The sequence below is a fragment of the Streptomyces tailanensis genome, from assembly GCF_008386495.1.
Taxonomy (GTDB): domain Bacteria; phylum Actinomycetota; class Actinomycetes; order Streptomycetales; family Streptomycetaceae; genus Streptomyces; species Streptomyces tailanensis.
The window spans coordinates 1-57,671 of the sequence record NZ_VTHJ01000058.1 but is presented as its reverse complement, the minus strand read 5'-3'; the positions used below and the strand labels follow the sequence as shown (position 1 = coordinate 57,671).

Sequence of the window (57,671 nt, the reverse complement as noted above, 5' to 3'; positions counted from 1 at the left end):
CGCCGGAGGCGTCCCGTACGAACTCGGCCACGGTGGCGGCCGTCGCACCGAGGACGCCGCCGAAGTCGTCCTCCGCCAGGACCGTGTAGCCCTCACGGATGCGCAGGCCCGGCTTGTGGACGTTGACGAAGGTCTTGTGGCCGCTGCCCTGCTGTATGGCCACACCGATCACCACGCGCCCGTAGCGGGTGTCGAGGCGGTTCAGCTCCACCGTCATGACCTCGTCCCAGCCGAAGCCCTGACCGGTCGAGCTTTCGCGGTTGAGGGTGATGGTGCCGTCGGGCGAGCGGCTGTCGAAGTGGACGACATAGGCCGGACTCCCGTTCGGATCGGCCGCGGTGTAGGTCGCCGCGATGATGTCGAGATCCGTGGGCGGCTGCCCGGCGGGGCTCGGATCCCACTTCACCGCCACCTCGACCTTGCGGATGCCCTTGTTGAGGCCGTTCAACAGAACTCTCCTCCCCGTTCTCCGGTGCTTGCGGGCCGAACCACCTCGCAGTCCAGGCCAGTTGCCCATCTTCCCACGCGCGCGGGGGCGTTCGCCCGGGTGCAACCGGCCGGAGAGTGACCGGCGCCACGCTCCGTGGCCTTACCATGGCGCGGTGCTGGTCAAGTGGATTCGCTGCACCGTGGTCGACCGCCGCGGTTTCGAGCGGGGGCAGCGAAAGTGGGCGGGGCTTCTGGGGGAGCCGGGTTTCCGTGGACAGGGTGGGGGCTGGAGCCGGGCACGACCCGGGGTGGCACACATCTTCTCCTTCTGGGAGAGCCGGGCCTTCTACGACTCCTTCATGGCGCGCTCCCACGACCGGCTCGCCGCCTCGCAGTCGGGCACCTACAAGGACATGCAGGTCAAGCTCTTCGACCATCGATTCGATGTGAAGACCGGCTTCGAGCCGCGTTTCACGGACGCCGATCTGGTGCGGGTGGCGCACTGCCGTGTCCACGAGGAGCGGGCCGAGCACTTCGCGCTGATGCAGGAGAAGGTCTGGAACCCCGCGATGGCCGGCTCGCCGGGCATGGTGCGCGGTCTGTTCGGTGAGGCGCCCGGCCACGAGTTCATGATCCTATCCATGTGGCAGTCGGCCGCCGAGCACGGAAAGTACCGCGTCGAACGCATCGAACGCCTCGCCCTGCGGGCCCAGATCGAAGCGGACGTCGCCGCTCTCGCGGGCGACATCGTGGAGCTGGAACCTAGCTGGACGGTCTGAGGGCGGGCAGAGATTCGAGTTCCGGACAGTTTGGAGGTTCGAGCCATCGTCTTGGCGTCCTGATGTGCAGGACATGTGTGACCTACGCCTTATGGAACCCGGACGAGTGCTCGATACGCCCTCGCCCCCTTTAGGGTTTTGGCATGGCACGACCACGGCGCATCGTCCTTGTCCGACACGGGGAGTCAACGGGCAATGTTGATGACACCGTGTACGAACGCGAGCCCGACCATGCCCTGGCGCTCACCGAGCGGGGCTGGCAGCAGGCCGAGGAGACCGGAAAACGGCTGCGCGAGATCTTCGGAAGCGAGCGTGTCAGCGTCTACGTCTCTCCGTATCGCCGGACGCACGAGACGTTCCAGGCCTTTCACCTGAACCCCGAACAGGTGCGCGTCCGCGAGGAGCCCCGACTGCGCGAGCAGGACTGGGGCAACTGGCAGGACCCCGACGACGTACGACTCCAGAAGTCCTATCGGGACGCGTACGGGCACTTCTTCTACCGCTTCGCGCAGGGCGAGTCCGGCGCCGACGTGTACGACCGGGTCGGTGGCTTCCTGGAGAGCCTGTTCCGCAGTTTCGAGGACCCCGATCATCCGCCGAACGTCCTGCTCGTCACCCATGGGCTCGCCATGCGGCTGTTCTGCATGCGGTGGTTCCACTGGACCGTCGCGGAGTTCGAGTCGCTGTCGAACCCGGGGAACGCGGAGATGCGGATGCTCGTTCTCGGAGACGACGGCCGCTACACGCTCGACCGGCCGTTCGACCGCTGGCGAGACCCGGAATCGTACGGACCCACCGGTTAAAGTGGCAGTGCGATGACCGCTGACTCCTCTTCCGACGGCCGCCTGGGGCGCGCCCTGGCCAGCCTGCGCGGACTCGCGGTGGGGGACGCGCTGGGCTCGCAGTACTTCGTGCCCGCGAACTATCCGCTGCTCAAGCGCCGCGAGACGCCGCCCGCTCCGTGGCAGTGGACCGACGACACCGAGATGGCCTGCTCCGTCGTGGCCGTCCTCGCGGCCCACCACCGGATCGACCAGGACGAGCTCGCCCGCTCCTTCGCCGTGCACCACGACTTCGACCGGGGCTATGGGCCCGCGGTCAACCGCCTGCTGCGCCTGGTCCGCGAGGGCGGCGACTGGCGTGAGCTGGCCTCCGCGCTCTTCAACGGCCAGGGCTCCTGGGGCAACGGCGCGGCCATGCGGATCGCGCCGCTGGGGGCCTGGTACGCGGGCGATCCCGAGCAGGCGACGCACCAGGCGGAGATCTCGGCGTACCCCACCCACCAGCACCGTGAGGCGGTCGTCGGCGCCATGGCCGTCGCCGCGGCCGCCGCCTTCGCGGCCGACCCGGCGGGACCGCCGAGCGCCGGCGCGCTCCTCGACGGCGTCATCGCTCTCGTCCCGAAGAGCGCCGTCGGAGCGGGCCTGCGGCGCGCACGGGACCTGCTCGACTACGGCGACGCCGACACTGTCGCCGCCGTACTGGGCTGTGGGCGGCGTACGACGGCGCATGACACCGTGCCGTTCGCGCTCTGGTCGGCCGCACGCGCCCTCGGTGACTACGAACAGGCCTTCTGGACGACGGCCCAGGTGGGCGGCGACGTCGATACGACCTGCGCGATCGTCGGGGGAGTGGTCGCCTCCGGAAAGGCCGGGACGCCTCCTGAGGCCTGGGTGGAGCAGACCGAAGGGCTGCCGGGCTGGTTGTCGGTGGGCTAGCCGGCTTGTCGCTGGGCCGGCGGGCCGGAGCGGGACGTGGTTCCCGGATCGCGGCTGCCACAACCGCCTCAACTGTCACAGGACTGCCACAGTGCGGTCCTCGGCTGCCGCTGAGGGCTCTCTCCCTGCATACCCTTTCCGCCACGCCGCCTGTTGATCATGACGCGGCGACGAGACACCGGCCACCGGCCTTCTGCCGCAGCGGCACGCTGCGTACGGTGGGCGCCGAGGGCCGGTCGGGGGAGGGGGTCCCGTGTCCGAAACACCGTCCACGCCGTCCACGTCCGAGCCCAAGGGATCGGCGTCCGGAGAACGGGCGGCGGAGGAACAGCGCCGTTCGGTCGCGGCGGGCGGACCGCCGTCCGCGCCGCCCGCATCGCCCGGGGCAAGGGGCCTCGGGCTGGAAGAACCCGCGCCGATCCGCACCGCGACCCTGTGGGCCGCGTTGGCCACCGGCCTCCTCAGCATGTGGTTGCTCGGCGAGGGGATGGCGGTCAATCTGCTCGTCGTCGCCGTGCCCGCCACGCTGGCCGTGTACTTCGCCGGACGGCGGGCGGGTCGGCGTCCGCGCCCGTGGGCGCTCGTCTGGGGCGTCGGCGGGCTCGCCCTGCTGCTCGTGCCCACGGTGCGCGCCGCCGAGTGGCCCTCGTTCCTCGCCGTTGTCACCTCGCTGGCGGCGGGCTCGCTCGCGCTGCACGGCGGCCGTACCTGGCCCGCCGTCCTGCTCGGCCCGATCGGTGTGTTCACCTCCGTGGTCACCGGCCCGGCCTGGGCCTGGCAGGGGCTGCGCGAGCGGGTCGGTGGTGACCGGGGCCGCCTGGGACCGCTGCTGCGGGCGCTGGTCGTGGCCGCGGTGCTGCTGTTCGTCTTCGGGGCGTTGTTCGCCGGCGCGGACGCGGCCTTCGCGGACCTGCTCGGCGCGTTGGTGCCCGACGTCTCCGTGTCCGACGGGCCCTGGCGGGTCCTGCTCCTCATGGTGGGCCTGTTCGGGACCCTCGCGGCGGCTCGTACGGCGGCCGCGCCGGCCCACTGGGACCGGGTCCAGGTACCGGCGGGACGGGCGCGCGGCCGCGTCGAGTGGGCGCTGCCGCTGATCGGGCTCGTCGCGCTCTTCGCCGTCTTCAACGCCGTCCAGCTCGCCGTGCTCTTCGGTGGCCACGACGCCGTGTTGGAGGAGACCGGACAGACGTACGCCGAGTACGCGCGTCAGGGCTTCTGGCAGCTGCTCATGGTCACACTGCTCACCCTGCTGGTCATCGTAGTGGCCCTGCGCTGGGCGCCGCGTACTCGATCGAGTGACCGAACGCTCGTGCGTGGTGTGCTGGGAACTCTGTGCGCGCTGGCGCTCGTTGTCGTGGCATCCGCTGTGCGACGTATGGACATGTATGTGGAGGCCTATGGGCTGACGCGACTGAGGATCTCGGTGCTGGCCATGGAGCTCTGGCTCGGCCTGGTCATCGTGCTCATCATGGCTGCCGGGGTGTGGGGAGCCCGCTGGCTGCCGCGTGCCGTCGCGGCCGGTGCGGTCGCCGGAGTGCTCGTGTTCGGGTTCGTGTCGCCGGACGCGCTGATCGCCGAGCGCAATGTGCAGCGGTACGAGGACACGGGCCGGTTCGACCTCGAGTACGCCCAGGGGCTGTCCGCCGACGCCGTACCGGCCCTGGACCGACTTGAGGAGCCCCTGCGGTCGTGCGCGCTGCGGGACATCAAGTTCGACATGGACGAGGCGAACCTCCCTTGGTACGCCACGAGTTGGGGGGACGCCGAAGCCCGGCGCATCCTCGACGCGCGGCCGCTGTCGGAGGGGGCGAGCGCGCTGGAGTGCGGTGAGCGGGAGGCCGATTTGCTGTTCCCCTGAGGCCCGCCGCGGCTGGACCACGCCCTGCTGTCGGTCTCCGGGCGTGGTCCGGCCGTCCTCGGTGCCTGTCAGCCTCCGGCGGCGGGTCCTGCCGTGCCGGCCAGGGCGTCCAGGTCGCTCTTGCGGACCCTGATCACCAACACGGCGGTGACCAGAGCGAGCACGGCCATCGCGACGGCGGGGACGAACGCCGTCGCGATGCCCTGGGCGAGCACTTCGTGACTCCAGGGAGCGGGCAGTTGCTGGGTCCTGGCGAACTCGGCCTTCTGCTCCGCCGTGCCCTCCGTCATGAAGAGCTGCACCTGCTTCTCCCCCTCGTCACGGCTGGCCGTGCCGAAGACCGTGGTGAGGATGGCCAGCCCGAGCGAACCGCCCACCTGCTGCGTGACATTGAGCAGGCCGGACGCCGCGCCCGCTTCGTGCGGGGCGACCCCGGAGACGGCGGTCAGGGTGAGCGTCACGAAGTTCAGACCCATGCCGAAACCGAACACCAGCATGGGGCCGAGCACCCCACCGACGTACGAGCTGTCGGGGCTGATGAAGGTCTGCCAGGTAAGGCCGAGCGCGACGAGGGTCGAACCGACCACCATGAACGGTTTGGGCCCGAGCACCGGTAGGAACCGCTGCGACAGCCCCGCGCCCGTGACGATCGCGACGGTCACCGGAAGGAAGGCCAGACCGGCCTTGATCGGCGTGTACTGCAGCACGTTCTGTACGAACAGCACGATGAAGAAGAACATGCCGAACATCGCCGCGGCCAGGCTCAGCATGATCACGTACGTGCCCGAGCGGTTCCGCTCAGCGAACATCCTCAGCGGGGTGATCGGCTCCTTGGCCCGGGTCTCGGTGAAGGCGAACGCCAGCAGCAGGACCGCGGCTGCCCCGAAGGAACCGATCGTCAGGCCGTCCCGCCAGCCGTCCTCCGCCGCGCGGATGAAACCGTAGACGAGTGATGCCATACCGGCTGTCGAGGTGAGCGCCCCCGCGATGTCGAACCGCCCGGGGTGCCGCTCCGACTCGCTGATGTACATCGGCGTGAGCACGGCGATCAGCACACCGATGGGTACGTTGACGAAGAGCACCCACCGCCAGTCGAGCCACTCGGTGAGCATGCCGCCGGCGAGCAGACCGATGGCACCGCCACCGGCGGAGACCGCGGCGAAGACGCCGAAGGCCCGGTTGCGCTCCGGGCCTTCGGGAAACGTCGTGGTGATCAGAGCCAGCGAGGTCGGGGACGCTATCGCGCCTCCGATGCCCTGGAGGGCGCGCGCCGCCAGCAGCTGCCAGGGCTCCTGGGCGAATCCGCCGAGCAGCGAGGCGAGCGTGAAGAGGAGAATTCCGGTCATGAACACGCGGCGGCGGCCGAGGATGTCACCGGCCCGGCCGCCGAGCAGCAGCAGACCGCCGAAGGTCAGCGTGTAGGCGCTGACCACCCATGTCAGGTCGGTGGTGCTGAACTTGAGCGCGTCTTGAATGTGCGGTAGCGCGATGTTCACAATCGTCGCGTCGAGTACCACCATGAGTTGGCAGGCCGCGATGACGGTGAGCGCGATGCCGGGGTGCCCCTCCCGGCGGGCTGCTCCCGGCTTCTGATCCTGAATCAACGGAGAGGTTGTCACTATGGGTCCCCCACAAGTGCCTTAGTGAACGCTCGCGTTCACTGACGCGTCCACGGTAGTGAGTCCCCCTTAGTGAACGCAAGCGTTCACCGAAGTTGCCGCCGTGGCGCACGCGCTCGTCCGCTCGTACCCCTTGAACCCACTCCCCTCATGCTCAACGGAGAAGCACAGATGGTCACTTCGCGCTGGACGGCCGCTCCTTCCCGGACGGCCTCCCCGCGCCGGCGCGGCGCCGTGCTCGAGCAGGCGATCCTCGACGCCGCGCTGGAGCAGCTCAGTACGGTCGGCTGGAACGGCCTCACCATGGAGGGTGTCGCCGCCGGCGCCCAGACGGGCAAGGCCGCGGTCTACCGCCGCTGGCCGTCCAAGGAGGACCTCGTCGCGGACGCGCTCCAGGCCGGACTTCCGCGATTCGACGCGGCGCCCGACCTGGGAAGCGTGCGCGAGGATCTGCTGGAGCTGTGCCGGCAGGTACGCGAGGCCATGTTCTCGCGCCCCGGGTTCGCGCTGCGCTCAGTCATTCACGAATGCGACACCATCCAGGCTGAGCGCTTCCATGGCGTGATCATCGGTGGGGTCGTGGAACCGACGGTCAACCTGCTGCGGGAGATCGTGGAGCGGGGAATTCGGCGGAGTGAGGTACGGCCCGACGCGGCCAATGCCTATGTCTTCGACGCGATTCCGGCCATGATGATGTACCGCTCAAAGATGTGCGGAAGCGAATGGGGCGAGCGGGACATGGAGGAGATGATCGACCAGCTGATGGTGCCGCTGCTGCGCCCGCACGGCGCCTGAACCGGGTCTGCGATGGGATTGAGGTTGCTCCGGGAAACCCGGGTGTCGCAGGGGGACATCGGCGGCGTAGGCTAAGGGCGCCATGCCGTACGAACCACCTACTCACACCGTCGAGCGCTCCCTGCGCGCCACGACCGGAGCGAAGGTCATTGCCGGTGTCGACGAGGTGGGGCGAGGCGCGTGGGCCGGCCCCGTCACCGTCTGCGCGGCGGTCACCGGACTGCGCCGACCGCCCGAGGGCCTCACCGACTCCAAGCTCCTGACGGTCAAGCGGCGCGAGTCGCTCGCCGCGGAACTGCTGAAGTGGGTTACCTCGTACGCCCTCGGTCACGCCTCTCCGGAGGAGATCGACGACCTGGGCATGACGGCCGCGCTGCGGCTCGCCGCCGTACGGGCCCTGGAGGCGCTTCCGGTGCGGCCCGAGGCGGTCATCCTGGACGGCAAGCACGACTATCTCGGAGCGCCCTGGCAGGTCCGTACGGTCATCAAGGGTGACCAGTCCTGCGTCGCCGTCGCGGCGGCTTCGGTGATCGCCAAGGTTCAGCGTGACAAAATGATGGCCGAACTGGGTATCGACCATGCAGACTTCGGTTTCGCGGCCAACGCCGGGTACCCGTCGCCCGTGCACAAGGCCGCGCTGGCGGAGCGGGGTCCGACCCCGTACCACCGGTTGTCGTGGGCGTATCTTGATGCGCTGCCCCAGTGGCGGCATCTCAAGAAGGTCCGCAACTGGGCGGACGGAAGCGTTCCGGAGATCGAGGGTCAGCTGGGCTTCGATTTCTGACGGATTCGTTCGCGCTCATGTGCCACCCGCCGACGCGAGTCGCACCGGCGTTTGATAAACATCAGCTCATGCCTCTCCTTCCCGAGGAGCCTCAGATTCACGAGAGTGCCCAGGGTCCGCGTGCCACTCCGGCCAGCGGCCGCGTCGCGCCGACCCCCCGTCCCGTACCCGGTCCCCGTCCCGCGGCTCCGCCGCGTCCCGGCCGACCGGGTCCTGCCCGGCCGGTGCCGGCCCAGCGCGCGTCGCACACAGCGGCCAAGCCCGGGCCGTCCGCTCCGGCCGCCACTCCGCAGATCCAGCTGATCCCGGCCTCGGCCGAGGGGGCGCTGGACGCCGCCGAGGAAGCCGTCGACCTGCTGCTGGAGTCGGGTCGTGCCCCCGGCGACGTGCTGGTGATCACCACCGGCGAGTCGCATCCGTGGGCCGCCCACGAACTGTCCTTCGGCGAGGCCGCCTACTGGGCGCAGCACGACGCGGGCGACGACGTCTTCTACGCCGATGCCTCCGCCGTCGGTCGGGCCGCAGCGCGTCCCGTCGTCGTGGTCGCCGTCAACGGCGGCACCGGCTCCGTCACCGCGCAGGCGCTGCCGCAGGCACTCGGCCGGGCCGGCGCCCTGCTGATCGTCTGTGGCGACCCGCAGACGATCAACTCGGTGCTGGGCGCCGGAGTCTGAGCGACTGCGGACCTCCTCCCGGTCGGCCCGCCAGGGTTCACCGGGCAGCCGCGCGTGCCCGGACGAAGATCAGGGCGCCATTTCGGCCACACCCCGCGATGGGGCGCTTCGGCGTGCCTGCGGGGTGTTTCGGCGTGCCCGCCCGGGTGTTTCCGTGGGGCTGCCGGTTGGCGAGGAGTGGGGCATGGCTTCTTGAGAGGGGTGTGGCGCGGCTTGTGACGGCGGTTGCGTGGCCTGCGGCGCGCGGCTTGGCGGGCGCGCGTGGGGGGTGCGGTTCCGCTGTCGGTGCGGCGTCGTCGGCTTGTGGTGCCGGCACCCTGGGGAGGGGGTTTGGGCCTGGGGGTGCCGTGGCCTGAAGCAGGCAGGGTCAGGGGCCTGCCGCCACCGCCCCGTCAGCGCGGTCGTGTCGCGGGCCGATACCTCAGCGGGCCGCCACCCGTCGGAGTACATCGGACGCGACGCCACCGGTGCGTGGCATCGGCGGCGGTGCCACGGCCGTGGCGAACGGTTCGGCGGGTGAGTCGGCGTGGGGGCGGCGGCCGCCGCGGCCCTCGCCGAGGACCTGCCAGCCGTCACGCGTCAGGGTGATGTACGCCCCGCAGCGCAGTCCGTGCAGGGTGCAGGCGTCCCGCAGGCCCCACATCCACGCCCCGTCCTCCTCCGTCCAACGCGCGTCGCCCTCACGGCAGTAGAGCAGCACGGCCGTACGTACGGGGGTCCGGCGGCGCAGGTCGTGGGGGATGACCCGGCGCAACTGGGCCAGCAGGGCGTTGCGGAACATCCACCCATCGGCCGGTGCCGGGCGCCGGGTGAACGAGGCACTCGCCCTCAGCCGTTCGTCCGGATCGAGAACTGCGATGACCGCGGTCGCGGGCCGGGGCTGGTGCCGTGCGTGCAGCCCGGTGACGACCTCCCGGGGATTGCGCAGCAGCGGAATCCCGGCGGCGGCCCATTCCGCGGGCTCGAGCAACCGGTTGGTGGAAGCGGCGGACAGGTCGGCAGACGTCGACATGGAGGCCGCCGAGGACGGAGCGAATCCGAAGGTCACGATCCTCCCTTCGGCTACGCGCCCACACTGCGGGCGGGGGTCGGACTTGGGGGAGCGCACGCCGCAGCAGAAGCCCTACCGATTCACGAGTGAGCCGTGCGGGGAGCGGACTCCAATTCTTCCTGGCGAACTTGGTTGCGGCAACGAGCAATTGGGGCCACTGGCGGTTTTGTGGTGATCCACCGCTTATATCCCTGCTCATAGGACTCGACGGCAACGACCCAGCGGCAGGGCCCACTTCGGCGTACGCCTCGTTCAAGCCCGCACGGCGAGAACCAGCGGCAACACCCCCTGCGCCCCCGCACGCCGGAGCACGCGCGCGGCGACCGCGAGCGTCCAGCCGGTCTCGGTCACGTCGTCCACCAGGAGTACGGGGCCGACCGCCTCCTTGAGCGCCACGGCCAGTTCGGGCGGCACGGTCAGCGCTCCGTCCAGCGCCTTGAGCCGTTGTGCGCTGTTGCTGCGGGTGACCTGGGAGACCGCGCCGGTGTACGCCACGGATCCCAGCAGCGGCAGACGGCCGATCTCGGCGATCCGCGCTCCGAGGGTGCCGATCAGCTGCGGCCGGGAGCGCGAGGCCATGGTGACGACACCGACCGGGCGCGGCTGGGCGTCGGCGCTCCCGGAGGCCCAGCCTCCCGGGCCCTTCGCCCAGTCGGCCAGCACGCCGACAACCGCCTTCGCCACATCGTCCGGCACAGGCCCGTCGGGGGCCTGGGGCGCGAGCATCGGCCGCAGCCGGTTGCCCCAGCCGATGTCCGAGAGCCGGCCCAGCGCACGCCCCGGCGCGGCCTGCTCACCGGCCGGAATACGTCCCTTCAGGTTGACGCCGACCGCCGGCAGCCCGGTCGGCCACATCTTGCGCGGCTCGACCTCGACACCCGCCCGTCCCAACTCGCCGCGCGCCGCGTTCAGCGCCGCCGGGGAGACGGAGTCCGGGAAGCGGGGCTTCGCGCAGGTGTCACAGCGACCGCACGGGGCGGCCTCCTCGTCGTCCAGCTGCCGCCGCAGGAACTCCATACGGCAGCCCGTCGTCGTGACGTAGTCACGCATCGCCTGCTGCTCGGCCGCGCGCTGCTTGGCGACCCAGGCGTAGCGCTCGGTGTCGTACGCCCAGGGGGCGCCGGTGGACACCCAGCCGCCCTGGACCCGCCGCACGGCACCGTCCACGTCGAGGACCTTCAGCATCGTCTCCAGCCGGGACCGGCGCAGCTCCACCAGCGGTTCGAGGGCGGGCAACGACAGCGGCCGTTCCGCGTGCGCGAGGACGTCCAGGGTGCGGCGCACCTGCTCCTCCGGAGGGAAGGCGACGGAAGCGAAGTACTCCCAGATCGCCTGGTCCTCCTTGCCTGGCAGGAGCAACACCTCGGCGTGCTCGACCCCACGGCCCGCGCGGCCCACCTGCTGGTAGTAGGCGATCGGGGAGGACGGCGAGCCCAGGTGCACCACGAAGCCCAGGTCGGGCTTGTCGAAGCCCATGCCCAGCGCGGAGGTCGCGACCAGGGCCTTGACCCGGTTGGCCAGCAGATCCTCCTCGGCCTGCTGACGGTCCGCGTTCTCCGTCTTCCCCGTGTACGACGTCACGGTGTGCCCGCACTGGCGCAGGAACGTGGTGACCTCCTCGGCGGCGGCCACCGTGAGGGTGTAGATGATTCCGGAGCCCGGCAGCTCGTGAAGGTGGTCGGCGAGCCAGGCCATCCGATGGGCGGCGTCCGGCAGTTCGAGCACCCCAAGGCTCAGACTCTCCCGGTCCAGCGGTCCGCGCAGGACCAGCGCGTCCGTGCCGCCGCCGGTGCCCAGTTGCTCGGCCACGTCGGCCGTCACGCGCGCGTTGGCCGTCGCGGTGGTGGCCAGCACGGGGACGCCGCGCGGGAGGTCGGCCAGCATGGTGCGCAGCCTGCGGTAGTCCGGGCGGAAGTCATGACCCCAGTCCGAGATGCAGTGCGCCTCGTCGACCACGAGCAGGCCGGTCGCGGCCGCCAGCTCGGGCAGGACCTGATCGCGGAAGTCCGGGTTGTTGAGCCGCTCGGGGCTTACGAGGAGCACGTCGACCCTCCCCGCGGTGACCTCTTGGCGGATCGTGTCCCACTCCTCCGTGTTCGAGGAGTTGATGGTTCGGGCGTGGATTCCGGCGCGAGCGGCCGCCTCCACCTGGTTGCGCATGAGCGCGAGGAGCGGGGAGACGATAACGGTGGGGCCGGCGCCCCGCTCGCGCAGCAGCGCGGTCGCGACGAAATACACCGCCGACTTGCCCCAGCCCGTGCGCTGTACCACCAGGGCTCTGCGCTTGTCGGCGACCAGTGCCTCGATGGCGTGCCACTGGTCCTCGCGCAGCCGTGCGGCACCCGCCGAGGCGCCGACGAGGCGGGCGAGCACGGCGTCGGCGGCCGTACGCAGATCTTGGCGGGCCGTGGTGGGCAGGTCTTCGTCGCTCATGGCCCCATGCAACCCGATGCCTCGGACATCGCGCGAACGAGCACGGCGAACTGTGGACAGTTTCTGACGTGATCATGGTCGGACTTATCCACAGGCAAAAGCGGAACTTCAAGATCCGCGAGATGGTCGCCGCATGACGAATCACAGCGAAGCGGCCGGGACCTCCGGCAACGGTGACATCAGCGGGCAGAACGGCTGCGGCGGGCGCGGGGAGAGCGCCGCGTACGAGGGTCGCGACAGGCACTCTCGTCCAGGGCAGGGACACTCCGCGTCCGGGCAGCCGTCCGGACACTCCGTGCCCGGTGCGCATGCCCCGCTCCTGGGACTCGATGAGTCCAAGGTGTACGCGGCACACGGCTCGGCCGCCGATCCCTGCGGAGAACAGCAGGTCACGCTCCGCACGCCGGCCGAACTGGCCGACGCCCTTCCCTACCTGCTCGGCTATCACCCCGAGGACAGCATCGTCCTGGCCGCGCTGCACGACCGTGACACACGCGGACGGTTCGGCGGGCGGGCACGGCTCGGCATCCCGGCCCAGACGGACGACTGGCCGTCGGTCGCCCAGCAACTGGCCCACGGACTGGTGACCGGAAGCGAGCGCCGGGGCGCCAAGCCGGAGAGCATGGTCGCCTTCCTCTGCCAGGATCCGGCGAGCGGTGAGTCGGCGCGCGACGTCATGGAACGCCTGCGACCACTCGCACAGCTCCTGCGTCGGGCCTGCGGCGTCCTCGACGTCCCGGTGGTGGAGGCCCTGTGCATCTCCGACGGCCGCTTCTGGTCGTACTGCTGCCCGGGTAATGGATGTTGCTCGCCCGATGGCGAGTCGATGGGGCTGCCGGGCACCTCGGTGCTGGCGGCCGCCGCGACCTACGCGGGCCTTCAAGTACGCGGCACCCTGAAGGAACTGCGGGGACGGCTGATGCCGTGGGAAACCGCGGCCGCGTTGCAGCAGGAGGCCGCGCTCGACACCGCCCAGTCCGCCCTCGTGCCGCGCGTCCTGGACGCGGAGAGCCGCGCGGAGGTGGCCGAGGAGACGCTCGCGCTGGCCCGGCGCATGATGGAGCGTCTCGCGGGCAACCCGATCGTGTCCGGCGCACTGGACGCGGACCTCCGTGACGACGAACTCATCGGGCACGACGATGCCGCCACCGTCATCCTCGGACTCCAGGACCGCGCGACCCGCGATCGCGCCGCCGAGTGGATGGAAGGCGACGAAGCCGGTCCGGCCCTCCGTCTCTGGCGCGCTCTGTCGCGTCGGTGCGTCGGCCCCTACGGAGAGCACGCCGCGGCTCCGCTCACGCTGGTCGGCTGGGTCGCCTGGTCCTCGGGCGACGAACTGGAGGCCCGCGAAGCCCTGGCCATGGCCCTCGCCGCCGACCCCGACTACCTCTTCGCCCGCCTTCTGCACCAGGCCTGCAACGAGGGTCTCGACCCGGAGTCCATCCGCCGCTGTCTGCGCGCGGAACGCAGGGGACGCGACCTTGCGACGGCAACCGAGGGCATCGATGCTGACAGCGATTCGAGCCGGGACGCCTTGTGCAGCGATACCGAGGGCGATTCGAGCCGCGTCGCCCGGTGCGGCGATGCCGAGGGTGACCCCAGCCACGCTGCTGCCCGGTGCGCGGATACCGAGGGCGAATCGAGCCCTGCCACCCCGTCCGAGGATGCGGAAAGCCCATCGGACGGGCCGTGCGACACCGGCTCGCGACGCCGACGAAGGCCACGCGCAGAAGGGGGCTCCCACGCCCGCGCCACCCGGCGTTCACCCGGCACGGCCTCGACCCGCCGCTCGCGTCCCGTCGACGGCACCTCACCCGCCGGTCGGCGGCCGGGGCGTGCGGCGGACGGCGTGAGCGGTCGAGCGCGGGTCCGCCGTGGTGGCGGAGGACAAGGCACGGAGGGGGACACGTGAGTGCGCAGACGCCGTCCGGGACTCGCACCGCCGAGCAACCCCCGAACGCACCGCCGCGCGGCTCCACGGCCACCCGCGCGACTCCACCACGCTGCCCTTCGGTCGCCTTCCCGAAGAGGAGGCGTGACCTGGAGCGGAGCCGCTCCGTTCACCTGTGTGGCGGTACCCATGGCTTGCCCTCGCCGTCCTGTCACCCCGTCTCTGCCTTGCCCCCACCTGGTGCCGAGCGCACCCCACGCACGCCGAACGCAGAAGAAGCCGCCCCATGCCCCTGCCCTCCATGCCCGACGCCTACGACAACGTCCCGTCCTTCCGCAGGCCCACCCAGCGCTCCGCCCGTGCGCCGCGTGAGGACGGCACCAGCGCTCCGCGCACGGACCTCCGCAGCCCCTCGCCCCGCACCACGGGCTCGGGCTTACGGGGCCCAGGCGTTCAGGTGCCTGCCACGCCCGGTACAGGCCACCTGCCGGCGCAGCCCTTCACAGGTGCGGGAAGTCCAGCAACCCCGCAAGCACCGCCGCCCGCCCCGCGGCGCCCCGCGGAGCTGCCGCCGGCCCACACCACGCTGATCTGCGTCGCACTGCCGGGCCTCGCGATCTCCACCGAACAGGGCCAGCTGACCGGCAGTGGGCTGGAGGGCTTCTACCGTGCTGGGCGGCGGATGCTCGCCCGCTGTCAGGTTCGAGTGGCGGGCCGGGAGCCGCTCGCCGTGCAGGCACGGATGGTCACGGCCGACCGCGCCCGGTTCATGGGCACGCTGCGGATCTCCGCCGACGCCGGACCGGACCCGGACGTCATGGTCGAGCGCACGCGTTACGCGGACGGCACCGAGCGGATCACCCTGCACAGCACCGCGCGCCGCCCGCTGCGCCTGCCCGTCGAGGTGTCCCTGGGCACGGACCTCGCGGAACTGGGCGCCGTCGCCTCCGGCAGCTCCGGGCCGGAACTGCCCGCCAGCGTTCACGACTCCGGCCTGCGCTGGTCCTGCCCCACCGGGCATTCCACCGTCACCGCCAACCCCCCGCCCTCCGATGCCCTGGCTTCCGCGGGACTGCTGCGCTGGGAGTTGGAACTCCCGCCCGGCGGCACCCGGAGCCTGGAGCTGCGCGTACGGCCGGACGGCGCGGGACCCATCAGACCGGTGGGCCGGGGCGCCACCAGCCCTCTCGCCCAGACCCAGGCCGCCGGCGACGACCCCGGCGCCCAGGCGCTGCTGCACACCTGCCTGGAGGACCTGGAAGCCCTGCTGCTGCGCGACCCCGCGAACCCGTCCGACACCCACCTCGCGGCCGGAGCGCCCTGGCGCTGCGGCATGGCCCCGGCCGACGCACTGGTCGCCGCCCGGATGACCCTGCCGCTCGGCACCCGGCTTGCCGCGGGCACCCTGCGCACCCTGGCCCGCACCCAACTCGAGGGACCGGAAACCCAGTCCGGAATGATCCCCGGCCCACGGCGGGACGCCGGCCCGCATCTGCCGCCGGTCTGCACCGGCACCGAGGCGACCCTCCTGTTCCCCGTGCTCCTCGCGGAGGCCCGGCGCTGGGGGCTTCCCGAGCAGGAGACCGAGGAGTTGCTGCACGCGGCCGAGCGCTGCCTGCGGTGGCTGCGGGCCGCCGTCGAAGACGGGACGTATCTGCCCGACCCGCGCCCCGGCGGGCCCTTGCGCTGCGAGACCCAGGCGTATGCCCACCGGGCCGCGTTCTTGGGCGCCGACCTCCTCGACACGTACGGACGGCCCGGCGGGACGGAGCTGAGGGAGTGGGCGAGAGAGCTGCGGACCCGGTTCCGGGCGGACTTCTGGCTCGAGGACCGGGGTGGTGGCAGACCCGCGGCTGCCCGTACGCCCGGCGGGCGTCTCGTGCCGCACCTGGGCGCGGGCGCCGCCCATCTCCTCGACACGGGGCTGCTCGGCGCGGGTGACCAGGCCCCGGGCCTTCTCGACAAGGTGCAGACCGAGCAACTCGCGCGGCTGCTCGGCGGACCCGCCATGGACTCGGGGTGGGGGCTGCGGACGCTGGGAGCGAAGGAGGCGGCGTACAACCCGTTCGGCCATCGCAGCGGCGCCGTGCGCGTGCAGGAGACGGCGATCGCAGTCTCGGGGCTGGCCGCCGCAGGCTACGAGAAGGAGGCGAGCTCGCTGCTGCGGGGAGTGCTCGCGGCGGCCGAGAGCTTCGGACACCGGCTGCCGGAGATGTACGCGGGGGAGCAGCGGATGGCAGGCGGTGCTCCGCTGCCCCATCCCGCGGCCTGCAGACCGGCCGCGACGGCGGCCGCCTCGGGCGTGCTGCTGCTCACCACCCTCGCCGGAATCCGTCCCGACGCCCAGGCCGGCACGGTGACGCTGCGCCCGGTGCGCAGTGCGCCGCTGGGGGAGATCGGCCTGACGGGACTGCGGGTGGCGGGCGCCCCCTTCGCCGTACGCGTCAGCAGATTGGGGCTCGCCATGGTCGAGGAGGCGGCTGACGGGCTGCAGTTGGGAGTGTGAACCGGCGTGACGTGTGAGCGGACGATCACGGGTACCGACATCCGGTGACCGGCGACCGGATCATGAGCCCCGTTTCGGACAGAAGTGGATCAAGTAGGGAAGCGATCGACGAAGGGAGTGTTTATCGTCAGGCAGACGACTATGATCGCGGCATGCCCTACGACCCGTCGGCCTACCCGCCCTTCGCTGTCACCGTGGACCTGGTCGTGCTGACCGTCCGCCGCCACGCGCTCTGTGCGCTGACGGTACGGCGGGGCGAACAGCCGTTCCAGGGGCGGTGGGCGTTGCCCGGCGGCTTCGTACGGGCCGACGAGGACCTGGCGCAGGCCGCGGCGCGGGAGCTGTCCGAGGAGACCGGGCTGACCGCCCACGACCCGTCCGTCCCCGCTCAGGACAACGGCGCTCACCTGGAGCAGCTGGCGACCTACGGTGACCCGAAGCGCGACCCGCGGATGAGGGTCGTCAGCGTCGCCCACCTCGCGCTCGCCCCCGACCTGCCCGCGCCTCGCCCGGGCGGCGACGCCAACAGCGCACGCTGGGCCCCCGTGGAGGAGTTGCTGGCACAGGGGGGCTACGGACGGGACGGTGAGCCGGTGGCGCCGCTGGCCTTCGACCACGCGCAGATCCTCGCGGACGGCGTGGAGCGCGCCCGCTCCAAGATCGAGTACTCCTCGTTGGCGACGGCCTTCTGCCCGCCGGAGTTCACCGTCGGCGAGCTGCGCCGCGTCTACGAGGCGGTGTGGGGCGTGGCGCTGGACCCGCGCAACTTCCACCGCAAGGTGACGGGCACCCCCGGCTTCCTGGTGCCCACCGGCGGCACCACCACGCGGCAGGGCGGCCGCCCCGCCCAGCTCTTCCGCGCCGGCGGCGCCACTCTGCTCAACCCGCCGATGCTGCGCCCCGAGGTCTGACGCAGTGGAGCCGGCACGCGCGGCGGATGTGAACACGAGGCGTACGCCGACCACGACCCGATGCCCGCCCGGTGGCTCCGAGGCCGCCTGCGAAGCAAGCGCCAAGGTGCCCGGAAAAACGGACATACCGCGCTATCTTGCTTTGGGTGATCCAGGCCATCGGATTGACCAGCATCCCCCGCAAGGAGCTTCGGCCCGCCGTCGACGACGCGTCCTTCGAGGCTCATTCCGGCCGCGTCACCGCACTCCTCGGCGCCCCGGGTGCGGGCAAGACCACCGCGCTGAAGCTCATGCTCGAACTCCAAAGGGGCCGCGGAATCGCCTACTTCAGAGGCCGCCCCCTGCACCGCGTCGCCTATCCCGCGCGGGAAGTCGGCGTACTGCTCGGCGACGTGCCCGGCCACCCGGCCCGCACGGTCCGCGGTCATCTGCGCATGCTGTGCGCCGCCGCGGGGCTGCCCGTGCGGCGCGCCGACGAAGTCCTGGAGGTCGTTGGCCTGGTCAGCCTGTGCGACGTGCGGCTGAGCACGCTCTCGCGGGGCATGGACCGCCGCCTCGGCCTGGCATGCGCCCTGTTGTCCGACCCGCACACCCTCGTCCTCGACGACCCCGCCGCCGGGTTGTCCGTCCGCGAGGGCCGCTGGTTGCACGGGATCATGCGGGCGCACGCCAACCAGGGCGGCACTGTCCTGTTCACCACCCGCGACCCGAAGGAGGCCGCGCGGACCGCCGACCAGGTCCTCACCCTCGAACAGGGCAGACTCGTCGCCGACCAGGACGTCGCCGACTTCTCCCGCACCAGACTCCGCCCCCGCGTCGCCGTCCGCACCCCGCACGCCGCCCGCCTCGGCGCGCTGCTCACCAAGGAGGCCAGGACCGCACGGCGTTCCATGGAGATCGTGCGGGAGGGTGGCAACCGGCTGTCGGTCTACGGCAGTACGTGCGCCGAGATCGGCGAGACCGCGTTCCGGCACGGTGTTCTCGTACACCAACTCGCCGACGAGATCGGGGACATGGGGCCGACGCCGGCGCCGCTGTCGTCAGACCGCGCGCCCACGCCGACACTGCCGGGCCCGTCGACCGTCGACGGGCCCCCCGTGCAGGCCGAGACCGCCGACGGCTCGGACCAGGAGGATCGGCGGCCGGTCGCGGAACAGTTGGCGCTCGCTGAAGAACCCGAAGACGCCGAAGACGCGGACGGGCATGGAGGGGCTCAGGAAACGGAGGCCGGTCCACGGACACCCACCACGGACGAAACGGACGTCAACTCCGAGCCTCCCACCGACCCCACCGACGCCACCGACCCCACCGACCCCGCAGACCCCGCAGACCCCGCGCCGCACGATCCCCTCGTGTCGCCCCTGGCCCGAGCGTCCGACCCGGACCCCCTGCCCCCTCTCCCTCCGCACATCAAAGTCCGCCCGGCCCGAAGCCCCCTGCGTCCGCTGCGCTACGAGCTGCGCCGTGCGACCGGCGTGGGCACCGGATACGTCGCCGCCGCCGCCGTACTGGTCACCTCCGCCCTCATGTCCGTGGTCCTGGCCCGGGTCGGGCACACCCCGCAGCCGCGGCTGCTGGCCGCGTGGCCGCGGGAACTGCCGCTACCGCCCGCCGCCATCGGCGCGGGACTGCTCGGCGCGGTCGCCTTCGGTGACGAGTTCCGCCACCCCGCCCTGGCCGCGGACCGCGGCACCGTCCCCCGTCGGCTGGGGCTGCTGGCCGCGAAACTCCTGGTGGCCGCCGCCACCGGGCTGCTGCTGGCCCTCCTCACCGTGGGCTGTGACCTCGAAGTGCTCTATCTCGTCTACGGACGGGAACTCGCCTCACTTCCCACTGACTGGCTGTCGCTCGGCGCGAGTTGGAGCGGACTCGTGGTGGGGTGCGCCTGGGCGGGAGTGCTCGCGGCGGGGGTCTTCCGTTCCACGAGCGCCGGGCTCGCGGCGGTCGTCGCCGTGCCACTCCTCGTCGTACCTCTGGTGCAGAAGGTGCTGGAGGGGCCGACGGTACGGAGCGCGGCCGGCTTTCCGATGCGGCTGCGTGAGCTCGTACTGATCCAGTGGCCCTTCGGCGGAGAGCGCTATCTGGAGGCTCTGGCCCGCGTGATCGCCCAACCCGTGGGTGGCGCGCTGCTGTTGTCGCTGATGGCCCTGCTCGGCGCTTATCTGCTCACGAACCTGCGCGGCAGGGTTCGGGGATGACCCTCCACATCCCTTCGTGCTCACCCTCCGTGCCCATCCGCTGCCGCAATGCGCACAAAGCCTTGTAGAACACCCATTTCTTTCCGATAAGGCGTCAATTGCGACGGGGTGAGCGATCACCCTTTCGTGTGCTTTTCACCAAAGACCTCAAGGGAGTTGAGAACGCAGCCGACAAAGGATGCGTGAGTACCCTTGCGCACACCATGATGACCGCCGCCCGCTCCGCCGACTCCGGCCTCGCAGGACCGGGCGAACTCGACCGCTACCCGTACGCCGAACCCCCGGGCATGGACCGCGTCGGCGCCCCCGCCTGGGACAACGCGGACCCCGAACTGGGGCGCGTGGGCCGACGCGCCGCCGGGAGCCGTGGCCGCGGACTGCACGGCCAACTCGTCCAGCAGCTGGGCCAGATGATCGTCTCCGGCGATCTGGGCGCCGATCGCCCGCTCGTCCCGGAGGAGATCGGCCAGCGCTTCGAGGTCTCCCGCACCGTCGTCCGCGAGTCCCTGCGTGTCCTGGAGGCCAAGGGACTGGTCAGTGCCCGGCCGAACGTCGGGACGCGTGTACGACCGGTCAGCGACTGGAACCTGCTCGACCCGGACATCATCGAGTGGCGGGCCTTCGGGCCGCAGCGCGACGACCAGCGGCGCGAGCTCAGCGAACTGCGCTGGACGATCGAGCCGCTCGCCGCCCGCCTCGCCGCCGGACACGGCCGCGACGACGTCCAGCAGCGCCTCGTCGACATGGTCGAGCTCATGGGGCACGCCATGGCCCAGGGCGACTCGGTGACCTTCGCGCGGGCGGACGCCGAGTTCCACTCGCTGCTCATCCAGGTCGCGGGCAATCGCATGCTGGAGCACCTCTCCGGGATCGTCTCCGCGGCCCTGCAGGTCTCCGGCGGTCCGGCCACCGGCTGTGACCGGCCGGGTGAGTCGACCCTGGCGCACCACGCCCGGATCGTCGATGCCCTCGCCGCGGGCGACGGAGGGGCGGCCGAGGCGGCCATGCGTCAACTGCTCACCGTCCACCCCGAGGTGGAGCGGGTGGTGCCCGCGCCGCGCGAGCACTGAGGGCACCGGCAGCGCGACAAGGGCGGCACGGCGGGGGCGTCAGTCCTGCGGTGGCACCGCTCGACCGGCGAACCGTGTGCTGCCGGACCCCATCGGATCCTTCCGGGATTCGGCGGGGTCCGGCGGCGTGACGGGGTGGCGCGGATCGGGCGGGCGCGGATCGGTGGGGCGGCCGGCCCGCGGCCAATCTCACCGGGGGCAGTGAACCTGATGGGGGTCGGTGATCCCCGACGCAGACGGTGAGCCCGAGGGGGTCGGCGAACCTCGACGAGGCCGATGAGTCGCATTGCCGGTGAGCCGCATTGGGGAGTTCGTTCGGGAATCGCTCGGGTACCCGTCAAACAAGTACCGGTCGTGGCCTTGAACGACTACCTATGGCATTGTCTGACCGCTTTTGAGTGCTTACGGGGTGTGACTCGGGCCACGCAGATTGGGCGTAACGCTCGTGGGAGCAGCGCGATGACCTAAGAGGTGACAGCCGCGGAGGGAATACGGACGCCGTTCACGGCGCTGTGCATCTTCCCGGCCCCCGCCCGCACCGTCGGCCCATCCCCAAGCCGGTGGTCGGCTCCTGTCCGCAGTGGACGGGGCCGGAAGCCGTTTTCCAACGTTCCGAGAGGTTGTTCGTGTCGGCCAGCACATCCCGTACGCTCCCGCCGGAGATCGCCGAGTCCGTCTCTGTCATGGCGCTCATTGAGCGGGGAAAGGCTGAGGGGCAGATCGCCGGCGACGATGTGCGTCGGGCCTTCGAAGCTGACCAGATCCCGGCCACTCAGTGGAAGAACGTACTGCGCAGCCTCAACCAGATCCTCGAGGAAGAGGGTGTGACGCTGATGGTCAGTGCCGCGGAGCCCAAGCGCACCCGAAAGAGCGTCGCAGCGAAGAGTCCGGCCAAGCGCACCGCCACCAAGACGGTCGCGGCGAAGACGGTGACCACCAAGAAGGCCACCACCGCCACCGCCCCCGCGGTGCCCACGGCCGACGCCTCCGCCGAGGACGCCGCGCCCGCCAAGAAGGTCGCAGCCAAGAAGGCGACTGCCAAGAAGGCGGTCGCCGCCAAGAAGACCGTCGCCGCGAAAAAGACGGCGGCCAAGAAGACCACCGCCAAGAAGGACGACGTCGAGCTGGTCGACGAGGAGGTCCTGGAGGAGACCCCCGGCGGCAAGCCCGGTGAGGAGCCCGAGGGCACCGAGAGCGCCGGTTTCGTGCTCTCCGACGAGGACGAGGACGACGCGCCCGCCCAGCAGGTCGCCGCCGCCGGTGCCACCGCCGACCCCGTCAAGGACTACCTCAAGCAGATCGGCAAGGTCCCGCTGCTCAACGCCGAGCAGGAGGTCGAGCTCGCCAAGCGCATCGAGGCCGGTCTGTTCGCCGAGGACAAGCTGTCCAACGCCGACAAGCTCGCCCCCAAGCTCAAGCGCGAGCTGGAGATCATCGCCGAGGACGGCCGCCGCGCCAAGAACCACCTCCTGGAGGCCAACCTCCGTCTGGTGGTCTCCCTGGCCAAGCGCTACACCGGCCGCGGCATGCTCTTCCTGGACCTGATCCAGGAGGGCAACCTCGGTCTGATCCGCGCGGTCGAGAAGTTCGACTACACCAAGGGCTACAAGTTCTCCACGTACGCCACCTGGTGGATCCGTCAGGCGATCACCCGCGCGATGGCCGACCAGGCCCGCACCATCCGTATCCCGGTGCACATGGTCGAGGTCATCAACAAGCTCGCGCGCGTCCAGCGCCAGATGCTCCAGGACCTGGGCCGCGAGCCCACCCCGGAGGAGCTGGCCAAGGAGCTCGACATGACCCCGGAGAAGGTCATCGAGGTCCAGAAGTACGGTCGCGAGCCCATCTCCCTGCACACCCCGCTGGGCGAGGACGGCGACAGCGAGTTCGGTGACCTCATCGAGGACTCCGAGGCTGTCGTCCCGGCCGACGCGGTCAGCTTCACGCTTCTGCAGGAGCAGCTGCACTCCGTCCTCGACACGCTCTCCGAGCGCGAGGCGGGCGTCGTCTCCATGCGTTTCGGTCTCACCGACGGTCAGCCGAAGACCCTCGACGAGATCGGCAAGGTGTATGGCGTCACGCGTGAGCGCATTCGTCAGATCGAGTCGAAGACGATGTCGAAGCTGCGCCACCCGTCCCGCTCGCAGGTCCTGCGCGACTACCTCGACTAGTCGCCCAGGCCCGGCCCGCGCGGTCGACTTCGCAAGGCCCGGTTCCCTCGAAGGAGCCGGGCCTTCGGCGTGTGTGCGGCATGCGGGCGCCCGTTTCGTGAATCACTCTGGGTGTGCCATCCATATCTAGGAGTGAGGAGCGCGCATGCGCCGATCGATCGCCCGACTGCTGGCCTTCGCGGCCACTACGGCCGTTATACCGCTGGCGTCACCCCCGACCGCGACGGCGGACGTCGTCATCGGCGGTTATCCCGTGGAGATCTCCCAGGCGCCCTGGACGGTGGCGCTGTCCAGCCGTGACCGGTTCGGGGGTACGCGCGCCGGGCAGTTCTGCGGCGGCGCCGTGGTGGGTCCCTCGACGGTCCTGACGGCCGCCCACTGCCTCACCGAGGACGTCCTGGGGGCGCCTCCGGAACAGATTCCCGACCTGAAGGTCATCGCCGACCGATCCGAGCTGCAGTCGAACCAGGGCAGCGAGATCCCGGTGCGCGGAACCTGGGTCAACCCGGAGTACAACGCCTATACGAACGCCGGGGACTTCGCCCTGCTCACCCTCGCCCAGCCGCTGCCCGAGAGCTTCGTCATCCCGTTGGCCGGGGCCGGTGACCCGGCGTACGAGCGCGGTACAGGGGCCGCGGTCTACGGCTGGGGCGACACCACGGGGGCCGGGGACTATGCGAAAAGCCTGCGGGCCGCGCCCGTACGCGTGCTGTCCGACTCTCTCTGTGAGCAGGCCTATCCCGGCGGCGCGGAAGGCACGTACATGGCCGACCCCATGCTGTGTGCGGGAGAACTGCACGGCGGCCGGGACGCCTGCCAGGGGGACAGCGGAGGGCCGCTGGTCGCCCAGGGGAAGCTGATCGGGATCGTGTCCTGGGGCGTCGGCTGTGGGCTGGCCGGGAGCCCCGGTGTCTACACCAGGGTCTCGTACGTCACTCAAGCCCTGACAGCGGGCAGCTGAGGCGGCGCCGAAGGGCCGGTACGGCCTTGCGCCGTGTGCAGGACGAGAGCGGGCGGCCACCCCGTGGGTACGGGAGTGGCCGCCCGGTCACCGGCCTGGAGCCGGTGTCGGCTCGTCGTCAGGTGCGAAGCGTCAGCGCTCGTCCTCTTCTGCGGTGGCGGGAGCGGCCGTGAGCCGCTCCGTCTCGTCCTGTATCTCCGCGGCGATCTTCTTGAGCTCCGGCTCGAACTTGCGGCCGTGGTGGGCGCAGAACAGCAGCTCTCCACCGCTCAGCAGGACGACGCGCAGATAGGCCTGGGCGCCGCAGCGGTCGCATCGGTCAGCGGCCGTCAGCGGGGTCGCGGGGGTCAGAACAGTAGTCACGTCGCCTCTTCTCTAGCTCGACGAGCTGTCGTACCAGGGTCAACATCCAACCAGGCCGAAAACGTTCCCGCTCGCGGCTTTAACTCGAAAAAATCTTTCCGGGCCGGCTGTCTGCTGCCGGTTGGCGGCGAATGAGCCGTAGTGCGTGTCTTCGTGTCGTACGGGTTCGCGCTGTCTGTCGGTGGTTCTGGTGGTTGTTCTTGCGGTTGTACCGTCCTCCCGGCTGGGTTGCCGGTTGTTCATGAGGACGTGCCCGGAGCCTAAATGGTTCATGCCTCGAAGGGAACGTGATATGTACTTCACCCCATCGAGGGATCGAACACTCATGCGAGCCTGGACTACTCTGAGTTTCGGACGAGGGTTGCGTTACAACGGCTCTACCAGGCCTCGGTACCCTCGGACCGGCAACAGAGCCCGGCCCCTTACCCAAATGGGTCCCACCTGAAATTCAGCGAGGAGCGAACCGCGTGACCGCCGAAACGTCCGTGCCGTCCACAGCGCTGCTGACCGGAGCAGACCGGGACGGTTCCAACTACACCGCGCGGCACCTGCTCGTCCTCGAGGGGCTCGAGGCCGTGCGGAAGCGCCCCGGAATGTACATTGGCTCGACCGACAGTCGAGGCCTGATGCACTGCCTCTGGGAGATCATCGACAACTCCGTGGACGAGGCCCTCGGGGGCTACTGCGACCACATCGAGGTGATCCTCCACGACGACGCCTCCGTGGAGGTGCGGGACAACGGTCGTGGCATCCCCGTCGACGTGGAGCCCAAGACCGGCCTCTCCGGCGTCGAGGTCGTCATGACCAAGCTGCACGCCGGCGGCAAGTTCGGCGGCGGCTCGTACGCGGCCTCCGGCGGTCTGCACGGCGTGGGCGCCTCCGTGGTGAACGCGCTCTCGGCCCGCCTCGACGTCGAGGTCGACCGCAGCGGCCACACGCACGCCATCAGCTTCCGGCGCGGTGTGCCCGGCGCCTTCGCGGCGAACGGCCCGGACGCCAAGTTCGAGGCGACGGGTGGTCTGCGCAAGGCCAAGAGGATCCCCAAGACACGCACCGGCACGCGCGTGCGCTACTGGGCCGACCGCCAGATCTTCCTCAAGGACGCCAAGCTCTCACTGGAACACCTGCACCAGCGGGCCCGGCAGACGGCGTTCCTGGTGCCCGGCCTGACGATCGTCGTCCGGGACGAGTTCGGGCTCGGCGAGGGCGGCAGCAAGGGTGAGGAGTCGTTCCGCTTCGACGGCGGCATCAGCGAGTTCTGCGAATACCTGGCCAGGGACAAGGCCGTCTGCGACATCCTCCGCTTCACCGGCGAGGGCACCTTCAAGGAGACGGTTCCCGTCCTGGACGAGCACGGCCAGATGACCCCCACCCAGGTCACCCGTGAGCTCGGCGTCGATGTCGCCATGCGCTGGGGCACCGGCTACGACACGACCTTGAAGTCGTTCGTGAACATCATCGCCACCCCTAAGGGCGGCACACACGTCGCCGGCTTCGAGCAGGCCGTGGCCAGCACCATGAACGAGGTGCTGCGGGCGAAGAAGCTGCTGCGCGTCGCCGAGGACGACATCGTCAAGGACGACGCCCTGGAAGGGCTCACCGCTGTCGTCACCGTGCGCCTCGCCGAGCCGCAGTTCGAGGGCCAGACCAAGGAAGTCCTCGGTACCTCGGCGGCCCGCCGCATCGTGGCACAGGTGATCTCCAAGGAGCTCAAGGCGTTCCTGACCTCCACCAAGCGGGACGCCGCGGCCCAGGCCCGGGTCGTCATGGAGAAGGCCGTCGCGGCCGCCCGTACGCGTATCGCCGCACGTCAGCACAAGGACGCGCAGCGGCGGAAGACCGCACTGGAGTCGTCGACGCTGCCCGCCAAGCTCGCCGACTGCCGCAGCGACGACGTGGAGCGCAGCGAGCTGTTCATCGTCGAGGGCGACTCCGCGCTCGGCACGGCCAAGCTCGCGCGGAACTCCGAATTCCAGGCGCTGCTGCCGATCCGGGGCAAGATCCTCAACGTCCAGAAGTCGTCCGTGACGGACATGCTCAAGAACGCCGAGTGCGGCGCGATCATCCAGGTAATAGGGGCCGGGTCCGGGCGTACGTTCGACATCGACGCCGCTCGGTACGGCAAGATCATCATGATGACCGACGCCGATGTGGACGGCTCGCACATCCGCTGTCTGCTGCTGACGCTCTTCCAGCGGTACATGCGGCCGATGGTCGAGGCGGGGCGGGTCTTCGCCGCGGTGCCGCCGCTGCACAGGATCGAGCTGGTCCAGCCGAAGCGGGGGCAGGACAAGTACGTATACACATACTCGGACCGGGAACTGCGGGACAAGCTGCTCGAATTCGAGAGCAAGGGTGTCCGCTACAAGGACTCCATCCAGCGCTACAAGGGTCTCGGCGAGATGGACGCGGATCAGCTGGCGGAGACGACCATGGATCCGCGGCACCGGACGCTGCGGCGGATCAACCTGTCGGACCTCGAGGCCGCTGAGCAGGTGTTCGACCTGCTGATGGGGAACGATGTGGCGCCGCGGAAGGAGTTCATCTCGAGCTCTGCGGCGACGCTGGACCGGTCTCGCATCGACGCGTAGCCGCTGCGCTGGCTGGGCCGGGGCGCCTACGGTTCGTTTTGGGTCGGGGGCGTGCCGGGGGTGTCCGTCCTCGGAACGGCGCGGAATCGGTTGGCCGGAGAAGTTCGACCGGTTGACGCGCCAACCGCTGCGGGCGGACACCCCCGGCACGCCCCCTTCCGTTTGTACGCGGCCGGCCCGCCGTTGTGGTTGCACGCCGAAACCAGGGAGTTCGGTTCTTCATCTGATGGGGTGAAGAATTGTGAAGGGAAGGGTCGGGAATCTTCCCGGTCTGTCCATGCTTGGGCATGCAGTCAAGCACCGGCCGGGCCCGCCTACGCGGGGGTGGCTCTGAAAGCGCGGTAGGGCACCACGATGGGCACGATGCTGCCCCTGTGGATGTTCGGTTCGACGATCCTTGGTACGACGCCTTGGCCTCCGGATGGGGGGAGTTGGACGGTACGGGCGGGGTGGCTCCGGTCGGGTCGGCAGCTCGGGAAGAGGGGCGGGGCGCGGCCGACGTCTATGTGGAAGTGCAGCGCAGCGCGGCCTTTCAGGAGGTGCGTCGTCGATATCGCAGGTTCGTGATTCCGGGCGTCGCCGTCTTCTTCAGCTGGTACGTGGGGTACGTGGTGACGGCCACCACCGCGCCGGGGCTGATGGCGCGGCCGGTGGTGGGCGCGGTGAACGTGGCGATGCTGGCGGGGCTCGGGCAGTTCCTCACGACGTTCCTGTTCACCTGGGCGTACGTGCGGCACGCGAGGCTGCGACGGGACCGGGCGGCGCTCGATCTGCGCTGGGACACCCAGGAGTTGACGCGCGAGCTTGTGGGGGGCGAGCGGTGACCGACAACCATCAGACGCTGGCGTTGTTGCTGTTCAGCTCGTTCGTCGCGGTCACGTTGGCGATCACGACGTGGGTCAGCCGGAATCGGCGCGGCTCGGCGGAGGAGTTCTACGCCGGTGGGCGGCTTTTCTCGCCGATGGAGAATGGTTTTGCCATCGCGGGCGACTACATGTCCGCCGCGTCCTTCCTGGGTATCTCCGGGCTCATCGCGCTCTTCGGGTACGACGGGTTGCTGTACTCGGTGGGCTTCCTGGTGGCCTGGCTCGTGGTGCTCTTCCTGGTGGCCGAACTGGTGCGCAACTGCGGCCGGTTCACGCTCGCCGACGTGGTCGCGGCACGGATGAGAGAGCGGCCGGTGCGGATCGCGGCGGGAACCTCCTCGGTGACCGTGTCCGTTCTGTATCTGGTGGCGCAGATGGTGGGAGCGGGCGCTCTCGTCGCGCTGCTGCTGGGAGGTGAAGGCGAGGCGGCGCAGGCCTGGACGGTCATCGGGGTCGGCGCGCTCATGGTCGTCTATGTGTCGTTGGGAGGGATGCGGGCCACCACCTGGATTCAGATCGTGAAGGCGGTCCTGCTGATGGGCGGGGCGATCGCGCTGACCGTGCTCGTACTGGTGCGGTTCCACGGGGACTTCGACCAGTTGCTGCGCACGGCCGCGGAGCGCAGTGGGCACGGGGACGACTTCCTCGCGCCCGGGCTGAAGTACGGCGGGGACTGGATCGCGCGCTTCGACTTCATCAGCCTCGGGCTCGCCCTGGTGCTGGGCACGGCCGGGCTGCCGCACATCCTGTCGCGCTTCTACACGGTGCCGACCGCGCGGGCCGCGCGCCGCTCGGTGGTGTGGTCGATCTGGCTCATCGGCGGCTTCTACCTGATGACGATCGTGCTGGGCTTCGGCGCGGCCGCGATCGTCGGCCCGGAGGCCGTGCGGGGGTCGAACGCGGCCGGGAACACGGCGGTTCCGCTGCTGGCCCTTGATCTGGGCGGTGGCGCGGCCTCCACCGGCGGAACGGTTCTGTTCGCGATCGTCGCCGCCATCGCCTTCGCCACGATCCTCGCGGTGGTCGCCGGGATCACCCTCGCCTCGTCGGCGTCCGTCGCCCACGACCTGTACGCCTCCCTACGGCGCCGGCGCTCCGGGCCGCGCAGCGAGGTGGCCGTCGCGCGGGCCGCCGCGGTCGGGATCGGCACCGTCGCGATCGCGCTGGGCCTGCTCGCCCGGGACCTGAACGTGGCTTTCCTCGTGGGGCTGGCCTTCGCGGTCGCCGCGTCCGCCAATCTGCCCGTGCTGCTGTACTCGCTGTTCTGGCGGCGCTTCACCACACGGGGCGCGGTGTGGTCCGTGTACGGCGGGCTGATTCCGTCTGTGGTGCTCGTGCTGCTGTCACCGGTCGTGTCCGGGAGCCCCGATTCGCTGTTCCCCGGCGTCGACTTCCAGTACTTCCCGTTGCAGAACCCGGGCCTCGTCTCGATCCCTCTGGGGTTCCTCGCGGGCTGGCTCGGCACGGTCACCTCGGCCGAGCCGCCGGACGAGGCGAAGCACGCGGAGACCGAGGTGCGGTCGCTGACGGGCGCCGGGGCGGTCTGACGGACGGAGGGAGAGCTCCTCAGAGGGGCGGGTCAGGGGCGGGTCGCCCACTCGTAGCGGTGCTCCGGGCGGCCCGCGTCCCCGTACTTGAGGGTCAGTCTGGCCCGTCCGGTGCGTTCCAGGAGCTTCAGATAGCGCTGGGCGGTCTGGCGGCTCAGACCGGTCCGATCGGCGATCTCCTGGGCCGAGAGCGGGCCCTCCGCGGTCATCAGGGCGCGGCGTACGACCTCGGTGGTCGTGGGGGAGTGGCCCTTGGGTAGATCCGGCTCGCCGCCTGCCGAGAGCGCGCCGAAGATCCGGTCCACCTCGGCCTGTTCGGCCTCGCCGCCGCCGTCCAGCGTGCGGCGCAGCTCCGCGTACGCCTCCAACTTCGCCCGCAGCCCGGCGAACGCGAACGGTTTGACCAGGTACTGGAGCGCGCCCTGGCGCATCGCCGCCTGGACGGTCGACACGTCGCGGGCCGCCGTCACCATGATCACGTCGGTCTGGTGGCCGCGACGGCGCATCTCCTGGACGACCATGAGGCCGGTCCCGTCCGGGAGATAGTGGTCCAGGAGAACCAGGTCCACGTGGCTCAGCTTCTCCAGCTGGTCCAGTGCCTCGGCCGCGTTGTGCGCCACGCCCGCGACACGGAAGCCGGTGACCTTCGTCACATAGGCGGCGTTCACCCGGGCGACCCGGGCGTCGTCGTCCACGATCAGGACCTCGATCATCGCGACTCCTTCTCGACGGCGGTGCCAACGGCTTCGGGCGCCGTAGACGTAAGCGTCGACGCGGTCGATTGCGTCACCAGCCCCGGCTCGGCCAGCGCCTCCGGCAGTACGACGGTGAACTCCGCCCCGCCGCCCTCCGCGTCCGCGACCCGGGCCCTGCCGCCCTGCCGCTCGGCGAGGCGGCGCACCAGGGAGAGCCCGATGCCGCGCTCGCGGTGGGCCGGCGGCGTCTTCGTCGACCAGCCGTCCGTGAAGATCAACTCCCGTTTGTCGGGCGGGACTCCGGGGCCGGTGTCGCGTACGCGGAGGATCGCTGTACGTCCCTCGGCGCGCAGTTCGACCTCCACGCGCGCGTGGGGGGTGCCCGCGACGGCGTCGAGCGCGTTGTCGACGAGGTTGCCGACGATGGTGACCAGCCCACGGGGGTCGATCAGCCGGTCCGGCAGCAAGGTCCCGCCCGAGAGCGACAGGGCCACGCCGCGCTCGGCCGCGACGGTCGCCTTGCCGACCAGGACAGCGGCGAGCAGCGGATCGTGGATCTTCTCGGTGACCTGCTCGGCGGTCGCCCGGTGGTCCCCGACCACCTCACCGACGAAGTCCACGGCCTCGTCGTACATCTCCAGCTCGAGCAGGCCGAGCAGTGTGTGCATGCGGTTGGCATGCTCGTGGTCCTGGGCGCGCAGGGCGTCTATCAGGCCGCGTGTGGAGTCGAGTTCACGCCCGAGCTGTTCCAGTTCGGTGTGGTCGCGCAGGGTGGCGACGGCGCCCCCGTCGTCGGTCGGCATGCGGTTGGTGACCAGGACGCGCCGGCCGCGGACCGTCAGCAGATCGGTGCCCGTGATCCGGCCGGCCAGCACATCGGTCGTGCGGCCGGGGCCGAGCGCGTCGTCGAGCGACCGGCCGACGACCTCCTCGCCGATGCCGAGCAGCCGCTGCGCCTCATCGTTGAGGAGGCGCACGCGGCCCGCGCGGTCCAGCGCGACCACGCCCTCCCGGATGCCGTGCAGCATCGCCTCGCGCTCCGCGAGCAGGCTCGCGATATCGGAGAAGGCCAGGTCACGGGTCTGGCGGTGGACCCGGCGGGAGATCAGATACGCGGCCAGCGCCCCGACGGCCATGGCCCCGCCCGCGTACGCGAGGAGCCCCGGGATCGCATGGATCAGACGGGCGCGCACGCTGTCGTACTCGATGCCGACCGAGACGGCGCCGACGATCTTCCCGTCGGTGTCCCGCAGCGGCACCTTGCCCCGCGCGGAGCGTCCCAGGGTGCCCGAGTCGATCTCCATGACCTCCTGACCGGACAGGGCGCGCTGCGGGTCGGTCGACACGAGCCCGCCGATCTCCGTCGGGTCGGTGTGCGACCAGCGCACCCCGCGGGTGTCCATCACGACGACGTACTCGGCCCCGCTGGCCTCGCGGATCCGTTCGGCCTCGACCTGCACGGGACCGTTCACGGACGGCTTCGTCGATACGAGATCCTCGGCGAGCTGCGGCTGGGCCGCCGTGGTCTGCGCTATCGCGAGGGCGCGGCGCATCGCCTGGTCGTCCAGCTGATCGCTGAGCGGCGCGAGGAACAGCCCGGTCGCGAGGACGGCGACACCGGCGGCGATCGCCACCTGCATCAGCAGGACCTGCGAGAACACCCGCCGCGGCATACCGAGACGCAGGCGGCGTGCGGGGGGAGTGCGGCTCATACCCATGACGGTACGTGGACGGGCAGGGGCGGTCGTAGTGGGATGTGGCGCGGATCTCAGGCGCAAAGTGTTTGCACGGTGACAGCGGGGGTGGTGAGGGACGCCTTGTCGGGTCAGACCGCGAGTACCGCCGGAGACAGCTCTCGGACGGCCGTCACATCCATCCGGGACGGGAAGCCGAGCGGGGAGCCGCAGCTTTCGGGGCGGGGCGGCTGAGCGGCGCCCTGAGCCACGGCGACGCTCCACCGACGGCCGTCGGCGTGAGCGACGGTGACCTCCCAGCGGGGTGCGGCTCCTGTAGTGCCGAGGACGGTGAGCGCGTCAGTCGCCTCTTCGCCCGTCACCGTGCGCACCGCCAGTTCGGCCACCTGCCCGGGCCGCTCCCAGGCGGAGCTCCCACGGCACCCCTCGGTGACGACACGCCCTTCCCGTACGCCCTGGAGGACCTCCTTGACGTGATGGGCCTCGGCGCGGCCGTACACGTATCCGAAGGGCAGGACGAGCAGGGTGGGCGAGAAGCGGTGACCGCCCAGATGGGTGACCTCCCAGGTGCCCTCCACCCCGGACGCGGCCAGTTCGGCGGCGAGTGGCCGGCCGAGGAGGGCGCAGCAGCGGTCGCGCTTGCCGTTGGTGCAGACGAGCGCGAGGGGGCCGCCGGTGTGGGGCCGCCCCCGCAGAACATCCCCGAAGGCGCGGTGGTCGCCCCTGCCGAGCGCGGTGAAGTCAAGATTGAGTAGCTGCTCGGGGTCGGTTGTCGTGGCGCTGTGCAGCCATGCGTTCCCGGGTTCGGTGTGGGCCACGTACACCTGGCGCTCATGGACCTCGCGGCAGTCCGCGTGACGGCCGGGGCGCCGGATGAGCGCGACGCGTACGCCGGTGCCCTCCGCCGCGGCTTCGAGGGCGCGGCCCAGCACGGGGTCCAGGTGGCTCGACGTGAGCGCCTTGGCGCCCCACGGGCCCGGCTGCTCCAGCAGCAGCCAGGTCCTCGCCGTGGCGGCGGTCCCCGCGAGGGGCTCGTCGAGGCGCCGGGACGCGGATGTGCACGTACTCACAGAGGTGAGCCTAACCTGAGTTCCGCGCGAGCGACTTCCGGCCCTGCCGAACGGGTGTCGACGAGGCCCGTAGGGGTGCGGTCGAGACACACGTCTCACTCCGCGAACGCGTCCTCGCGCGGTATCGACCCACTGCAAGGGGTGGCGCCGAAGCGGTGAACGGCGCACTCGATGAGTGGTGAGCGGGGCGGATGCCGTGTGCTTCGCCAACCTCGCGAGGCACCCGTCGCACAGGGTCGGCCTCTGCGAGGATGCGCCTGCGCACCGAGTGGCAGCGTGCGCCTTGTGAGCAGAGGGAAATCAACATTGAGTGAGATTGTCCGCCGTCTTGGTGTCGCTCCGCGCTACCGAGGAAGTGCCGGTGGCGGGACATGTCCCGATATTTTCGAATTGACTGACGGGAATTTCGCCGTCATCGGTACCGATGCGACCGATTCTCTGGATGCCCAACTTCCCGCCGACGCCGCGCGCGCCGATTACGAACGAATCGTCGTGATCACCCGGGAGACTCTGGTCAGAGCGAAGGCGGATATCCCGGACGCCTGATCGCGCCGTCGTGAGGAAGCCGGCCCGGTGCGGTCAGTGCCGCTCCGGGCCGCCCCAACTGTCAGGGCTCGGTGGGGGGTTCCCCGACCACCCACCACTCATCGGTGTCCGCTTCGTCGAGTTGCAGAAGCAGGTCGTCGACCAGTTGGCCGAGCTCCGCCTCCTCGGTACCTGTCAGGCTCGCGCGCTGTTTCTGGGTCGCGTACCAGTACTCCCTGACGATCGGGTTCTGGAAGATGCCTCGCACATGCTTGAAGAATTCGTCCCTGCCCATGTTGCCGATGCGGTAGTAGCAGAGCAGGTTCGTGTACAGCGCGTTGGCGAAGAGGTACTGGCGTCGCCTCTCGGGTGTGAGGGGCCGCTCGAAGATGTCCAGCACTTCGGCGAGTTCGGGGTCGTCGATCGCCTTGCTCAACAGCTCCCAGTGCTGGCGTTGTTGCCTGGCCAGGTTCGACCGCTGCTGGATACGTGCCTGCTGTTCCAGATGCCGCAGGCGGGCGTCCAGCGTTTCGAGCGACTGTCGCTGTGCCGCTTTGGTGGCGATAACCCGTGCGGCCAGGCCGAGACAGGCTGCGGCGGCCGAGGTCAGCCCTCGAAGCCCCGAGTACCTTGTGGCCATGTCAACCCCCGATCAGGCGTCCATCCGCCGGTCGTCGGGTGTGGGTCGACAGGGTGGGGACCGGCGAGCGGTGGGCGGCGCGTGCCGCCTCCCAGTGTCGCCGAGCGGCTCTGATCGGCGGGGAGGCGGAGAGGAGGCGCACGGAGGGATCTGCGGGCCGCGTAAACCGGCGCCTTGCCCAACGTCTGCCCCGCGGGCGCCGCTAACAATCGTTCACTCCGCGGCGTATCCAGGCACTCGTATCCTGGGGCGGCATTCGAGGGTCCGCAACGGTGTGAGAGAGGGCGCGTGTTGAGCAGTCAGTCGTCGCAGATTCCCGTCGTCGTCCTCGCCGGATTCCTCGGCTCCGGCAAGACCACGCTGCTCAACCATCTCCTCCACCGCAGCGGCGGCAGCCGTATCGGTGCGGTCGTCAATGACTTCGGGGCGATCGAGATCGACGCGATGGCCGTGGCCGGGGCGCTCGGGGACTCCACGGTCTCGCTCGGCAACGGGTGCCTGTGCTGTGCCGTCGACGTCAGTGAGCTGGACGTCTATCTGGAGCGGCTCGCCCATCCCTCCGCCGGGATCGATGTCATCGTCATCGAGGCCAGCGGGCTCGCCGAGCCGCAGGAACTGGTGCGCATGGTGCTCGCCAGCGAGAACCCCCGGGTGGTGTACGGCGGACTCGTCGAGGTCGTCGACGCCGCCGAGTTCCTCGAAACCAGGCAGCGGCACCCCGAGATCGACCGGCACCTCGTCCTCGCCGACCTCGTCGTCGTCAACAAGGTCGACCGGGCCGACGACGACCGCGTCCTCGCGCTCGTCCGCTCGCTCAGCGAACGCGCCGCCGTCGTGCCCGCCACCTACGGGCGGATCGATCCCGAGTTCCTCTTCGACTGCCGGCCCGGCGAGGAGCGCGTCGGCCAGCTCTCCTTCGACGACCTCCACCGACACGAGGAGGAGGACGGCGACGACCACCTCGGGCACCTGCACACCGCCTACGACAGCGTCTCCTTCGTGTCCGACGTGCCGGTCAACCCACGGCGGCTCATGGACTTCCTCGACAGCAGGTCCGAAGGGCTCTACCGCATCAAGGGCTACGTCGACTTCGGGCCCCACGACACCCGCAACCGCTACGCCGTGCATGCCGTCGGGCGATTCCTGCGGTTCTATCCCGAGCCCTGGGCGGCAGTGGCCGGTGACGACCGTCGGCTCACCCAACTCGTCCTCATCGGCGCCGACATCGATGCCGCCGCCCTGACCAAGGAACTGGAGGCGTGCAAGGAGGACGCCCCACACGCCGACGAGCACAGCATGTGGGGCGTCCTCCGCTACGTACAGCGGGAAGAGGCCGACGAACCCGACAGCCTCTGACTACGAAGCGGTCACACCGGTCCCGCCACCGACGCCACCGTCTTGCCCAGGGAGAGGCCCGAGCCGTCGCGGCGCGGGTCGATCTCCGGGAGGTCGGCCGGGGCGCCGTTCTTCTGGGCGGCACGAGCCGGAGCGGGGCCCGCCCAGGCGATGGACAGGCAGTCCTCGCCCTTGAGGAACCGCTGGCAGCGGACACCACCCGTGGCACGACCCTTGCGGGGGTACTGGTCGAAGGGGGTGAGCTTGGCCGTGGTCTGGACGGAGTCGTCCAGGGTGCCGCGTGAGCCCGCCACCGTGAAGACGACGGCGTCGGCGGCCGGGTCGACGGCCGTGAAGGAGATGACCTTCGCACCCTCGGTGAGCTTGATGCCCGCCATACCGCCGGCCGCACGGCCCTGCGGGCGGACCTGTGAGGCCTGGTAGCGCAGCAGCTGGGCGTCGTCCGCGATGAAGACCAGGTCCTCCTCGCCGGTGCGCAGCTCGACCGCGCCGACGATCCGGTCACCCTCCTTGAGGGTGATGACCTCCAGCTCCTCCTTGTTGGACGGGTAGTCGGGCACCACCCGCTTGACGACGCCCTGTTCGGTGCCGAGGGCCAGCCCTGGCGACGACTCGTCGAGCGTCGTCAGGCACACGACCGTCTCGCCGTCCTGGAGGGAGAGGAACTCCGTGAGCGCGGCGCCGCCCGAGAGGTTGGGGGCCGTCGCCGTCTCCGGCAGCTGGGGCAGGTCGATCACGTTCAGACGCAGCAGGCGGCCGGTGGACGTCACCGCGCCCACCTCGCCCCGGGCCGTCGCCGGGACGGCGGAGACGATCACGTCGTGCTTGGCGCGCTTGCCGTCGCCCTCCGCGAAGGGCTCGCCGCCCGCCGTACGGGCCAGCAGCCCCGTCGAGGACATGAGCACCCGGCACGGGTCGTCCGCCACCTGGAGCGGAACCGCGGCCACCTGGGTGCCCGCGGACTCCAGCAGGACCGTACGGCGCTCGGTGCCGAACTTCTTCGCCACCGCGGCCAGTTCACCGGAGACCAGCTTGCGCAGCTCCGCGTCCGACTCCAGGATGCGCGTCAGCTCCGCGATCTCGGCGTTGAGCCTGTCCTTCTCGGACTCCAGCTCGATGCGGTCGAACTTGGTGAGGCGGCGCAGCGGGGTGTCGAGGATGTACTGCGTCTGGATGTCGGACAGGGAGAAGCGCTCGATCAGGCGCTCCTTGGCCTGCGCGGAGTTCTCGCTGGAGCGGATCAGGCGGATGACCTCGTCGATGTCCACCAGCGCGGTGAGCAGGCCCTCGACCAGGTGCAGCCGGTCGCGCTTCTTGCCGCGGCGGAACTCCGAGCGGCGTCGTACGACCTCGAAGCGGTGGTCGAGGTAGACCTCCAGGAGTTCCTTGAGGCCGAGGGTGAGGGGCTGGCCGTCGACCAGCGCCACGTTGTTGATGCCGAAGGACTCCTCCATCGGCGTCAGCTTGTAGAGCTGCTCCAGGACGGCCTCCGGTACGAAGCCGTTCTTGATTTCGATGACGAGACGCAGACCGTGCTGGCGGTCGGTGAGGTCCTTGACATCGGCGATGCCCTGCAGCTTCTTCGAGCCGACCAGGTCCTTGATCTTGGCGATCACCTTCTCCGGGCCGACGGTGAAGGGCAGTTCGGTGACGATGAGGCCCTTGCGGCGGGCCGTCACGTTCTCGATCGCCACCGTGGCGCGGATCTTGAAGGTGCCGCGGCCCGTCGCGTACGCGTCCCTGATCCCGGAGAGACCGACGATCCGGCCGCCCGTGGGCAGGTCGGGGCCGGGGACGTGCTTCATCAGGGTGTCCAGGTCGGCGTTCGGATACCTGATGAGGTGGCGGGCGGCCGCGATGACCTCGCCCAGGTTGTGCGGCGGCATGTTGGTGGCCATACCGACGGCGATGCCGGACGAGCCGTTGACCAGCAGGTTCGGGAAGGCGGCGGGCAGCGCGACCGGCTCCTGCTCCTGGCCGTCGTAGTTCGGGGCGAAGTCGACCGTGTTCTCGTCGATCGACTCCGTCATCAGGCTCGTCGCGTCGGCCATCCGGCACTCGGTGTACCGCATGGCGGCCGGCGGGTCGTCGTTGCCCAGCGAGCCGAAGTTTCCGTGGCCGTCGACCAGGGGGAGCCGCATGGAGAAGGGCTGGGCGAGGCGCACCAGGGCGTCGTAGATCGACGAGTCGCCGTGCGGGTGCAACTTACCCATGACCTCGCCGACCACGCGGGCGCACTTCACATAGCCGCGGTCGGGGCGCAGGCCCATCTCGTTCATCTGGTAGACGATGCGGCGGTGCACCGGCTTCAGACCGTCGCGGGCGTCCGGCAGGGCTCGGGAGTAGATGACCGAGTACGCGTACTCCAGGAAGGAGCCCTGCATCTCGTCGACCACGTCGATGTCGAGGATCCGCTCCTCGTACGCGTCGTCGGGCGGCGGGGTCTTCGTGCTGCGGCGGGCCATCGCTGCCGGCTCCTCCTGTTTTCCTGGTCGTTCGCCTGCGGGGCCTTCGCCCCTTCGGCTCACTCTTGCTGCCACATGAACGGGATCTGACGCGGACCATTGTGGACTGCCGCACTGACAACGCGGACCATGACCCGTCTCTTGGGCGGCCCGGGGGCTCCAGCGGCACGACCGCCCGCAGGCTACCCGGGGCTCCGGCGGCACGGTCGCCCGCAGGCTACGGGATCTCGCTCTCGGCGTACCTCGTCCGGGAACTTCGCCGGGCGTCCGCACGCTTGCATACAGTGGCAGGACCGGCAGGACAACCGCGGTTATCACCGACCGCTCTCGCGATCGAGGGGACGTACATGCCCATGGGTCACACGGCCACAGCCGAGGCAGGCTCCGGAGGCCTGACAGTAAAGGAGCACCGCCTGGACAACGGCCTGCGGGTGGTGCTCTCCGAGGACCATCTGACCCCGGTCGCCGCCGTGTGCCTCTGGTACGACGTCGGTTCGCGCCATGAGGTCGAGGATCGTACGGGCCTGGCCCACCTCTTCGAGCACCTGATGTTCCAGGGCTCGGGCCAGGTGAAGGGCAACGGCCACTTCGAGCTGGTCCAGGGCGCCGGCGGTTCGCTGAACGGCACCACCAGCTGGGAGCGGACCAACTACTTCGAGACCATGCCCGCCCACCAGCTGGAGCTCGCGCTGTGGCTGGAGGCCGACCGCATGGGCAGCCTGCTGGTCGCGCTCGACCAGAAGAACCTGGACAACCAGCGGGACGTCGTCAAGAACGAGCGCCGACAGCGCTACGACAACGTGCCGTACGGCACCGCCTTCGAGCGGATCTTCCGCCTGGCCTACCCGGAGGGTCATCCCTACCGGCACACGCCGATCGGCTCGATGGAGCACCTGGAGGCGGCCAGCCTGGAGGACGCCCGTCAGTTCTTCCGCACCTACTACGCGCCCAACAACGCCGTCCTCTCGGTCGTCGGCGACATCGACCCGGACCAGACGCTCGCATGGATCGAGAAGTACTTCGGCTCCATCCCCGCGTACGACGGCAAGCCCGAGCCGCGTGACGGCGCGCTGCCCGACACCATCGGCGAGCAACTGCGCGAGGTCGTCGAGGAGAACGTCCCAGCGCGCGCGTTGATGGCCGCCTACCGGCTGCCGGAGGACGGCACGCGCGCGTGCGACGCCGCCGACCTGGCGCTCACGATCCTCGGTGGCGGCGAGTCCTCTCGCCTGTACAACCGGCTTGTACGCCGCGACCGTACGGCCGTGACGGCCGGCTTCGGCCTGCTGCGCCTGGCCGGCGCCCCCTCGATGGCGTGGATGGACGTGAAGACCTCCGGCGACGTCGAGGTGCCCGTCATCGAGGCCGCCGTCGACGAGGAGCTCGCCCGGTTCGCCGAGGAGGGCCCCACGGCGGAGGAGATGGAGCGCGCCCAGGCCCAGTTGGAGCGCGAGTGGCTGGACCGGCTCGGCACGGTCGCGGGCCGCGCCGACGAACTCTGCCGCTACGCCGTGCTGTTCGACGACCCGAAGCTCGCCCTGACCGCCGTCGACCGCGTCCTCGCCGTGACCGCCGAGGAGGTCCAGGAGGTCGCCAAGGCGCGCCTGAGGCCCGACAACCGCGCGGTGCTCGTCTACGAGCCCGTCGACGGCGAAGAGGGCGACCAAGAGGAAGCCGCCGCGGCACAGGCCGCCGAGACCACCGACGAGACCGAGGAGTCGGCGAAGTGACCGAGCTCGCGACCATGGACTTCCACCCGCAGCCCCAGGCCGGCGAGGCCAGGCCCTGGGCATTCCCGGCCCCCGAGCGCGGCACGCTGGACAACGGCCTGACCGTGCTGCGCTGCCACCGCCCCGGCCAGCAGGTCGTCGCCGTCGAGGTCCTTCTCGACGCGCCCCTGGACGCCGAGCCCGCCGGCCTGGACGGCGTCGCCACGATCATGACCAGGGCCTTCTCCGAGGGCACCGACAAGCACTCCGCCGAGGAGTTCGCCGCCGAGCTGGAGCGCTGCGGCGCCACCCTCGACTCGCACGCTGACCACCCCGGCGTCCGCCTGTCCCTCGAAGTGCCCGTGTCGCGGCTGGCGAAGGCCCTGGGCCTGCTCGCCGACGCCCTCAGGGCCCCCGCGTTCGCGGACAGCGAGATCGAACGCCTGGTGGCGAACCGGCTCGACGAGATCCCGCACGAGACCGCCAACCCGGGCCGCCGCGCCGCGAAGGAGCTCTCCAAGCAGCTGTTCCCGGCCGCCTCACGCATGTCGCGTCCCCGCCAGGGCACCGAGGAGACCGTCGAGCGGATCGACTCCGCGGCCGTACGCGCCTTCTACGAGAGCCACGTACGCCCCGCCACGGCCACCGCCGTGGTCGTCGGCGACCTCACCGGGGTCGACCTCGACGCGCTGCTCGGCGACACCCTGGGCGCCTGGACCGGCTCCGCGGCCAAGCCGCGCCCCATGCCGCCGGTGAGCGCCGACGACACCGGGCGGGTCGTCATCGTGGACCGCCCCGGCTCCGTCCAGACGCAGCTGCTCATCGGCCGTGTGGGCGCCGACCGGCACGACCGCGTGTGGCCGGCCCAGGTGCTCGGCACCTACTGCCTCGGCGGCACCCTCACCTCCCGGCTGGACCGCGTCCTGCGCGAGGAGAAGGGCTACACCTACGGTGTGCGCGCGTTCGGCCAAGTGCTGCGTTCCGCGCCCGACGGGTCGGGTGTCGCGATGCTCGCCATCAGCGGCTCCGTCGACACCCCGAACACCGGACCGGCGCTGGACGACCTGTGGACGGTGCTGCGCACCCTCGCCGCCGAGGGGCTGACCGACCCGGAGCGCGACATCGCCGTCCAGAACCTCGTCGGGGTCGCCCCCCTCAAGTTCGAGACGGCCGCGGCCGTGGCGAGCACACTGGCCGACCAGGTCGAGCAGCACCTGCCGGACGACTACCAGTCGACGCTGTACCAACAGCTCGCCGCCACCGGCACCGTGGAGGCCACCGCGGCCGCCGTGAGCGCCTTCCCGGTGGACAGTCTGGTGACCGTCCTCGTCGGTGACGCCGCCCAGATCGAGGAGCCGGTCAGGGCCCTCGGCGTCGGCGAAGTCACCGTCGTACCGGCCGAGTAGAGCTCGGGACAGAGGTACGCGCATTACGGGCCCCTGGTGACGGTTGAGTCACCAGGGGCCCGTTTGTCCGTATTGATGGGGGAGGTTGCACGTCTGCCCTGTGGCGTACGCCTCAAAACCCGTGATGCGTTTGTTATTTCGACGACGGCCCGCTTAGCGTCAGTCCGGCTGTTCGCCAGCAGTTCGCCGCACCCGCGGCACCGGACAGTCATCGCCGAGTCCCCGTACGGCGCGAGCCAGGGGAGCCGGGGACCCACCGCAGTCCCTGGGGTGAATCGGACGCCCTTCGCGAAGCGCCGCGAAACGAGGGGTTTCCGTAGGAGACCTTCCTGCTCCGAACCCGTCAGCTAACCCGGTAGGCGAGAGGGAAGGAAAGGACCAGCCTCTTCATGGCGTTCACCCGCGCCCCCGGGAAGCACCGCCGTCCTGGCCGCGTGAAGCGCACGACCACGAGGACCGTGGGCGTCGCCGCTCTCACCACCACCGGTGTCATCGGCACCGTGTCCATCCCGGCGTTCGCCGCGGAGCCCGACCCCGAGCAGACCGGGCTGAACCAGATCATCACCCTCGGCGACACGGTCGCCGAGCAGGTCGACGCCCAGGCCACCGCCCAGCAGCAGGCCGCCGAGGTGGCCGCCGCCAAGCAGAAGGCGCAGGAGGAGGCCCGCAAGGCCGCCGCCGAGAAGGCCGAGCAGGAGCGCAAGGCGGCCGAGGAGCGCGAGGAGGCGAAGGCGCGCGCCGCCCGTGCCGCGGAGCGCGAGCGCCTCAACTCCTATGTCTCCCCCATCAGCGGCTCGTACGTCTCCACCGGCTACAAGGCCGGCGGCGCCGTCTGGTCCTCCGGCAGCCACACCGGTGTCGACTTCCACGCCGCGTCCGGCACGGCCGTCCAGGCGGTCGGCTCCGGCACCGTCGTCGAGGCGGGCTGGGGCGGCGCCTACGGCAACAACATCGTCATCAAGATGAACGACGGCACGTACACCCAGTACGGCCACCTGTCGTCCATAGCCGTCTCCGTCGGCCAGACGGTCACCCCCGGCCAGCAGATAGGCCTCTCCGGGGCGACCGGCAACGTCACCGGCGCGCATCTGCACTTCGAGGCCCGGTCGACCGCCGAGTACGGCTCGGACATCGACCCCGTCGCGTACCTGCGCTCGCACGGCGTGAACGTCTGACGAACCGCTCAGCGCTTCCAGGAGGCCCCGGCTCACCGAGCCGGGGCTTTCCTCGTTGTGGCGTACGGCTTGTCCGTCATGAGGTACGCCTTGTCCGTTGTGACGTATCTCCTGTCCAAAAAATATCCATGGATTCCGGCCCGCCATCGGAAATTCCGGCCCGCTGCAATAGAGTCGCTGGAACACACGTCAATCAACGACGTTTCACGGGGATTAAGGCGGAGGTCGGTCATGCGTATTCCGGCGCACTCGGTATGCACGGCGATCCGTGATGACATCGTCGCGGGTGTCTACGAGCGCGGCAGCCGTCTCACCGAGGAACTGCTGGCCCGCCGGTACGGCGTCAGCCGGGTCCCCGTGCGCGAGGCGCTGCGCACGCTGGAGGCCGAGGGCTTCGTGGTGACCCGCAGGCACGCGGGCGCGTGCGTCGCCGAGCCCACCGAGCAGGAGGCCGCCGACCTGCTGGAGATGCGCATGCTGCTGGAGCCGCTGGGCGCCGCCCGCGCCGCCCAGCGCCGTACCGAGGCGCACCTCAAGGTGTTGCGCGGCCTGGTCAGACTGGGTCAGGAGCGGGCCAGGCGGGGCAACAGCGAGGATCTGCGCTCGCTGGGCGGCTGGTTCCACGAGACGCTTGCCCAGGCCTCCGGAAGCCCCGCCCTGACCTCGACACTCGCCCAGCTGCGGCACAAGATCGCCTGGATGTACGCGGTCGAGGCGCCGGCCAATCCCGTCGAGTCCTGGGCGGAGCACGGCGGCATCGTGGACGCGGTGGCGCGCGGCGACAGCGATCGCGCGCGGACGATCACCGCCCTGCACACCGAGCGCGCCACCGCCGCGCACCGGCTCCGATTCCCGGGCGGGCAGCCCGGTGGACCCGGCGCGCTCGGCGCGGTCGAGCGCACGGACCGTGTGAGGACTTCGCAACACCCCGTAAACACGCCGAGCCTGCGTCATTAACACGAGAGCCGTATACAAAGAGGGCAGGAATTCGAGGGGCATTATTTCTGCTGCCTGCAGAACATTTTCCCTCCTCGTGCCACCTCCTAGTGCCACCTGCTCGCGTCAGGAAAATGCAAAGGGCCCGCCCGATGAATCGGACGAGCCCTTTTCTGGCCTTTCAGGCCTTTATCGCGTCACTCAGACGGTCTCGGGAAGCTCCTCGAGGCCCTCGGCGACGAGCCTCGCCAGACGGTCGAGCGCGGTGTCCGCGCCCTCGGCGTCGGAGGCGAGGACGATCTCCTCGCCGCCCTGGGCGCCGAGGCCCAGGACCGCCAGCATGGAGGCCGCGTTGACGGGGTTGCCGTCGGCCTTGGCGATCGTCACGGGGATACCGGAGGCCGTGGCGGCCCGGACGAAGATGGATGCGGGTCGGGCGTGGAGGCCCTCGGCCCAGCCGACGTTGACGCGGCGCTCAGCCATGTGATGCTGCCCTTCAGGTGTATCGGGTACCTCGAAGAGGTCTAGACCGGTTGTCTAGACCAGTTTCCCATATCGTGAAGCGTGCCGGACCGGGCCCACGGCCTGACCCTGAACGGCTGTCGTGCTTCTGTTGTTTCCCCAGACTGCCCCGCGCCGTTGTCGGACACGAGCCTTACTCTGGGGCCCATGCAGACCTCGTCGGACCGGCATGAGTACCCCGCCCACTGGGAGGCCGACGTGGTGCTGCGCGACGGCGGCACCGCACGCATCCGGCCCATCACCGTTGATGACGCCGAGCGCCTGGTCAGCTTCTACGAGCAGGTCTCCGACGAGTCGAAGTACTACCGCTTCTTCGCGCCGTACCCTCGCCTGTCCGCCAAGGACGTCCACCGCTTCACGCACCACGACTTTGTGGACCGGGTGGGGCTCGCCGCCACCGTCGGCGGAGAGTTCATCGCCACCGTACGCTACGACCGGATCGGCGCCGACGGAATGCCCGCGTCCGCACCTGCCGACGAGGCCGAGGTCGCCTTCCTCGTCCAGGACGCCCACCAGGGCCGCGGCGTCGCCTCCGCCCTCCTCGAACACATCGCCGCCGTCGCCCGCGAGCGCGGCATCAGGCGCTTCGCCGCCGAGGTGCTGCCCGCCAACACCAAGATGATCAAGGTGTTCACCGACGCCGGGTACCAGCAGAAGCGCAGCTTCGAGGACGGCGTCGTACGCCTGGAGTTCGACCTGGAGCCCACCGACCGCTCCCTCGCCGTGCAGCGCGCGCGGGAGCAGCGCGCCGAGGCCAGGTCCGTCCAGCGTCTGCTCGCCCCCGGCTCGGTCGCCGTCATCGGCGCCGGGCGCACACCGGGCGGAGTGGGCCGCAGCGTGCTCGCCAACCTGCGGGACGCGGGGTTCACGGGCCGGCTGTACGCGGTGAACAGGGCCGTACAGGACAAGGAGCTCGACGGGGTCCCGGCCCACCGGACCATCGGCGACATCGAAGGGCCCGTCGACCTCGCGGTCGTCGCCGTCCCGGCCGAGTACGTCCCCGAGATCGTCGCCGAGTGCGGTGAGCACGGCGTGCAGGGGCTCGTGGTCGTCTCCGCCGGGTACGCCGAGAGCGGTCCCGAGGGGCGCGAGCGCCAGCGCGAACTGGTGCGCCAGGCGCGTACGTACGGCATGCGCATCATCGGGCCGAACGCCTTCGGGATCATCAACACCGCCCCCGACGTGCGGCTCAACGCCTCGCTCGCTCCCGAGATGCCGCGCTCCGGGCGCATCGGCCTCTTCGCCCAGTCCGGCGCCATCGGGATCGCGCTGCTGTCCCGGCTGCACCGGCGCGGGGGAGGGGTCACCGGGGTCACGGGCGTCTCGACGTTCGTGTCGTCCGGCAACCGGGCCGACGTGTCCGGGAACGACGTCCTGCAGTACTGGTACGAGGACCCGGACACCGATGTCGTACTGATGTACCTGGAGTCCATCGGCAACCCGCGCAAGTTCGCCCGGCTCGCCCGGCGGACGGCGACGGTCAAGCCCCTCGTCGTGGTCCAGGGCGCGCGCCACGGGTCGGCTCCGCAGGGGCATGCCGTACGCGCCACCCGGCTGCCCCACACCACCGTGTCCGCGGTGCTGCGGCAGGCCGGGGTGATCCGCGTCGGCACGATCACGGACATGGTCGACGCCGGGCTGCTGCTCGCCCGGCAGCCGCTGCCGGCGGGGCCCCGGGTGGCGATCCTCGGGAACTCGGAGTCGCTGGGGATGCTCACGTACGACGCGTGCCTCTCCGAGGGGTTGCGGCCGTTGCCTCCGCTGGACCTGACCACGGGGGCCTCGGCGGAGGAGTTCTATGCGGCGCTGTCGCGGGCGTTGGTGGACGACTCGTGCGATGCGGTGGTGGTGACGGCGATACCTGCGTTGGGGGAGGTCACGCCGGATGACGCTGCTCTGGCGGAGGCTTTGCGGTCTGCTGTGGCTGCGAATCCTTCGAAGCCGGTGCTTGTTGTGCATGTGGAGTTGGGTGGGCTTGCTGAGGCGTTGTCGGCTGCGGCGAGTACCGCACCACAGGTTGGTGAGAAGGCGACGCCCGGCGCTGCAGGCGGTGCCCACCCTCCCCCGCTCTCGGCTTCGCTCGAGCGGGGGGACCCCCATCGCCCTGCGGAACGATTGCCCACCGAGGTGCCATCCGACACTCACCTCATCCCCGCCTACCCCGCCGCCGAGCGGGCCGTTCGGGCTCTCTCCGAAGCCGTGAAGTACGCGCAGTGGCGGCGGGAGGCGGCGGAGCCCGGGAGGGTGCCCGCGTACGAGGACATCGATGAGAAGGGGGCCGCCGAGCAGATCGACGCCCTGCTCGCTCGTGGGGAGGGGCTCACGCTCGGTATGGGAGAGACGTGCGCGCTGCTCGCGCGGTACGGCATCCATGTGCGGGAGGCCCGGCCCGCCCCCACGCCGGACGAGGCGGTGGCGGCCGCGCGGGCCATCGGTTACCCGGTCGCCCTCAAGGCGACCGCACCGCATCTGCGGCACCGCGCCGACCTGGGCGGCGTACGGCTGGACCTGGCGGACGAGGAGCAACTGCGGCGGGCGTACGCGGAGTTGACGGAGTTGTTCGGGCAGCCGGCGGAGCTGCGTCCGGTCGTGCAGGGCATGGCCCCGCGCGGGGTCGACACGATCGTACGGACCGTGGTCGACCCGGCGGCCGGAGCGGTGCTCTCGTTCGGGCTCGCCGGGCCCGCGTCGCAGTTGCTCGGGGACATGGCGCACCGGCTGATTCCGGCCACGGAGCGGGACGCGGCCTCGCTGGTCCGGTCCATCCGGACGGCCCCGCTCCTCTTCGGCTGGCGGGGTTCCGCCCCGGTCGACACGGAGGCCCTCGAAGAGCTGCTGCTCAGGGTGTCCCGCCTGGTCGACGACCACCCCGAGGTCGTGGCCGTCTCCCTGGAACCGGTCGTCGTGGCCCCGCACGGCCTGAGCGTGCTCGGCGCCACCGTACGGCTCGCGCGCCCACCCGCCCGCGACGACCTCGGCCCGAGGACGCTTCCCGTGTACTGAGGACGCTTCTCGTGCACTGAGGGTGTGTCCCGTGTACTGAGGGTGTGCATTGTTCCGTCCACGACAGAGACGGCAGAGCGGTCCCTCGCAGTCAGTGCGCCCCCGTAGGATGGGCGTCATGGCCAAGACCAGTACGACGACCCAGGGGCTGCGTGCGGCGATCGAGCGCAGCGGCTACTACCCGGCCCTCGTGGCCGAGGCGGTGGAGGCCGCTGTCGGCGGCGAGGCCATCAAGTCGTACCTGGTCCATCAGGAGACCACGTTCGACGCGAACGAGGTGCGGCGGCATGTGACCGTCCTCGTCCTCACCGGCAACCGCTTCATCGTCAGCCACACCGACGAGCAGGCCGCGGACAGCACGTCACCGACGCCGTACGCCACGACGTCCACCGAGTCGGTGAAGATCGACCGGATCTCGTCGGTCGTGCTCAGCCGGGTCGTCGCCAACCCCGAGTCGTACGCCCCGGGCACCCTGCCCCGCGAGGTCGTCCTGACCATCGGCTGGGGCGCCGTCTCCCGCATCGACCTGGAGCCCGCCGCCTGCGGCGACCCCAACTGCGAGGCGGACCACGGGTACACCGGCAGCTCGACGGCGGACGACCTGAGCCTGCGCGTCAGCGAGGCCGGGGACGGGCCCGAGACCGTGCGTCAGGCCCTCGCCTTCGCGCAATCCCTCTCCGAGGCGACCGCGGACCCCGCCCGCTGATGGCACTGCCCACCTGGGACCACCCGGAACCCCTCGCCGTCGGCTCCGCACCCGTTCCCGAGTACGGCACCGGCTCGCTCGCCGACCTCCTGCCGACCCTCGCGGCGGGCATGGGAGTGCCCGGTACGACGGCCGCGATACCGGAGCTGACGGCCGTCGACCGCGCCTGTGTGTTCCTCGTCGATGGGCTTGGCTGGGAGCAGCTGAAGGCGCACCCGGACGAGGCGCCCTACATGACCTCGCTGCTGGCCTCCTCGCGCGGCGGCACCGGCCGCCCCCTCACTGCCGGCTATCCCGCCACCACCGCGACCTCCCTCGCCTCCGTGGGCACCGGCCTGCCGCCGGGTGCGCACGGGCTGCCGGGCTACACGGTCCGCAACCCCGAGACCGAGGAGCTGATGAACCAGCTCCGCTGGCAGCCGTGGACCGCGCCGCGCGAGTGGCAGCCGTACCCCACGATCTTCCAGCTCGCCGACGACGCGGGCGTCCACACCGCCCAGGTCACCTCCCCGATCTTCCAGAACACCCCCCTCACCCAGGTCGCGTTGAGCGGCGGCACCTTCCACGGCCGTCTCTCCGGCGAGGACCGCATGGACCTGGCCGCCGAGCAACTGGCCGCCGGGCACCGCTCGTTGATCTACACGTACTACTCCGAGCTGGACGGCGCGGGCCACCGGTTCGGCGTCGACTCGGACGCCTGGCGCGGACAGCTCATGTACGTCGACCGGCTGGTCCAGCGGCTGGCGGAGCAACTCCCGCCGCACAGCGCCCTGTACGTCACCGCCGACCACGGCATGATCGACGTCCCGTTCGACGAGCAGCACCGCATCGACTTCGACGAGGACTGGGAACTGCGCGCCGGGGTCGCCCTGCTGGGCGGCGAGGGGCGCGCCCGCCACGTCTACGCGCTGCCGGGCGCCGAGTCGGACGTCCTGACCTGCTGGCGTGAGGTGCTGGGCGAGCAGTTCTGGATCGCCTCCCGCGACGAGGCGATCGCTGCGGGCTGGTTCGGCCCGACCGTCGACGAACGGGTGTACGCCCGCATCGGCGACGTGGTCGCCGCCGCCCGCGACGACGTCCTGATCATCGCGTCCGAGCGGGAGCCCAAGGAGTCGGCGATGGTCGGCAACCACGGCTCGATGACCGCCGTCGAACAACTGGTCCCGCTCCTCGAAGTACGCTCCTGAAGCCCTGCCCTCGCCCTGCCTTGTCCCGTCGCCCTCGTTGCCGAAAGGTGCTCAACTCACCATGCCCGAGCTGGTGTTCTTCTCCGGAACCATGGACTGCGGGAAGTCGACGCTGGCCCTCCAGATCGAGCACAACCGCTCCGCGCGGGGCCTCCAGGGCATGATCTTCACACGTGACGACCGCGCGGGCGAGGGAAAGCTTTCCTCGCGCCTCGGCCTGGTCACCGACGCCGTGGAGGTCGAGGACGGCCAGGACCTCTACGGGTACCTCGTGGACCACCTCTCCCAGGGCCGCCGAGCGGACTACGTGATCGCCGACGAGGCCCAGTTCCTCGTCCCCGAGCAGATCGACCAACTCGCCCGCGTCGTCGACGACCTGGGCCTGGACGTCTACGCCTTCGGCATCACCACCGACTTCCGCTCGAAGCTCTTCCCCGGCTCCCAGCGCCTGGTCGAGCTCGCCGATCGCGTGGAAGTCCTCCAAGTGGAAGCCCTCTGCTGGTGCGGCGCCCGCGCCACCCACAACGCCCGTACCATAGGCGGCCACATGGTCGTCGAGGGCGCCCAGGTCGTCGTCGGCGACGTCAACCAACCCGACGACATCGGCTACGAGGTCCTCTGCCGCCGCCACCACCGCCGCCGCATGACAGCCGCCACAGCCCGAGCGGCCTCCCTGTCCCCGGACGTACTCCCGGTGTCGTCGGCCTGAAGCGGAGGCGCGCAGCGCAACTCGGTGGCGGCCACGGCGGAAGTCAGGAAGGCTCGCGCCATGGTTTCGACTGTGCAGAACGTGGCGATCGACTGTGCGGATGCCTACGAGCTGGCCCGGTTCTGGACCAGGGTGACCGGCAGCCCGCTGCATCCGGAGGACATACCCGGGGACCAGGAGACCCAGGTGCTGCTGACCGAGGCCTCGCGTGGGCAGGAGGTGGAACGGCTGTTGGGCCTCGGCGCCACCTTCGTCGCCGATCATCGGAGTCCCGACGGATCGGGCTGGGCAATCCTCGCCGACCCCGAGGGCAACGAATTCTGCGTCCTGCGCAGCGAGGCCGAGCGAGCCGTGACGGCCCCCTGACCGGGCTCAGCGCTCCACGCGTTCCATGTGCACCAGTGCGAACACCGCCCCCTCCGGGTCCGCCACCGTGGCCACGCGGCCCTGGGGGGTGTCGTGGGGTGGTGTGACGGCGTGGCCGCCCAGTTCGATGACGCGGTTGACCGCTTCGTCGGTGTCGGAGGTCTCGAAGTACGTCAGCCAGTGGGCGCCCCGGTCGCGGGGGAGGGCGGGGCCGAGGCCGTGGATGCCGGCGACGGGGCGGCCCTTGATGTGGAGGGTGACGTGGTCGGAGTCGGCGGAGGGGGCCGGCTCCTCCTCGTAGCCGAAGGCGGTCTCGTAGAACTTGGCGACGTTCTCGGTGTCGTAGGTGAGGAGTTCGTCCCAGGCCGGGGTGCCGGGCACCCCGGTGATGTCGGTGCCGAGGTGCGCCGCCGCCTGCCAGATGCCGAAGACGGCGCCCGCGGGGTCGGAGGCGATCGCGAGGCGGCCCGCCTCGCCGGCGTCCAGCGGTCCGACCCCGACGGTGCCACCGCAGTGCCGTACGGCCTCCGCCGTCAGATCCACGTCGTCCGAGGCGAAGTACGGTGTCCAGGCGATGGGGAGGTGCCGGTCGGGCGAGAGTTGGCCGATGCCCGCCACCTCGCGGCCGTCGAGCAGCGCCCGTACGTACGGCCCGAGCTGCTGCGGGCCGGGCTGGAACTCCCAGCCGAACAGCGCTCCGTAGAACTCCTGGGTCGCGGCCATCCCGTGCACCATCAGACTCACCCAGCAAGGTGTGCCCGGCGGATACGCTCCGTTCCGGCCGGTCGACCCCCGTGCCTCGGTCATCGTCACTCTCTCCTCGGCTCCTCACGGCGCCGTGTCCGTCCGCCCCTCCGTACGCGTGTACCGCGTCCGCGCGGGATCACGCGCTGTGCCGATGCTCGCACCACCCGTAGTGCAGCGCGTCCGCGCCGCACCGCCGAGATGGCGCGCAAGTACGTGCGTACCTGACGATGCCCGGCACGCCGGTACCCGTCGCTGTCCGCTTCGCTGCCGTGCGATGTACATCGGCTGTACGGCATGTGCCCGATCCCGTACGCCTTGTGATCGGGACCGTCCGGCGGGCAGAGTAGCCGGACCTGGACGGCGCGGCCACCCCGTGCGCAAGGATGGGGGACATGAACGCCATCATCTCCGCGTCCGATCTGGCGAGCGAGCTGGCCGGATCAAACCCCCCGGTCCTCCTGGACGTCCGCTGGCAGTTGGGCGGGCCGAACCTGCGCCCCGAGTACGAGAAGGCGCACATCCCGGGAGCCGTCTTCGTCGATCTGGATTCCGAACTCGCCGGTCCGGCCGGTGCCGCCGGCCGCCACCCGCTGCCCGACCTGGAGGCCTTCGGTACGGCGATGAGGGCGGCCGGCGTGTCCGCCGACCGGGCTGTCGTCGTCTACGACGGCGGGCTCAACTGGGCCGCCGCGCGCGCCTGGTGGCTGCTCCGCTGGGCCGGACACCCCTCGGTGCGGGTGCTCGACGGCGGACTGGCGGCCTGGGACGGCCCGCTGACGGCCGACGTCCCGGAGCCCGCACCCGGCACCTTCGCTCCCGTACCGGGCGCCCTCCCGCTGCTCGACGCGGACGGCGCCGCCGCGCTGGCCCGCACCGGGCTGCTCCTCGACGCACGGGCCGCTGAGCGCTACCGCGGCGAGGTGGAACCGATCGATCCGGTCGGTGGCCATATCCCGGGCGCCGTGTCGGCACCGACCACGGAAAACGTGGCCGAATCCGGTCTGTTCCGGTCCGCCACCGAACTCGCCGACCGTTTCAAGGCACTCGGCGCCACCGCCGACTCCGAGTTCGGCGTCTACTGCGGCTCGGGCGTCTCCGGCGCCCACCAGGTGCTCGCGCTGGCCGTCGCGGGCATCCCGGCGGCCCTCTACGTCGGCTCGTGGTCGGAGTGGTCCCGGGACGGCAGCCGCCCGGTGGCCACGGGGCCCGATCCCCGGTGACGGCCTGCTGACGGCACGCCGTGGGGCCCGCGCCCGCGTCTGAACGAAGCGGGCCCCACATGCGTATAGATGAATAACCGATCCTGTACGAACTGACCTGCGCGAATCTTCGGCACCGCGCGTGTTTTACAGCCCTGCTACTCCTGTTTCTTGCGTCGCGTACCGAACACGATCTCGTCCCAGCTCGGCACCGCCGCGCGACGGCCCGGCCGGACGCCGTCGGCCTCGGCCTGCCGGTCGGTGGAGCCGATGAGCCGGTCGCGGTGGCCGTTGACCGACCGCGGCATGAGGACGTCCGCGTAGGCGGAACCGGCCGAGGCCGCGGGGGCCGCGGGCTCTTCCTCCGGGACCTCCTCGACGGGCTCCTCCTGCGGCTCCGCGGAGGGCAGTTCGGGCACGACCAGGTCGCCCCGGTAGCTGGGTACGGCCTCCAGGATGCTGGTGAGCGAGTCGCGTTCGCTCACGCTCTCCTCGTCGGCGTCGGGCGCGGCGGGCAGGACGGGACGTTCCGCCTGGCGGTCCAGGGGGCGGTCACGGGGCAGCCGCGCGATCCTCGGCACGAACGGGAAGCTCGGTTCGGGCGCGCCGAGATCGTCGGACTCCCCGATCAGCGAGCGCGCCTCGTCGTCGACGGCCTGGACGAGTCGCCGGGGCGGGTCGTACGTCCAGCTCGCCGAGTGCGGTTCGCCCGCGACCCGGTAGACCAGCAGAACCTCCCAGGTGCCGTCGTCGCGGCGCCACGAGTCCCACTGCACGGTGTCCTTCTCGGCGCCCCGGATCAACAACCGTTCCTGGACGGCCTCTCCGAGCTGGGGCCCGGCGGCATTCTCACCGGGGCGGCGGACCGGGGTTTTGCGGGCCCGCTCGGCCATGAAGGCGCGCTCGGCCAGCACGGGGCCCTCGAACCGGCGGACCCGGTCGACGGGGATGCCGGCGAGCTGCGCAACCTCCTCGGCCGTGGCACCCGCGCGTATACGCGCCTGGATGTCACGGGGGCGGAGATGGCTCTCGACCTCGATCTCGATCTGGCCGAGGCGCGGGCGGTCGCCGCGTACGGCGGCACGCAGTCGCTCGTCGATCGGAAGCGTGTACTCCGTGGAATCGGCAGCCTTCAGCACCAGCCGTGTGCCGTCATTTGAGACGGCCACGACACGCAGTTCGGGCATGGGGACCTCCCGGGTGGTGCCTGCCGACGTCACGTGCGTCGCTGCTTCCGCTAGTCGAGTGTGGCCTGCCCGGGTGCAGCCTGCCACAACCTTGCCGAGTTGCCCGGCGTGTCGGGCGTGAGCCCGAGGCCGCCGTTATGGCACGGTTACCTATTCGCAACGCTAAGTGACGAACTTCATCACCCTGTGCAACGATCCCCCTCCCGGCGGTCCTCGATGGCCCCGGACGCCCTGGCGGGAGTCCGGACCCAGGGCTCGCAACAGTACTCCATTCGGGCCACTTGCGTGGATCGGCACGCAGCTCAACTTCTCATGGAGGACGTCAATCGGCCGCCGGAACAGTCCTTTTCGTGACCGCCGGTGGGGGCGCGCTTCACGCGATCACCAGAACTTCCCGTCCGGCTACGCTCCGAGCACGCGGCGCAAGTAGTCGTTCTGGAACCGGCGTTCGGGATCGAGCCGGTCACGCAGGGCGGTGAACTCACCGAAGCGCGGATAGACCTTGGAGAAGTAGTCCGTGTCGCGCGTGTGCACCTTGCCCCAGTGCGGCCGTCCCTCGTGCGCGGTGAAGATCCGCTCGGCGGCCGTGAAGTACGCCTGATAGGGCGTCCCCTTGAACATGTGGACGGCGACGTACGCGGTCTCGCGGCCGGATGCCGTGGACAGGGTGATGTCGTCGGCCGGGGCGGTGCGGACCTCCACCGGGAAGCTGACGCGCAGGTTCGAACGGTCGACCATCGCCTTGAGTTCACGCAGCGTGTCCACCACGGCCTCGCGCGGAACGGCGAACTCCATCTCCACGAAGCGCACTCGGCGCGGAGACGTGAAGACCTTGTAGGGGATGTCGGTGTACGTCCGCGCGGACAGGGCGCGGCTGGAGATCTGCGCGATCGTGGGGATGGTGGCGGGGACCGCCTGACCGACCCAGTTGGCCACCTGGAAGACGCCGTTGGAGAGGAACTCGTCCTCGAACCAGCTGTTCAGCTGGGGTACGGGCTTCTCGGGGCCCGCGCTGCGGTTGTTGCGCTTGGTGTTGGTGTTGCCGGTGTGCGGGAACCAGTAGAACTCGAAGTGCTCGTTCTCGGCGTGGAGTTCGTCGAACTCGGCCAGCACCCTCTCGAACGGCATCGGCTCCTCGCGCGCCGTGAGCAGGAAGATCGGCTCCACGGCGAAGGTGATCGCCGTGACGATGCCCAGGGCGCCGATGCCGACCCGGGCGGCCGCGAAGACCTCGGGGTTCTCGGTCTCGGAACACGTGAGCACCGAACCGTCGGCGGTGACCAGCTCAAGTCCCTTGATCTGGGCGGCGATCGAGGCCGAGTCGCGGCCGGTGCCGTGGGTGCCGGTGCTGGTGGCGCCGGAGACCGTCTGCTCCATGATGTCGCCCATGTTGGTGAGGGACAGCCCCTCACGCGCGAGCGCCAGGTTGAGCCTCTTGAGCGGAGTGCCCGCACCCACCGTGACGGTCATGGCGTCACGGTCGATCTTGCGTATGCCCGCCAGCAGTTGAGGGCGGATCAGTACGCCGTCGGTCGCGGCGGCGGCCGTGAAGGAGTGTCCCGTACCGACGGCCTTCACCCGGAGGTCGTCCTCGGCGGCCTTCCGTACGGCCGCGGCGAGTTCCTCGACGGTGGCGGGAGTGACCTCCCGTACGGGCCGGGCGGTGACGTTCCCCGCCCAGTTACGCCACGTGCCGCTCTTCCCGATCACTGTGGTGCTCAAGGGGCCCTCCCCGCTCCGGTGCCGGCCTGCGCAGCCGGCGGTACCCGAGGAAACCGACCGCGACCGCGACGGCTCCGGACACCGCCGGAACCCCGTACCCGGCGTCCGCCCCGGCTGCGTCGATCACCCAGCCGGACACGGAGGAGCCGAGCGCGAACCCGACCGCGAGCCCGGTGCTCACCCAGGTCATGCCCTCGGTCACTTGCGCGCGTGGTACGTGCTCTTCGACCAAGGCCATCGTCGTGATCATCGTGGGTGCGATGGACAGGCCCGCGACGAAGAGCGCCACGGCCAGAAACGGCAAGTTTCCGACCAGTAGGAGGGGGATCATACTCATGGCCATGCCACATACGCCCAGCAGCCAGCGAAGCTCGGGTGCCCCCGTGAAGCGCATCAGCCCGAAGACGATGCCCGCGAGGCACGAACCGGCCGCGTAGAGGGCCAGGACGACGCTCGCGGCGGCCTTGTGGCCCTGCTCCTCGGCGAAGGCCACGGTGACCACGTCGACGGCACCGAAGGTCACTCCGGTCGCCACGAAGGTCGCCACCAGGACCTGGAGCCCGGGCGAGCGCATCGCCGAACGGCTCTTTTCGTGGCGCTTGCGCGGGTGCGGCTCCGGCTCGGTGGCGTGCTGGGCGGTCAGCCAGAAGACACCGGCCGCGAGGAAGCAGGCGGCGAGCAGCGGGCCGGCCTCCGGGAACCAGGCCGTCGACAGTCCGATGGAGATGATCGGCCCGAAGATGAAGCAGACCTCGTCCACCACGGACTCGAAGGAGTACGCCGTGTGCAGTTGCGGGGTGCCCCGGTACAGCGCCGCCCAGCGAGCCCGGGTCATCGCCCCGAGGCTCGGTACGCAGCCGATGCCGGCCGAGCAGACGTACAGCACCCAGTCCGGCCAACCGTAGTGCGCGGCGAACAGCAGCCCGGCGGCCGCGGCCAGCGCGAAGAGCGTCGCCGGGCGCAGCACCCGCCGCTGCCCGTACTGGTCCACCAGGCGCGAGATCTGCGGGCCGAGCGCGGCGGCGGCCAGCGCGATGGTCGCGGACAGGGCGCCGGCCAGGCCGTACCGCCCGGTGATCTGGGAGATCATCGTGACCACGCCGATGCCCATCATCGACAGCGGCATACGGCCGAGGAGACCCGCGGCGGTGAAGCCCTTGGTGCCTGGGGTGGCGAACAGGGCGGTATAGGGGCTGGGCACGGGGGCTCCGGTCGGTCCGGGAAACGGAGGAACGAGTTCCTCGTAAGGCGCGAATGCGGTCGATACAGCTTACGAGTGAGGTAACCCTAAGCCATCCCCCGCAAGGGCCGGGATCCCGGCTGTCGGTGCCGGGTGGCAGGATCGGAGTCATGCCACACGCGCACGACGCCACCCCCTACGACGCCCTGCTCCTGCTCTCGTTCGGCGGCCCGGAGGGCCCGGCCGACGTGGTCCCGTTCCTGGAGAACGTGACGCGGGGGCGCGGCATCCCCAAGGAACGCCTCAAGGAAGTCGGGCAGCACTACTTCCTGTTCGGCGGGGTCAGCCCCATCAACGACCAGAACCGCGCCCTCCTCGACGCCCTGCGCAAGGACTTCGCCGAGCACGGCCTGGACCTGCCGATCTACTGGGGCAACCGCAACTGGGCGCCCTATCTGACCGACACCCTGCGCGAGATGGTCGCCGACGGCCGCCGCCGCATCCTGGTCCTCGCCACCAGCGCGTACGCCTCGTACTCGGGCTGCCGCCAGTACCGCGAGAACCTCGCCGACTCGCTCGCCGTCCTGGAGAGCGAGGGCCTGGAGCTGCCGAGGGTCGACAAGATCCGGCACTACTTCAACCACCCGGGCTTCCTCGAACCCGTGATCGACGGCGTCGTGGAGTCCCTCGCGGACCTCCCCGAGGACGTCCGGGACGGCGCGCACATCGCCTTCTGCACGCACTCGATCCCCAACGCCTCGGCGGACACCTCCGGCCCGGTCGAGGACCACGGGGACGGCGGCGCGTACGTCGCGGAGCACCTGGACGTCTCGAAGCTCATCGCCGACGCCGTGCGCGAGCGGACCGGTGTGGAGCACCCCTGGCAGCTCGTCTACCAGTCACGCTCCGGCGCCCCGCACATCCCGTGGCTGGAGCCGGACATCTGCGACCACCTGGAGGAGCTGCACGAGGCCGGGGCCCCGGCCGTCGTGATGGCGCCCATCGGGTTCGTCTCGGACCACATGGAGGTCCTGTACGACCTCGACACCGAGGCCATGGCCAAGGGCGAGGAGCTGGGCCTGCCGCTGCGCCGCTCGGCGACGGTGGGCGCCGACCCGAGGTTCGCCGCCGCCATCCGCGACCTGGTCCTGGAACGCGCGGCGGTCGAGCGGGGCCAGGACGACGTCACCCCCTGCGCCCTCGGTGTGCTCGGCGCGAGCCACAACCTGTGCCCGGTCGGCTGCTGCCCGGCCCGCACCCCGCTGCCCGCCGCCGCGGGCGCCGACAGTCCGTACGCATGAGGAGCACCGTGACCGATCAGCCGAAGCACCCCGACGGGTTGAAGGCCGAACTGCTGGAGATCGCCCTGGACGCCGCCTACCGCGCGGGAGCCTTCCTGCGCGACGGGCGGCCCGACGACCTCGGCGTGGCCGCCACCAAGTCCAGCGCCGTCGATGTCGTCACCGAGATGGACATCGCTTCCGAGAAGCTGATCACCGGCCTGCTGGCCGAGCGCCGCCCGCACGACGGCGTGCTCGGCGAGGAGGGCGCCAGCGTCGAGGGCACGAGCGGCGTCCAGTGGGTGATCGACCCCATCGACGGCACCGTGAACTACCTGTACGGACTGCCGAGTTGGGCCGTGTCCATCGCGGTCCGGGTGGATGGGGAGACGGTCGTCGGCGTGGTCCACGCCCCGGTGCGCGGCGAGACCTACCGGGCGGTCCTCGGGGAGGGCGCGTACATCAATGACCGCCCCGCGCGTGTGCGCCCCGCACCGGAACTGGGGCTGGCCCTCGTCGGCACCGGCTTCGGCTACCGCGCCGAGCGCCGGTCCAAGCAGGCCGACGTACTGCGCGAGCTGATCCCCCAGGTCCGCGACATCCGCCGCGGCGGCTCGGCCGCGATCGACCTGTGCGACGTGGCCGTGGGCCGTCTGGACGCGTACTACGAGCGCGGCCTGAACGCCTGGGACTACGCGGCGGGCGACCTCATCGCCCGGGAAGCGGGCGCCCTGACCGGTGGCCGCCCCACAGAGCCCCTCTCACCCGACCTGACCATCGCGGCCCCACCGGGCCTGTTCGAGGTCCTCCAGGCCCGCCTGGAGGACTTGGGCGCCTGGCACGACTGAGAGACGCATAACAGGAGGGCGCAACTGTTCGGGCCACCGCAACAGGGCTGGCGAGTGAGCCGAAGGGGCGCGCCTGTGTCGAGACGCCGAACGCGCGCAGCGCCCGACGAAGGAGGGCCGAGCACGATC

General features: G+C 70.7%; 46 protein-coding genes and 1 riboswitch (1 of these 47 running past the window's edge). Of the genes, 31 read left to right on the top strand and 15 right to left on the bottom strand.

Going from position 1 to position 57,671, the window contains the following annotated elements:
- Nucleotides 1-517, bottom strand: the 5' portion of a protein-coding gene (locus F3T56_RS35610; protein WP_149829486.1) for a TerD family protein. Its footprint begins 86 nt before the window's first position; the window shows 517 of its 603 coding nt (coding positions 1-517); the start codon lies at nt 515-517; its stop codon lies off the left edge, out of view.
- Between the two features lie 85 nt (nt 518-602).
- Here F3T56_RS35610 and F3T56_RS35605 point away from each other — a divergent pair, with 85 nt between their 5' ends.
- The 4 genes from F3T56_RS35605 (at nt 603) to F3T56_RS35590 (ending at nt 4,784) form a co-directional block, all read left to right on the top strand.
- The gene (locus F3T56_RS35605; protein ID WP_149829485.1) at nt 603-1,208 is read left to right on the top strand and encodes a YdbC family protein; all 606 of its coding nucleotides are present in this window, start codon (nt 603-605) and stop codon (nt 1,206-1,208) included.
- A 143-nt stretch (nt 1,209-1,351) separates the two neighbouring features.
- Nucleotides 1,352-2,011 carry a histidine phosphatase family protein gene (locus F3T56_RS35600; RefSeq protein ID WP_149829484.1) on the top strand — a complete coding sequence of 220 codons (660 nt, stop codon included), beginning with the start codon at nt 1,352-1,354 and terminating at the stop codon, nt 2,009-2,011.
- A gap of 12 nt (nt 2,012-2,023) precedes the next feature.
- Nucleotides 2,024-2,926, top strand: a complete 903-nt coding sequence (locus F3T56_RS35595; protein ID WP_149829483.1) for an ADP-ribosylglycohydrolase family protein — start codon at nt 2,024-2,026, stop codon at nt 2,924-2,926.
- Nucleotides 2,927-3,326: 400 nt separating this feature from the next.
- Nucleotides 3,327-4,784 (top strand): DUF4153 domain-containing protein, encoded by a 1,458-nt coding sequence (locus F3T56_RS35590; protein WP_149829493.1) that lies wholly within the window; start codon nt 3,327-3,329, stop codon nt 4,782-4,784.
- A 68-nt stretch (nt 4,785-4,852) separates the two neighbouring features.
- On the opposite strand, the gene F3T56_RS35585 is transcribed toward F3T56_RS35590, so the two are convergent.
- Complete coding sequence (locus F3T56_RS35585) at nt 4,853-6,403, bottom strand: MFS transporter (RefSeq protein ID WP_149829482.1); 1,551 nt, start codon at nt 6,401-6,403, stop codon at nt 4,853-4,855.
- A gap of 171 nt (nt 6,404-6,574) precedes the next feature.
- Here F3T56_RS35585 and F3T56_RS35580 point away from each other — a divergent pair, with 171 nt between their 5' ends.
- From F3T56_RS35580 to F3T56_RS35570, 3 genes are all read left to right on the top strand, one after another.
- Complete coding sequence (locus F3T56_RS35580; protein ID WP_149829481.1) at nt 6,575-7,198, top strand: TetR/AcrR family transcriptional regulator; 624 nt, start codon at nt 6,575-6,577, stop codon at nt 7,196-7,198.
- An 82-nt stretch (nt 7,199-7,280) separates the two neighbouring features.
- Nucleotides 7,281-7,982, top strand: a complete 702-nt coding sequence (locus tag F3T56_RS35575) for a ribonuclease HII (protein ID WP_149829480.1) — start codon at nt 7,281-7,283, stop codon at nt 7,980-7,982.
- A gap of 68 nt (nt 7,983-8,050) precedes the next feature.
- Entirely contained in the window at nt 8,051-8,656 is a 606-nt protein-coding gene (locus F3T56_RS35570; protein ID WP_149829479.1) for a hypothetical protein, read from the top strand.
- Nucleotides 8,657-9,077: 421 nt separating this feature from the next.
- On the opposite strand, the gene F3T56_RS35565 is transcribed toward F3T56_RS35570, so the two are convergent.
- Both F3T56_RS35565 and F3T56_RS35560 read right to left on the bottom strand, forming a co-directional pair.
- Nucleotides 9,078-9,704 carry a hypothetical protein gene (locus F3T56_RS35565; protein WP_149829478.1) on the bottom strand — a complete coding sequence of 209 codons (627 nt, stop codon included), beginning with the start codon at nt 9,702-9,704 and terminating at the stop codon, nt 9,078-9,080.
- Nucleotides 9,705-9,959: 255 nt separating this feature from the next.
- The gene (locus F3T56_RS35560) at nt 9,960-12,140 is read right to left on the bottom strand and encodes a RecQ family ATP-dependent DNA helicase (protein WP_172639295.1); all 2,181 of its coding nucleotides are present in this window, start codon (nt 12,138-12,140) and stop codon (nt 9,960-9,962) included.
- A 133-nt stretch (nt 12,141-12,273) separates the two neighbouring features.
- Between F3T56_RS35560 and F3T56_RS35555 the strand changes: the two genes are divergently transcribed.
- From F3T56_RS35555 to F3T56_RS35525, 7 genes are all read left to right on the top strand, one after another.
- Nucleotides 12,274-14,052, top strand: a complete 1,779-nt coding sequence (locus F3T56_RS35555; RefSeq protein WP_149829477.1) for a DUF4192 domain-containing protein — start codon at nt 12,274-12,276, stop codon at nt 14,050-14,052.
- Between the two features lie 265 nt (nt 14,053-14,317).
- A complete protein-coding gene (locus F3T56_RS35550) occupies nt 14,318-16,537 on the top strand; it encodes a glycogen debranching N-terminal domain-containing protein (RefSeq protein ID WP_246204229.1) in 2,220 nt (739 codons plus the stop codon).
- 152 nt (nt 16,538-16,689) lie between these two features.
- Entirely contained in the window at nt 16,690-17,448 is a 759-nt protein-coding gene (locus tag F3T56_RS35545) for an NUDIX hydrolase (RefSeq protein ID WP_149829476.1), read from the top strand.
- Between the two features lie 146 nt (nt 17,449-17,594).
- Nucleotides 17,595-19,646 carry an ABC transporter ATP-binding protein gene (locus tag F3T56_RS35540; protein ID WP_149829475.1) on the top strand — a complete coding sequence of 684 codons (2,052 nt, stop codon included), beginning with the start codon at nt 17,595-17,597 and terminating at the stop codon, nt 19,644-19,646.
- A 182-nt stretch (nt 19,647-19,828) separates the two neighbouring features.
- The gene (locus F3T56_RS35535) at nt 19,829-20,716 is read left to right on the top strand and encodes a FadR/GntR family transcriptional regulator (protein WP_172639294.1); all 888 of its coding nucleotides are present in this window, start codon (nt 19,829-19,831) and stop codon (nt 20,714-20,716) included.
- Between the two features lie 626 nt (nt 20,717-21,342).
- Nucleotides 21,343-22,887 carry an RNA polymerase sigma factor gene (locus F3T56_RS48545; RefSeq protein WP_149829473.1) on the top strand — a complete coding sequence of 515 codons (1,545 nt, stop codon included), beginning with the start codon at nt 21,343-21,345 and terminating at the stop codon, nt 22,885-22,887.
- 145 nt (nt 22,888-23,032) lie between these two features.
- Nucleotides 23,033-23,848, top strand: a complete 816-nt coding sequence (locus tag F3T56_RS35525; RefSeq protein WP_149829472.1) for a S1 family peptidase — start codon at nt 23,033-23,035, stop codon at nt 23,846-23,848.
- A 132-nt stretch (nt 23,849-23,980) separates the two neighbouring features.
- Here the strand turns inward: F3T56_RS35525 and F3T56_RS35520 are convergent, their stop codons facing one another.
- Nucleotides 23,981-24,211 (bottom strand): DUF7455 domain-containing protein, encoded by a 231-nt coding sequence (locus F3T56_RS35520; protein ID WP_013000244.1) that lies wholly within the window; start codon nt 24,209-24,211, stop codon nt 23,981-23,983.
- A gap of 467 nt (nt 24,212-24,678) precedes the next feature.
- Between F3T56_RS35520 and F3T56_RS35515 the strand changes: the two genes are divergently transcribed.
- From F3T56_RS35515 to F3T56_RS35500, 3 genes are all read left to right on the top strand, one after another.
- Nucleotides 24,679-26,802 (top strand): DNA gyrase/topoisomerase IV subunit B, encoded by a 2,124-nt coding sequence (locus F3T56_RS35515; RefSeq protein WP_149829471.1) that lies wholly within the window; start codon nt 24,679-24,681, stop codon nt 26,800-26,802.
- 287 nt (nt 26,803-27,089) lie between these two features.
- Nucleotides 27,090-27,626 (top strand): DUF485 domain-containing protein, encoded by a 537-nt coding sequence (locus tag F3T56_RS35505; protein ID WP_172639293.1) that lies wholly within the window; start codon nt 27,090-27,092, stop codon nt 27,624-27,626.
- The gene (locus F3T56_RS35500) at nt 27,623-29,215 is read left to right on the top strand and encodes a solute symporter family protein (RefSeq protein WP_149829468.1); all 1,593 of its coding nucleotides are present in this window, start codon (nt 27,623-27,625) and stop codon (nt 29,213-29,215) included. The genes F3T56_RS35505 and F3T56_RS35500 overlap by 4 nt, the downstream gene beginning before the upstream one ends.
- A 32-nt stretch (nt 29,216-29,247) precedes the next feature.
- Here F3T56_RS35500 and F3T56_RS35495 read toward each other — a convergent pair whose 3' ends face one another.
- The 3 genes from F3T56_RS35495 to F3T56_RS35485 form a co-directional block, all read right to left on the bottom strand.
- Entirely contained in the window at nt 29,248-29,928 is a 681-nt protein-coding gene (locus F3T56_RS35495) for a response regulator (RefSeq protein WP_149829467.1), read from the bottom strand.
- Nucleotides 29,925-31,622 (bottom strand): ATP-binding protein, encoded by a 1,698-nt coding sequence (locus tag F3T56_RS35490; protein WP_246204227.1) that lies wholly within the window; start codon nt 31,620-31,622, stop codon nt 29,925-29,927. Before F3T56_RS35490 ends, F3T56_RS35495 begins: the two co-directional genes overlap by 4 nt.
- A 113-nt stretch (nt 31,623-31,735) precedes the next feature.
- The gene (locus tag F3T56_RS35485; RefSeq protein ID WP_149829466.1) at nt 31,736-32,674 is read right to left on the bottom strand and encodes a ferredoxin family protein; all 939 of its coding nucleotides are present in this window, start codon (nt 32,672-32,674) and stop codon (nt 31,736-31,738) included.
- Between the two features lie 306 nt (nt 32,675-32,980).
- On the opposite strand from F3T56_RS35485, the gene F3T56_RS35480 reads away from it, so the two are divergent.
- The gene (locus tag F3T56_RS35480) at nt 32,981-33,220 is read left to right on the top strand and encodes a hypothetical protein (protein ID WP_149829465.1); all 240 of its coding nucleotides are present in this window, start codon (nt 32,981-32,983) and stop codon (nt 33,218-33,220) included.
- A 61-nt stretch (nt 33,221-33,281) separates the two neighbouring features.
- On the opposite strand, the gene F3T56_RS35475 is transcribed toward F3T56_RS35480, so the two are convergent.
- A complete protein-coding gene (locus tag F3T56_RS35475) occupies nt 33,282-33,839 on the bottom strand; it encodes a DUF6082 family protein (RefSeq protein ID WP_149829464.1) in 558 nt (185 codons plus the stop codon).
- A 291-nt stretch (nt 33,840-34,130) separates the two neighbouring features.
- Here F3T56_RS35475 and F3T56_RS35470 point away from each other — a divergent pair, with 291 nt between their 5' ends.
- Nucleotides 34,131-35,195 (top strand): CobW family GTP-binding protein, encoded by a 1,065-nt coding sequence (locus F3T56_RS35470; protein ID WP_246204226.1) that lies wholly within the window; start codon nt 34,131-34,133, stop codon nt 35,193-35,195.
- An 11-nt stretch (nt 35,196-35,206) separates the two neighbouring features.
- On the opposite strand, the gene F3T56_RS35465 is transcribed toward F3T56_RS35470, so the two are convergent.
- Nucleotides 35,207-37,660, bottom strand: coding sequence for a DNA gyrase/topoisomerase IV subunit A (locus tag F3T56_RS35465; protein ID WP_149829462.1), 2,454 nt, complete (start codon nt 37,658-37,660; stop codon nt 35,207-35,209).
- A 347-nt stretch (nt 37,661-38,007) separates the two neighbouring features.
- On the opposite strand from F3T56_RS35465, the gene F3T56_RS35460 reads away from it, so the two are divergent.
- The 4 genes from F3T56_RS35460 to F3T56_RS35445 all read left to right on the top strand — a co-directional run bounded on the left by F3T56_RS35460 (nt 38,008) and on the right by F3T56_RS35445 (nt 42,907).
- A complete protein-coding gene (locus F3T56_RS35460; protein ID WP_149829461.1) occupies nt 38,008-39,390 on the top strand; it encodes a M16 family metallopeptidase in 1,383 nt (460 codons plus the stop codon).
- Nucleotides 39,387-40,775, top strand: a complete 1,389-nt coding sequence (locus F3T56_RS35455; protein ID WP_149829460.1) for a M16 family metallopeptidase — start codon at nt 39,387-39,389, stop codon at nt 40,773-40,775. The genes F3T56_RS35460 and F3T56_RS35455 overlap by 4 nt, the downstream gene beginning before the upstream one ends.
- 202 nt (nt 40,776-40,977) lie before the next feature.
- Nucleotides 40,978-41,152: riboswitch (cyclic di-AMP (ydaO/yuaA leader) on the top strand.
- Between the two features lie 12 nt (nt 41,153-41,164).
- On the top strand, nt 41,165-41,950 hold the full coding sequence (locus F3T56_RS35450; RefSeq protein ID WP_149829459.1) for a M23 family metallopeptidase: 786 nt from the start codon (nt 41,165-41,167) through the stop codon (nt 41,948-41,950).
- Nucleotides 41,951-42,181: 231 nt separating this feature from the next.
- Nucleotides 42,182-42,907 (top strand): GntR family transcriptional regulator, encoded by a 726-nt coding sequence (locus F3T56_RS35445; RefSeq protein WP_149829458.1) that lies wholly within the window; start codon nt 42,182-42,184, stop codon nt 42,905-42,907.
- 180 nt (nt 42,908-43,087) lie between these two features.
- Here F3T56_RS35445 and F3T56_RS35440 read toward each other — a convergent pair whose 3' ends face one another.
- The gene (locus F3T56_RS35440; protein ID WP_149829457.1) at nt 43,088-43,369 is read right to left on the bottom strand and encodes an HPr family phosphocarrier protein; all 282 of its coding nucleotides are present in this window, start codon (nt 43,367-43,369) and stop codon (nt 43,088-43,090) included.
- 186 nt (nt 43,370-43,555) lie between these two features.
- Between F3T56_RS35440 and F3T56_RS35435 the strand changes: the two genes are divergently transcribed.
- From F3T56_RS35435 to F3T56_RS35415, 5 genes are all read left to right on the top strand, one after another.
- A complete protein-coding gene (locus tag F3T56_RS35435) occupies nt 43,556-46,411 on the top strand; it encodes a bifunctional acetate--CoA ligase family protein/GNAT family N-acetyltransferase (RefSeq protein ID WP_149829456.1) in 2,856 nt (951 codons plus the stop codon).
- A gap of 118 nt (nt 46,412-46,529) precedes the next feature.
- Nucleotides 46,530-47,117 (top strand): DUF5998 family protein, encoded by a 588-nt coding sequence (locus tag F3T56_RS35430; RefSeq protein ID WP_149829455.1) that lies wholly within the window; start codon nt 46,530-46,532, stop codon nt 47,115-47,117.
- Nucleotides 47,117-48,304, top strand: coding sequence for an alkaline phosphatase family protein (locus F3T56_RS35425; RefSeq protein WP_149829454.1), 1,188 nt, complete (start codon nt 47,117-47,119; stop codon nt 48,302-48,304). The genes F3T56_RS35430 and F3T56_RS35425 overlap by 1 nt, the downstream gene beginning before the upstream one ends.
- A 61-nt stretch (nt 48,305-48,365) precedes the next feature.
- Nucleotides 48,366-49,013, top strand: a complete 648-nt coding sequence (locus tag F3T56_RS35420) for a thymidine kinase (protein WP_149829453.1) — start codon at nt 48,366-48,368, stop codon at nt 49,011-49,013.
- Between the two features lie 60 nt (nt 49,014-49,073).
- Complete coding sequence (locus F3T56_RS35415; RefSeq protein ID WP_149829452.1) at nt 49,074-49,379, top strand: VOC family protein; 306 nt, start codon at nt 49,074-49,076, stop codon at nt 49,377-49,379.
- Between the two features lie 6 nt (nt 49,380-49,385).
- On the opposite strand, the gene F3T56_RS35410 is transcribed toward F3T56_RS35415, so the two are convergent.
- Complete coding sequence (locus F3T56_RS35410) at nt 49,386-50,186, bottom strand: VOC family protein (protein ID WP_149829451.1); 801 nt, start codon at nt 50,184-50,186, stop codon at nt 49,386-49,388.
- 332 nt (nt 50,187-50,518) lie between these two features.
- Here F3T56_RS35410 and F3T56_RS35405 point away from each other — a divergent pair, with 332 nt between their 5' ends.
- Nucleotides 50,519-51,346, top strand: a complete 828-nt coding sequence (locus F3T56_RS35405; protein WP_149829450.1) for a sulfurtransferase — start codon at nt 50,519-50,521, stop codon at nt 51,344-51,346.
- Nucleotides 51,347-51,483: 137 nt separating this feature from the next.
- On the opposite strand, the gene sepH is transcribed toward F3T56_RS35405, so the two are convergent.
- The 3 genes from sepH to F3T56_RS35390 form a co-directional block, all read right to left on the bottom strand.
- On the bottom strand, nt 51,484-52,512 hold the full coding sequence (gene sepH / locus F3T56_RS35400; RefSeq protein ID WP_149829449.1) for a septation protein SepH: 1,029 nt from the start codon (nt 52,510-52,512) through the stop codon (nt 51,484-51,486).
- A gap of 402 nt (nt 52,513-52,914) precedes the next feature.
- Complete coding sequence (locus tag F3T56_RS35395) at nt 52,915-54,234, bottom strand: D-arabinono-1,4-lactone oxidase (protein WP_172639292.1); 1,320 nt, start codon at nt 54,232-54,234, stop codon at nt 52,915-52,917.
- On the bottom strand, nt 54,194-55,435 hold the full coding sequence (locus tag F3T56_RS35390; protein ID WP_149829448.1) for an MFS transporter: 1,242 nt from the start codon (nt 55,433-55,435) through the stop codon (nt 54,194-54,196). Before F3T56_RS35390 ends, F3T56_RS35395 begins: the two co-directional genes overlap by 41 nt.
- Before the next feature lie 149 nt (nt 55,436-55,584).
- Here F3T56_RS35390 and F3T56_RS35385 point away from each other — a divergent pair, with 149 nt between their 5' ends.
- A complete protein-coding gene (locus F3T56_RS35385) occupies nt 55,585-56,715 on the top strand; it encodes a ferrochelatase (protein ID WP_149829447.1) in 1,131 nt (376 codons plus the stop codon).
- The gene (locus F3T56_RS35380) at nt 56,712-57,542 is read left to right on the top strand and encodes an inositol monophosphatase family protein (RefSeq protein WP_172639291.1); all 831 of its coding nucleotides are present in this window, start codon (nt 56,712-56,714) and stop codon (nt 57,540-57,542) included. Before F3T56_RS35385 ends, F3T56_RS35380 begins: the two co-directional genes overlap by 4 nt.
- Nucleotides 57,543-57,671: the final 129 nt, after the last annotated feature.

What these genes read in the sequence shown, in the direction of transcription:
- F3T56_RS35525 (WP_149829472.1), top strand. Translation starts at nt 23,033, where the DNA reads ATGCGCCGATCGATCGCCCGACTGCTGGCCTTCGCGGCCACTACGGCC.
- F3T56_RS35425 (WP_149829454.1), top strand. Translation starts at nt 47,117, where the DNA reads ATGGCACTGCCCACCTGGGACCACCCGGAACCCCTCGCCGTCGGCTCC.
- F3T56_RS35550 (WP_246204229.1), top strand. Translation starts at nt 14,318, where the DNA reads ATGCCCCTGCCCTCCATGCCCGACGCCTACGACAACGTCCCGTCCTTC.
- sepH (WP_149829449.1), bottom strand. Translation starts at nt 52,512, where the DNA reads ATGCCCGAACTGCGTGTCGTGGCCGTCTCAAATGACGGCACACGGCTG.
- F3T56_RS35445 (WP_149829458.1), top strand. Translation starts at nt 42,182, where the DNA reads ATGCGTATTCCGGCGCACTCGGTATGCACGGCGATCCGTGATGACATC.
- F3T56_RS35465 (WP_149829462.1), bottom strand. Translation starts at nt 37,660, where the DNA reads ATGGCCCGCCGCAGCACGAAGACCCCGCCGCCCGACGACGCGTACGAG.
- F3T56_RS35415 (WP_149829452.1), top strand. Translation starts at nt 49,074, where the DNA reads ATGGTTTCGACTGTGCAGAACGTGGCGATCGACTGTGCGGATGCCTAC.
- F3T56_RS35440 (WP_149829457.1), bottom strand. Translation starts at nt 43,369, where the DNA reads ATGGCTGAGCGCCGCGTCAACGTCGGCTGGGCCGAGGGCCTCCACGCC.
- F3T56_RS35600 (WP_149829484.1), top strand. Translation starts at nt 1,352, where the DNA reads ATGGCACGACCACGGCGCATCGTCCTTGTCCGACACGGGGAGTCAACG.
- F3T56_RS35575 (WP_149829480.1), top strand. Translation starts at nt 7,281, where the DNA reads ATGCCGTACGAACCACCTACTCACACCGTCGAGCGCTCCCTGCGCGCC.
- F3T56_RS35505 (WP_172639293.1), top strand. Translation starts at nt 27,090, where the DNA reads ATGCAGTCAAGCACCGGCCGGGCCCGCCTACGCGGGGGTGGCTCTGAA.
- F3T56_RS35380 (WP_172639291.1), top strand. Translation starts at nt 56,712, where the DNA reads ATGAGGAGCACCGTGACCGATCAGCCGAAGCACCCCGACGGGTTGAAG.
- F3T56_RS35410 (WP_149829451.1), bottom strand. Translation starts at nt 50,186, where the DNA reads ATGACCGAGGCACGGGGGTCGACCGGCCGGAACGGAGCGTATCCGCCG.
- F3T56_RS35555 (WP_149829477.1), top strand. Translation starts at nt 12,274, where the DNA reads ATGACGAATCACAGCGAAGCGGCCGGGACCTCCGGCAACGGTGACATC.
- F3T56_RS35460 (WP_149829461.1), top strand. Translation starts at nt 38,008, where the DNA reads ATGCCCATGGGTCACACGGCCACAGCCGAGGCAGGCTCCGGAGGCCTG.
- F3T56_RS35385 (WP_149829447.1), top strand. Translation starts at nt 55,585, where the DNA reads ATGCCACACGCGCACGACGCCACCCCCTACGACGCCCTGCTCCTGCTC.
- F3T56_RS35495 (WP_149829467.1), bottom strand. Translation starts at nt 29,928, where the DNA reads ATGATCGAGGTCCTGATCGTGGACGACGACGCCCGGGTCGCCCGGGTG.
- F3T56_RS35545 (WP_149829476.1), top strand. Translation starts at nt 16,690, where the DNA reads ATGCCCTACGACCCGTCGGCCTACCCGCCCTTCGCTGTCACCGTGGAC.
- F3T56_RS35405 (WP_149829450.1), top strand. Translation starts at nt 50,519, where the DNA reads ATGAACGCCATCATCTCCGCGTCCGATCTGGCGAGCGAGCTGGCCGGA.
- F3T56_RS35580 (WP_149829481.1), top strand. Translation starts at nt 6,575, where the DNA reads ATGGTCACTTCGCGCTGGACGGCCGCTCCTTCCCGGACGGCCTCCCCG.
- F3T56_RS35490 (WP_246204227.1), bottom strand. Translation starts at nt 31,622, where the DNA reads ATGAGCCGCACTCCCCCCGCACGCCGCCTGCGTCTCGGTATGCCGCGG.
- F3T56_RS35560 (WP_172639295.1), bottom strand. Translation starts at nt 12,140, where the DNA reads ATGAGCGACGAAGACCTGCCCACCACGGCCCGCCAAGATCTGCGTACG.
- F3T56_RS35430 (WP_149829455.1), top strand. Translation starts at nt 46,530, where the DNA reads ATGGCCAAGACCAGTACGACGACCCAGGGGCTGCGTGCGGCGATCGAG.
- F3T56_RS35595 (WP_149829483.1), top strand. Translation starts at nt 2,024, where the DNA reads ATGACCGCTGACTCCTCTTCCGACGGCCGCCTGGGGCGCGCCCTGGCC.
- F3T56_RS35570 (WP_149829479.1), top strand. Translation starts at nt 8,051, where the DNA reads ATGCCTCTCCTTCCCGAGGAGCCTCAGATTCACGAGAGTGCCCAGGGT.
- F3T56_RS35435 (WP_149829456.1), top strand. Translation starts at nt 43,556, where the DNA reads ATGCAGACCTCGTCGGACCGGCATGAGTACCCCGCCCACTGGGAGGCC.
- F3T56_RS35420 (WP_149829453.1), top strand. Translation starts at nt 48,366, where the DNA reads ATGCCCGAGCTGGTGTTCTTCTCCGGAACCATGGACTGCGGGAAGTCG.
- F3T56_RS35475 (WP_149829464.1), bottom strand. Translation starts at nt 33,839, where the DNA reads ATGGCCACAAGGTACTCGGGGCTTCGAGGGCTGACCTCGGCCGCCGCA.
- F3T56_RS35450 (WP_149829459.1), top strand. Translation starts at nt 41,165, where the DNA reads ATGGCGTTCACCCGCGCCCCCGGGAAGCACCGCCGTCCTGGCCGCGTG.